This is a genomic window from Ruegeria sp. BHSA191 (genome assembly GCF_059613325.1).
Window position 1 is genome coordinate 56,556 of record NZ_JBXWSH010000007.1, and the last position, 57,022, is coordinate 113,577.

Annotated in this window: 54 protein-coding genes (2 of these 54 only partly in view); 41 read left to right on the forward strand and 13 right to left on the reverse strand. The window is 64.4% G+C overall.

All coding sequences use genetic code 11. The features are described 5' to 3' along the window. From fdhF to AC2FNS_RS09485, 3 genes are all read left to right on the forward strand, one after another. A protein-coding gene (fdhF, locus tag AC2FNS_RS09475; protein WP_496711328.1) for a formate dehydrogenase subunit alpha crosses the window boundary here: on the forward strand, nt 1-1,392 show its 3' portion. It extends 1,392 nt beyond the left edge of the window; only the last 1,392 of its 2,784 coding nucleotides appear in the window; the start codon falls outside the window, past its left edge; its stop codon occupies nt 1,390-1,392. A 117-nt stretch (nt 1,393-1,509) separates the two neighbouring features. After that, on the forward strand, nt 1,510-2,298 hold the full coding sequence (locus AC2FNS_RS09480; RefSeq protein WP_496711329.1) for a cyclase family protein: 789 nt from the start codon (nt 1,510-1,512) through the stop codon (nt 2,296-2,298). Beyond that, nucleotides 2,295-2,816, forward strand: coding sequence for a thioesterase family protein (locus tag AC2FNS_RS09485; RefSeq protein ID WP_496711330.1), 522 nt, complete (start codon nt 2,295-2,297; stop codon nt 2,814-2,816). The genes AC2FNS_RS09480 and AC2FNS_RS09485 overlap by 4 nt, the downstream gene beginning before the upstream one ends. Before the next feature lie 21 nt (nt 2,817-2,837). Here AC2FNS_RS09485 and AC2FNS_RS09490 read toward each other — a convergent pair whose 3' ends face one another. The 3 genes from AC2FNS_RS09490 to AC2FNS_RS09500 all read right to left on the reverse strand — a co-directional run bounded on the left by AC2FNS_RS09490 (nt 2,838) and on the right by AC2FNS_RS09500 (nt 10,095). Beyond that, on the reverse strand, nt 2,838-6,929 hold the full coding sequence (locus AC2FNS_RS09490; RefSeq protein WP_496711331.1) for a translocation/assembly module TamB domain-containing protein: 4,092 nt from the start codon (nt 6,927-6,929) through the stop codon (nt 2,838-2,840). Beyond that, on the reverse strand, nt 6,926-8,731 hold the full coding sequence (locus AC2FNS_RS09495; RefSeq protein ID WP_496797680.1) for an autotransporter assembly complex protein TamA: 1,806 nt from the start codon (nt 8,729-8,731) through the stop codon (nt 6,926-6,928). The genes AC2FNS_RS09490 and AC2FNS_RS09495 overlap by 4 nt, the downstream gene beginning before the upstream one ends. 140 nt (nt 8,732-8,871) lie before the next feature. After that, on the reverse strand, nt 8,872-10,095 hold the full coding sequence (locus AC2FNS_RS09500) for a urate hydroxylase PuuD (protein WP_496686924.1): 1,224 nt from the start codon (nt 10,093-10,095) through the stop codon (nt 8,872-8,874). 95 nt (nt 10,096-10,190) lie between these two features. Here AC2FNS_RS09500 and AC2FNS_RS09505 point away from each other — a divergent pair, with 95 nt between their 5' ends. After that, nucleotides 10,191-11,105 (forward strand): LysR family transcriptional regulator, encoded by a 915-nt coding sequence (locus AC2FNS_RS09505; protein ID WP_496682014.1) that lies wholly within the window; start codon nt 10,191-10,193, stop codon nt 11,103-11,105. A 4-nt stretch (nt 11,106-11,109) separates the two neighbouring features. On the opposite strand, the gene uraH is transcribed toward AC2FNS_RS09505, so the two are convergent. Beyond that, on the reverse strand, nt 11,110-11,466 hold the full coding sequence (gene uraH / locus AC2FNS_RS09510) for a hydroxyisourate hydrolase (RefSeq protein ID WP_496711333.1): 357 nt from the start codon (nt 11,464-11,466) through the stop codon (nt 11,110-11,112). Nucleotides 11,467-11,668: 202 nt separating this feature from the next. On the opposite strand from uraH, the gene puuE reads away from it, so the two are divergent. Both puuE and AC2FNS_RS09520 read left to right on the forward strand, forming a co-directional pair. Next, nucleotides 11,669-13,087, forward strand: a complete 1,419-nt coding sequence (gene puuE, locus AC2FNS_RS09515; RefSeq protein WP_496711334.1) for an allantoinase PuuE — start codon at nt 11,669-11,671, stop codon at nt 13,085-13,087. Next, nucleotides 13,084-13,572 carry an ureidoglycolate lyase gene (locus AC2FNS_RS09520; protein ID WP_496711335.1) on the forward strand — a complete coding sequence of 163 codons (489 nt, stop codon included), beginning with the start codon at nt 13,084-13,086 and terminating at the stop codon, nt 13,570-13,572. The genes puuE and AC2FNS_RS09520 overlap by 4 nt, the downstream gene beginning before the upstream one ends. A gap of 5 nt (nt 13,573-13,577) precedes the next feature. Here AC2FNS_RS09520 and AC2FNS_RS09525 read toward each other — a convergent pair whose 3' ends face one another. The 3 genes from AC2FNS_RS09525 to AC2FNS_RS09535 form a co-directional block, all read right to left on the reverse strand. Next, nucleotides 13,578-14,561: a type I glyceraldehyde-3-phosphate dehydrogenase gene (locus tag AC2FNS_RS09525; RefSeq protein ID WP_496711336.1), complete on the reverse strand. Its 984-nt coding sequence runs from the start codon at nt 14,559-14,561 to the stop codon at nt 13,578-13,580. Nucleotides 14,562-14,614: 53 nt separating this feature from the next. Further along, nucleotides 14,615-14,932, reverse strand: coding sequence for a hypothetical protein (locus AC2FNS_RS09530; protein ID WP_496711337.1), 318 nt, complete (start codon nt 14,930-14,932; stop codon nt 14,615-14,617). A gap of 109 nt (nt 14,933-15,041) precedes the next feature. Beyond that, nucleotides 15,042-15,875: a bifunctional allantoicase/(S)-ureidoglycine aminohydrolase gene (locus AC2FNS_RS09535; RefSeq protein WP_496682026.1), complete on the reverse strand. Its 834-nt coding sequence runs from the start codon at nt 15,873-15,875 to the stop codon at nt 15,042-15,044. A gap of 183 nt (nt 15,876-16,058) precedes the next feature. Here AC2FNS_RS09535 and AC2FNS_RS09540 point away from each other — a divergent pair, with 183 nt between their 5' ends. The 5 genes from AC2FNS_RS09540 (at nt 16,059) to AC2FNS_RS09560 (ending at nt 20,259) form a co-directional block, all read left to right on the forward strand. Continuing rightward, nucleotides 16,059-16,412, forward strand: a complete 354-nt coding sequence (locus AC2FNS_RS09540) for a hypothetical protein (RefSeq protein WP_496686937.1) — start codon at nt 16,059-16,061, stop codon at nt 16,410-16,412. Nucleotides 16,413-16,573: 161 nt separating this feature from the next. Then, nucleotides 16,574-17,809, forward strand: a complete 1,236-nt coding sequence (locus AC2FNS_RS09545; RefSeq protein ID WP_496711338.1) for an acyl-CoA dehydrogenase family protein — start codon at nt 16,574-16,576, stop codon at nt 17,807-17,809. Between the two features lies 1 nt (nt 17,810). Continuing rightward, nucleotides 17,811-18,626, forward strand: coding sequence for a thioesterase family protein (locus AC2FNS_RS09550; protein ID WP_496711339.1), 816 nt, complete (start codon nt 17,811-17,813; stop codon nt 18,624-18,626). 68 nt (nt 18,627-18,694) lie between these two features. Further along, nucleotides 18,695-19,342 carry a DUF1007 family protein gene (locus AC2FNS_RS09555; RefSeq protein ID WP_496711340.1) on the forward strand — a complete coding sequence of 216 codons (648 nt, stop codon included), beginning with the start codon at nt 18,695-18,697 and terminating at the stop codon, nt 19,340-19,342. Beyond that, nucleotides 19,327-20,259, forward strand: coding sequence for a nickel/cobalt transporter (locus tag AC2FNS_RS09560; RefSeq protein WP_496711341.1), 933 nt, complete (start codon nt 19,327-19,329; stop codon nt 20,257-20,259). Before AC2FNS_RS09555 ends, AC2FNS_RS09560 begins: the two co-directional genes overlap by 16 nt. 2 nt (nt 20,260-20,261) lie before the next feature. Here AC2FNS_RS09560 and truA read toward each other — a convergent pair whose 3' ends face one another. Then, nucleotides 20,262-21,029, reverse strand: coding sequence for a tRNA pseudouridine(38-40) synthase TruA (gene truA, locus AC2FNS_RS09565; RefSeq protein ID WP_496711342.1), 768 nt, complete (start codon nt 21,027-21,029; stop codon nt 20,262-20,264). A gap of 112 nt (nt 21,030-21,141) precedes the next feature. Here truA and AC2FNS_RS09570 point away from each other — a divergent pair, with 112 nt between their 5' ends. The 8 genes from AC2FNS_RS09570 to AC2FNS_RS09605 all read left to right on the forward strand — a co-directional run bounded on the left by AC2FNS_RS09570 (nt 21,142) and on the right by AC2FNS_RS09605 (nt 31,762). Beyond that, entirely contained in the window at nt 21,142-22,554 is a 1,413-nt protein-coding gene (locus AC2FNS_RS09570) for a YcjX family GTP-binding protein (protein ID WP_496797870.1), read from the forward strand. Beyond that, nucleotides 22,551-22,994: a GNAT family N-acetyltransferase gene (locus AC2FNS_RS09575; RefSeq protein WP_496711344.1), complete on the forward strand. Its 444-nt coding sequence runs from the start codon at nt 22,551-22,553 to the stop codon at nt 22,992-22,994. Before AC2FNS_RS09570 ends, AC2FNS_RS09575 begins: the two co-directional genes overlap by 4 nt. Before the next feature lie 3 nt (nt 22,995-22,997). Next, complete coding sequence (locus AC2FNS_RS09580) at nt 22,998-23,987, forward strand: YcjF family protein (RefSeq protein ID WP_170441447.1); 990 nt, start codon at nt 22,998-23,000, stop codon at nt 23,985-23,987. Nucleotides 23,988-24,047: 60 nt separating this feature from the next. Beyond that, complete coding sequence (locus tag AC2FNS_RS09585; RefSeq protein ID WP_496711345.1) at nt 24,048-24,758, forward strand: VIT1/CCC1 transporter family protein; 711 nt, start codon at nt 24,048-24,050, stop codon at nt 24,756-24,758. 107 nt (nt 24,759-24,865) lie between these two features. After that, the gene (locus AC2FNS_RS09590; RefSeq protein ID WP_496803824.1) at nt 24,866-27,592 is read left to right on the forward strand and encodes a DUF2339 domain-containing protein; all 2,727 of its coding nucleotides are present in this window, start codon (nt 24,866-24,868) and stop codon (nt 27,590-27,592) included. A gap of 166 nt (nt 27,593-27,758) precedes the next feature. Next, on the forward strand, nt 27,759-30,677 hold the full coding sequence (gene ileS, locus AC2FNS_RS09595; RefSeq protein ID WP_496711347.1) for an isoleucine--tRNA ligase: 2,919 nt from the start codon (nt 27,759-27,761) through the stop codon (nt 30,675-30,677). Nucleotides 30,678-30,762: 85 nt separating this feature from the next. Continuing rightward, a complete protein-coding gene (locus AC2FNS_RS09600) occupies nt 30,763-31,218 on the forward strand; it encodes a methylated-DNA--[protein]-cysteine S-methyltransferase (protein ID WP_496711348.1) in 456 nt (151 codons plus the stop codon). Nucleotides 31,219-31,294: 76 nt separating this feature from the next. Continuing rightward, nucleotides 31,295-31,762: a hypothetical protein gene (locus AC2FNS_RS09605; protein ID WP_496797698.1), complete on the forward strand. Its 468-nt coding sequence runs from the start codon at nt 31,295-31,297 to the stop codon at nt 31,760-31,762. A gap of 27 nt (nt 31,763-31,789) precedes the next feature. Here the strand turns inward: AC2FNS_RS09605 and AC2FNS_RS09610 are convergent, their stop codons facing one another. From AC2FNS_RS09610 to fsa, 4 genes are all read right to left on the reverse strand, one after another. Beyond that, the gene (locus AC2FNS_RS09610; RefSeq protein ID WP_496711350.1) at nt 31,790-32,485 is read right to left on the reverse strand and encodes a CDP-alcohol phosphatidyltransferase family protein; all 696 of its coding nucleotides are present in this window, start codon (nt 32,483-32,485) and stop codon (nt 31,790-31,792) included. Nucleotides 32,486-32,576: 91 nt separating this feature from the next. Continuing rightward, the gene (locus AC2FNS_RS09615; protein WP_496688372.1) at nt 32,577-33,497 is read right to left on the reverse strand and encodes a tyrosine recombinase XerC; all 921 of its coding nucleotides are present in this window, start codon (nt 33,495-33,497) and stop codon (nt 32,577-32,579) included. Further along, on the reverse strand, nt 33,494-34,201 hold the full coding sequence (locus AC2FNS_RS09620; RefSeq protein WP_496681337.1) for a DUF484 family protein: 708 nt from the start codon (nt 34,199-34,201) through the stop codon (nt 33,494-33,496). The genes AC2FNS_RS09615 and AC2FNS_RS09620 overlap by 4 nt, the downstream gene beginning before the upstream one ends. A gap of 205 nt (nt 34,202-34,406) precedes the next feature. Beyond that, nucleotides 34,407-35,060, reverse strand: coding sequence for a fructose-6-phosphate aldolase (fsa, locus tag AC2FNS_RS09625; RefSeq protein WP_496711352.1), 654 nt, complete (start codon nt 35,058-35,060; stop codon nt 34,407-34,409). Nucleotides 35,061-35,151: 91 nt separating this feature from the next. Here fsa and AC2FNS_RS09630 point away from each other — a divergent pair, with 91 nt between their 5' ends. The 4 genes from AC2FNS_RS09630 (at nt 35,152) to AC2FNS_RS09645 (ending at nt 40,056) form a co-directional block, all read left to right on the forward strand. Then, complete coding sequence (locus AC2FNS_RS09630; RefSeq protein WP_496797699.1) at nt 35,152-37,347, forward strand: primosomal protein N'; 2,196 nt, start codon at nt 35,152-35,154, stop codon at nt 37,345-37,347. Nucleotides 37,348-37,424: 77 nt separating this feature from the next. Then, complete coding sequence (locus tag AC2FNS_RS09635; protein WP_496803825.1) at nt 37,425-38,657, forward strand: MFS transporter; 1,233 nt, start codon at nt 37,425-37,427, stop codon at nt 38,655-38,657. A gap of 68 nt (nt 38,658-38,725) precedes the next feature. Continuing rightward, a complete protein-coding gene (locus AC2FNS_RS09640) occupies nt 38,726-39,604 on the forward strand; it encodes a 50S ribosomal protein L11 methyltransferase (protein ID WP_496688378.1) in 879 nt (292 codons plus the stop codon). A 98-nt stretch (nt 39,605-39,702) separates the two neighbouring features. After that, the gene (locus AC2FNS_RS09645; RefSeq protein ID WP_490362348.1) at nt 39,703-40,056 is read left to right on the forward strand and encodes a hypothetical protein; all 354 of its coding nucleotides are present in this window, start codon (nt 39,703-39,705) and stop codon (nt 40,054-40,056) included. Between the two features lie 99 nt (nt 40,057-40,155). Here AC2FNS_RS09645 and AC2FNS_RS09650 read toward each other — a convergent pair whose 3' ends face one another. Further along, nucleotides 40,156-40,368 (reverse strand): DUF1127 domain-containing protein, encoded by a 213-nt coding sequence (locus tag AC2FNS_RS09650; RefSeq protein ID WP_496681344.1) that lies wholly within the window; start codon nt 40,366-40,368, stop codon nt 40,156-40,158. A gap of 326 nt (nt 40,369-40,694) precedes the next feature. Here AC2FNS_RS09650 and ruvC point away from each other — a divergent pair, with 326 nt between their 5' ends. From ruvC to AC2FNS_RS09740, 18 genes are all read left to right on the forward strand, one after another. Then, entirely contained in the window at nt 40,695-41,192 is a 498-nt protein-coding gene (ruvC, locus tag AC2FNS_RS09655) for a crossover junction endodeoxyribonuclease RuvC (RefSeq protein ID WP_496681345.1), read from the forward strand. Next, nucleotides 41,189-41,860, forward strand: a complete 672-nt coding sequence (gene ruvA / locus AC2FNS_RS09660) for a Holliday junction branch migration protein RuvA (protein ID WP_496681347.1) — start codon at nt 41,189-41,191, stop codon at nt 41,858-41,860. The genes ruvC and ruvA overlap by 4 nt, the downstream gene beginning before the upstream one ends. 4 nt (nt 41,861-41,864) lie before the next feature. Further along, a complete protein-coding gene (gene ruvB, locus AC2FNS_RS09665; RefSeq protein ID WP_149775762.1) occupies nt 41,865-42,884 on the forward strand; it encodes a Holliday junction branch migration DNA helicase RuvB in 1,020 nt (339 codons plus the stop codon). A gap of 62 nt (nt 42,885-42,946) precedes the next feature. Beyond that, entirely contained in the window at nt 42,947-43,570 is a 624-nt protein-coding gene (locus tag AC2FNS_RS09670) for a hypothetical protein (protein WP_496711354.1), read from the forward strand. Continuing rightward, nucleotides 43,567-43,950: a tol-pal system-associated acyl-CoA thioesterase gene (ybgC, locus tag AC2FNS_RS09675; protein WP_496681352.1), complete on the forward strand. Its 384-nt coding sequence runs from the start codon at nt 43,567-43,569 to the stop codon at nt 43,948-43,950. The genes AC2FNS_RS09670 and ybgC overlap by 4 nt, the downstream gene beginning before the upstream one ends. A 108-nt stretch (nt 43,951-44,058) precedes the next feature. Beyond that, on the forward strand, nt 44,059-44,754 hold the full coding sequence (tolQ, locus tag AC2FNS_RS09680; RefSeq protein ID WP_496681354.1) for a protein TolQ: 696 nt from the start codon (nt 44,059-44,061) through the stop codon (nt 44,752-44,754). Between the two features lies 1 nt (nt 44,755). Then, nucleotides 44,756-45,232 carry a protein TolR gene (tolR, locus tag AC2FNS_RS09685; RefSeq protein WP_496681355.1) on the forward strand — a complete coding sequence of 159 codons (477 nt, stop codon included), beginning with the start codon at nt 44,756-44,758 and terminating at the stop codon, nt 45,230-45,232. Between the two features lie 9 nt (nt 45,233-45,241). After that, nucleotides 45,242-46,333 carry a cell envelope integrity protein TolA gene (tolA, locus tag AC2FNS_RS09690; RefSeq protein ID WP_496681357.1) on the forward strand — a complete coding sequence of 364 codons (1,092 nt, stop codon included), beginning with the start codon at nt 45,242-45,244 and terminating at the stop codon, nt 46,331-46,333. Further along, complete coding sequence (tolB, locus tag AC2FNS_RS09695; RefSeq protein ID WP_496711355.1) at nt 46,330-47,649, forward strand: Tol-Pal system beta propeller repeat protein TolB; 1,320 nt, start codon at nt 46,330-46,332, stop codon at nt 47,647-47,649. The genes tolA and tolB overlap by 4 nt, the downstream gene beginning before the upstream one ends. An 89-nt stretch (nt 47,650-47,738) precedes the next feature. Next, nucleotides 47,739-48,239, forward strand: coding sequence for a peptidoglycan-associated lipoprotein Pal (pal, locus tag AC2FNS_RS09700; protein WP_490361187.1), 501 nt, complete (start codon nt 47,739-47,741; stop codon nt 48,237-48,239). A 4-nt stretch (nt 48,240-48,243) separates the two neighbouring features. Then, a complete protein-coding gene (ybgF, locus tag AC2FNS_RS09705) occupies nt 48,244-49,068 on the forward strand; it encodes a tol-pal system protein YbgF (RefSeq protein WP_496681363.1) in 825 nt (274 codons plus the stop codon). After that, the gene (tilS, locus tag AC2FNS_RS09710) at nt 49,065-50,318 is read left to right on the forward strand and encodes a tRNA lysidine(34) synthetase TilS (protein ID WP_496711356.1); all 1,254 of its coding nucleotides are present in this window, start codon (nt 49,065-49,067) and stop codon (nt 50,316-50,318) included. Before ybgF ends, tilS begins: the two co-directional genes overlap by 4 nt. A 76-nt stretch (nt 50,319-50,394) precedes the next feature. Further along, on the forward strand, nt 50,395-52,311 hold the full coding sequence (gene ftsH / locus AC2FNS_RS09715) for an ATP-dependent zinc metalloprotease FtsH (protein WP_496681367.1): 1,917 nt from the start codon (nt 50,395-50,397) through the stop codon (nt 52,309-52,311). A 95-nt stretch (nt 52,312-52,406) separates the two neighbouring features. Next, on the forward strand, nt 52,407-52,982 hold the full coding sequence (locus AC2FNS_RS09720) for an MOSC domain-containing protein (RefSeq protein ID WP_496795574.1): 576 nt from the start codon (nt 52,407-52,409) through the stop codon (nt 52,980-52,982). 165 nt (nt 52,983-53,147) lie between these two features. Further along, nucleotides 53,148-54,824, forward strand: coding sequence for a formate--tetrahydrofolate ligase (locus AC2FNS_RS09725; RefSeq protein WP_496681371.1), 1,677 nt, complete (start codon nt 53,148-53,150; stop codon nt 54,822-54,824). A 57-nt stretch (nt 54,825-54,881) separates the two neighbouring features. After that, the gene (locus AC2FNS_RS09730) at nt 54,882-55,187 is read left to right on the forward strand and encodes a chorismate mutase (protein WP_496681374.1); all 306 of its coding nucleotides are present in this window, start codon (nt 54,882-54,884) and stop codon (nt 55,185-55,187) included. Between the two features lie 55 nt (nt 55,188-55,242). Next, nucleotides 55,243-56,133 (forward strand): bifunctional methylenetetrahydrofolate dehydrogenase/methenyltetrahydrofolate cyclohydrolase FolD, encoded by an 891-nt coding sequence (gene folD / locus AC2FNS_RS09735; protein WP_496711358.1) that lies wholly within the window; start codon nt 55,243-55,245, stop codon nt 56,131-56,133. Between the two features lie 224 nt (nt 56,134-56,357). Then, nucleotides 56,358-57,022 carry the 5' portion of a LytTR family DNA-binding domain-containing protein gene (locus tag AC2FNS_RS09740; RefSeq protein WP_496711359.1) on the forward strand. It continues 79 nt past the right edge of the window, so the window shows 665 of its 744 coding nt (coding positions 1-665); it begins with the start codon at nt 56,358-56,360; its stop codon lies beyond the right edge, outside the window.

The window sequence follows — 57,022 nt, forward strand, 5'->3', positions numbered from 1 at the left end:
GCGATCATGAACGTGATCGTCGAGGAAGAGCTGTATGACAGCCAGTACATCCACCGCTGGACCGAGAACTGGGAGGCCGAGAAGGAGCACCTGCGCCAGTTCACGCCCGAGAAGATGGCGCCGATCTGCGGCATCGAACCGGACCAGCTGCGCCGCGTGGCCCGAATTTTCGCCAATGCGAATGCCGGGCTGATCTTCTGGGGCATGGGCGTCAGCCAGCATATACACGGCACCGACAATTCGCGCTGCCTGATCTCACTGGCGCTCATGACGGGCAATGTGGGCAAGCCGGGCGCGGGTCTGCACCCGCTGCGGGGGCAGAACAACGTGCAGGGGGCTTCGGATGCGGGCCTGATCCCGATGTTCCTGCCCGACTACCAGTCGGTCACCGACGACGCCGTTCGAGCCAAGTTCAGTCAGGTCTGGAATTCGGGCGATTTCTCGAACGAGAAGGGCCTGACCGTGACCGAGATCATCGACCACGCCTATGTGGGGAAGATCAAGGGCATGTACATCCTGGGCGAAAACCCGGCCATGTCCGACCCCGACGTGAACCACGCCCGCGAGGCGCTGGCCAAGCTGGACCTGATGATCGTGCAGGACATCTTTTTGACCGAAACGGCAAACTATGCCGACATCATCCTGCCGGCCTCGGCGCTGTATGAAAAGAACGGCACGGTGTCGAACACCAACCGCCAGGTGCAGCGCGTGCGCCCCGCGGTGCCGCCGCCGGGCGATGCGCGCGAGGACTGGGCGATCACCGTCGATCTGGCAAAGCGCATCGGGCTGAACTGGGATTACACGGATGTCTCGCAGGTCTTTGCCGAGATGAAGCTGACCATGGCGTCGCTGGACAACATCACATGGGAGCGGCTCGAGACCGAGAGCATCACCTATCCGTCGCTGTCCGAGACCGATCCGGGCCAGTCCATCGTGTTCGGCGACGGCTTCCCGCGCCCCGATGGCCGTGCGAAATTCACTCCGGCCAGCATCATTCCCCCGGATGAGGCCCCGGACGAGGAATTCCCGATGATCGCCACCACAGGGCGGCAGCTGGAACACTGGCACACCGGGTCCATGACCCGTCGCGCCAAGGTTCTGGACGCGGTCGAACCCGAGGCGAATTGTTCGATGAACCCGCGAACGCTCAAGCTGATGGGGATTGAGCCGGGCGAGATGGTGCGTCTCACCACCCGGCGCGGTTCGATCGAGATCATGGTGCGTGCCGACCGGGCGATCGCCGAGGACATGGTGTTCATCCCCTTCGCCTATGTCGAGGCGGCGGCCAATATCCTGACCAACTCGGCAATCGACCCCTATGGCAAGATCCCCGAGTTCAAGTTCTCGGCCATCCGTGTCGAAAAGATCGAGGACGCCATCGCGGCCGAGTAGAGCCTGCAACCACTCACCAAAACCCTGAAAAGGCGGGCCAGCGTGCCCGCCTTTTTCTTGGCTTGACAGATGGTTGCAGCCAGCCAACCCTTGAGCCGCGCAATCCCGGAGGAGTTCATGCCCCGCCGTTTCGTCGATCTGTCCGTCCCGCTGGAAACCGGCATCGTGTCGGACCCACCGATCATGCTGCCGCAGATCGAATACATGAGCCACGACCAGACGGCCGAGCAGGTAATGGCCTTTTTCCCCGGCCTGAAAAAAGAGGACCTGCCCGGCGGCGAGGGCTGGGCCATCGAACGGCTGCAGATCGCCACCCACAACGGCACCCATCTGGACGCGCCGTACCACCACCACTCGACCATGAACCGGGGCGAGCGGGCGATCACCATCGACGAGGTGCCGCTGGAGTGGTGTATGAACCCGGGCGTGAAGTTGGATTTCCGGCATTTCGAGGATGGCTACGTCGTCACCGCCGCCGATGTCGAGGCCGAGCTGAAGCGGATCGGGCATGACCTGCAACCGCTGGATATCGTCGTGGTCAACACCTCCGCCGGCACCTGCTATGGCCAGCCGGATTACCTGATGAAAGGCTGCGGAATGGGGCGTGAGGCCACGCTATACCTGACCGAGCGCGGCGTACGGGTGACCGGCACCGACGCCTGGAGCTGGGACGCGCCCTTTCCGCTGACCGCGCAGGAATACGCGGAAACCCATGATCCCTCGATCATCTGGGAGGGGCATCGCGCGTCGATGGAGATCGGCTATTGCCACATGGAGAAGATGACCAATCTGGAAAGCCTGCCGCCCACGGGATTCGAGATCTCGTGCTTTCCGTTCAAGATCAAGGGCGCCTCGGCCGGGTTCGTCCGCGCGGTGGCGATCTTCGAGGAGGACAGCGCGCAATGACCCCGCAATCCGAGCCTTTGGGCGGCCATGACGGCCCGTACCCCGCACCGGTCGAAATCACCGGTTTCACGGTCCAGTCCGACTGGATCGATTACAACGGCCACATGAATGTGGGGTATTACGGCGTGGTGTTCGATCTGGCCTTTGAACGGCTGTTGGTCGATCACCTGGGCTTGGGCGAACCGCAGGTCGCGGCGCTGGGGCAGGGGCCGTACATCCTGCAGTCGCATCTGCATTTCCTGCGCGAGGTTCGCGAAGGCGAGGCACTGGTGTTCCGGTTTCGGATGCTGGACGCCGATTACAAGCGTGGTCACTATTTTGCACAGATGGTGTCGGCCGAGGATGGCGTGGTCTGTGCCACCCAAGAGGCCCTGTTCATGAATGTCAGCCACACAACAGGTCGGTCGGAACCCTACCCGGACTGGGCCGTAGCGCGTCTGGCCCGGATGGTGGCCGATCACGCGGGTCTGGAGGCCGCGCCGCAAATCGGGCAGCCGATCGGCATCCGAAGATCCTGACTGGCCCCGCGGTACTGGCCTTCAGTAATCGCGGTCGAAAAAGATGCCGATTCCGGTTTCCCCCTTGCCATCCACCGTGCCGCGCACAGTGATATTGTCGGTGACGTCGAGGTTGAGGTTCACCTCGGTATCGCCCTCGGTGTTCACGGTGAAATCGGTATAGAGGTTGTCGCTCAGATAGGCGCCGGCACCCAGCCGCCCGCCACCGCCTTCGGTCGCGCCGACATCGACGGTATCAACCCCTGTCGCGTCGCGCACGCCTTTGGTGGCATCGCCGCCCGCACCGCTGAGCTGCGCCAGCGAGGCCGCCATCTGCGCGATCACGAAGGGCGAAAGCTCGGAAAACCGGTTGCCGAACAGCAACATGGCCAGCGCCTCTTCGGCCGGGCGTTCGGGGTCGGAAAACACGTCGACGGCGGGGGCGTCCAGCGGCCCGGCGATCTCGATGGTCGCGGTTCCGTCCGAGGTGCTGGCCGAGGACACGAATTCGATATACGGCTTCAGGTCGCCCTGCAGGCTGACGATCCCTTTGGTCAAGGCCAGCCGACGCCCGAGAATGTCCAGATTGCCCCGGATCAGGTCGATCTGGCCCGAAGGCACAACGGAGGCGGTGGTGCCCCTGATGAAAATCGCACCGCCAAGTTCCGCGTTGACGCCACGCCCGCGCACGAAGACGCTTTTGGGCGCAAGCAGGCTGATGTCCAGCGCGATTCGGGACTCGCCTTTCTGGGTGCGCTCGGTTTCGACCAATTGGGCATGCTGGCGCGTGACGAGGCTGGCGGCGCTTTCACCCACATGCTCGATCACCGGGATGGGTGCGGCGCCGACGGCCCCCGAGGCGGCTGCCAGGTTGATGTTGGTTTCCCCGAAGGTGATCTGCCCGGCCAGCGTGCTGTTGCGGGCCAGCGCACCGGTCATAGCGATCTGTCCGTTCAACGTGGTTTCGTACAGCAGGTTGTCGGTCACCACCAGGTTGTTGATCGCGGTGGTGATCTGCGCATTGAAGGGCGGTGTCAGATCGACGGGGCCGCTGACGGTGAACCCGCCGCCTGCCCGCATGCCGCCGTTCAACGCGATCGTCGCGCGGCTTTGGGCAAGGTCGATCCGGCCGGTGATGCCGGTAATGGTTTGACCGGCGGTTGGTATGGCCAACGAAGTCTCCGAGGTCGTGACCGAGCCGCTGAGCGCGTCCAGCGAGGGTTGGCCATTGAGGGCCAGATCGAACTGGGCTGAGCCCTCGATCTTGTTCGGGGTAATGAACGCATTGGCGATGCCAAGATTTACGCCGCCCTGCGCGGTGATGTCGGCCGTGCCTGCTGCCTCGGAATAAGTGCCCTTGACGGTACTGTTGATCTCGGCCGGGCCGGTTGCGGCGGCGTCGATCGTCCAGACACCATCGTCACGCCGGGCATTTCCCTTGGCGGTGACGCTGCCCGGGAAGTCCGGCGCGAAACGCTCGATACGGTCGAACCTGGCGTCAAAGTCCAGATCGGCGGACCCATCCGTATTCACCGCGCCAACAAGCGCCGCGAATGAGCTGTCAGGCCCTTGCAGACGCGCCGACCCTTCCAGCCCCGAAGCCGTGGGCGCCACGTTACCATCCAGTTTCAATGGCCCCGAAATCGTGTTCGAGATGCGTGCCAGATCGTCCAGACCGGCCGAGAAACTCAGCCCGCCGGATGCCCGGTCCAACTGACCCGAGGCATTTGCCGACAGCGCGGTGCCTGCCAGCCGGAATGTGCGGATGTTCAGGCCCTGGTCGTCGTTCGCCGCGTCCACGCTCAGGGTCGTGCGACCCGGTACCAGAGCGTCGGCCAATGCGACCCCGGTCTGGATGTCGTCGGCCTTGACTGTTCCGCGAATGTCGAAGGTCCGGCTGTCTCTGGCGGCCTTGCCCGACAGTTCTGCCGAAACGGCCCCGGCCACGGGGCGGCCCGCCAATGCCGCGAACAACGACAGGTCCGGGATTTCGGCCTTGGCCCGGCCATCAACGACCAATTTCCCGGTCGGGTCGTCGATGGTGGCGGCGATCTCGGCCTGCACGGCGGCGCTGTTCAGGCTTGCCTGCCGGATGTCGATTCGGTCGCGGCCGTACGCCCCGTCGAACGCCGCCTCAACGCGGCCGGTCAACAGCGGGTCGATCTGGTCCAGCCCGGTTCGGACATCGCGGGCGTCCAGACTGGCGGTGCCGTCGAACGCCAGCGTCCGGACCGCGCCCTTGCCATCCACCCGCGCCGACAGCGCGCCGGCCAGCGGGCGCTGGGCCAAGCCTGAAAATATCGACAGATCGGTAGCCCTCACCTCGGCCTGTCCGTCGAGCGTCAGATTGCCGCCGGGGGTCGTCACGTCTCCGCTGGCCTGCGCGGTCAAGGTCTCGCCGTTGATGGTGAGCGCGCGGATCGTTATGCCGCCCGCATCGCGCCGCGCGTCCAGCGCGATGTCGGTCTCTCCGGCGATCACCGGGTCGATGTCGTCGCGACCGGTGGACAGGTCGTGCCCTTCAACGGTCAGCTTGCCGTCGAAACTCCCCTCCAGCGGCGAGCCCGCGCCTTCGACACGCAGGCTGGCCCGTCCGCCCAAGTCCAGTTTCGCCAGGCCCGAGAACCGGGACAGGTCCGTCACATCGGCGGTGGCGGTCCCGTCGACCTTCAACCCGCTTGCCAACCCGCTGATCTGTGCGTCGGCCCGCATGGCATAGTCGGCTCCGACCAGTTCGAACCCCGACAACCCAAGCGTCTGGTCTGCGCCATAGTCGAACCGGCCATCCAGGGTGATCTGGTCGCCAACCGCCGCCTTCAAGGCGGGATCGTTTGGATCGACACCGCCCAAATAGGCCTGAAGATCGCCGCTGAGGTCCAGGCCGGCGGTTTGCGTCAGAGTGCCCTGTGCCGTCAGCCGCGCCCGAGCGACGCGCAACTGCGGCGTATCGATTGCGTTGGCGGTCAGGCTGAGATCCCAGTAGTTGCCGTTCTTCTGGTCGAACAGGGCCGAGAACTGGGCTGCGCCCACCGAGGTATCCCCGCCGCCGAAGGGCAGAACCACCTCATCGCCGGCAGGCGGAGTGATCCGGCCCTGAATGGCTGCCATCTGCAAGGCGTTGCCTGCGGCAAGGTTCACCTGCGCCTCGAAGCGCAGCGCCTGCGAGGTGATTTCGGCCTTGGAGACCTCCATCCCACCGCCCGGCAATGTCCGTCCGTCGATGAACAGGCGTGTGCGCGCGCCGAAGAACGGGTCGATTTCGGGGGCAAGAAACGGCCTGAGGTCGCCGCCCAGATCCGCTGTAAAGACAATGCCGTCCTGTGCGGAGGTTTGCGTTTGTTCGAGTCCCAGCAGACGTATCTGGCCGCTGACATGGTCCATCCCGTCGCTGCCCAGACCGATATCGGCGGTGAAATCCGTGACCGGCCCAGACCCTTTGGCCGTCAACCCGATGGCCGGGCTGTCGGGGATTTTCAGGGCTTGGGAAATCAGGCCGCCGGGCGCCTCGGACACGGTCAGATCAAGGTCGATCTGACGGCTTTCGTTCTGGAACCCGGCGGTCAGGGCGATCCGGTCGCCTTGGCGGTCCAGTCGGTCGATACCCAGCTTGGTGTCAAGGGTGCCGTCGGCCAGCGTCAGGTTGCCGTCTACCGACAACGTGGCCGCGACGCCGATCAGCGGTTGACCCAGCGACAGGCTGTCCACCCGGAGTTCTCCGATTTCGATGGCAACAGGCAGTTCCGGCAGTTGAAAGGGCTGGGCCTCGGCTGTGGCGGTCGGTTCATCCGACGTCGTCTTGCCGGGCGCGCGGGCGATGTCGATTTCCTGCGCCGTAAGGGCGTTCACGGAAAACCGTCCGCGGATCAGGGCCAGGCGGTTCCAGTCCAACTCGGCGTTGCGGATCGTCAGCCAGACGCCGTCGTCATCGGCGACGGTGATCTCCTCGATCGTGGCGCGGGCGCTCAGCGCGCCTTGCAGCCCCACGACGCGCACGTTGCGATTGTCGCCGGACAGGGTGTTCTGAAGGAAATCCGACAGCATGCCGCCGCCATCCGTGTCCTGTGCCGCAACGGGACCCGACAAAGTCAGCGACAGGGCGGCGATCGCAAGCGGATATAAAAGATGACGTGTCAAAATGCCTGCCCGATCCCGATGTAGAATTGCAGCCCGTCGCCGGTGTCTCCCTGGACGGGAACGGCCAGATCCAGCCGCAGGGGCCCAAACCCACCCAGATCATACCGGACCCCCAAGCCGGCGCCCGAATGGGTTTCGGCACCGCTGCCAACGAAGGACGAGATGTCCACGGCACCGTAGTCGTAGAACCCGACCAGCGACAGTTTCTCGGTCACCTTTCCGCGGACTTCGCCGGACAGGCCCAGGAAGGATTTGCCACCGGCGATTCCGGTTCCGACGGGCACGCCCAGGCTTTCATACGGTTGGCCGCGCACGGTGCCCGCGCCGCCCGAGAAGAACAGGAAGTCGGGCGTGACCCCGTCGGCCGGCGGGCCGATCACCGAACCCAGCTGAATGCGCCCGGCAAGCACCAGCCGTCCGCCGGTGCCCAAGCTGGCATAACCACGCCCGTCGACAAACAGCCGAATCCCCGTATCGGTTCCAGACAGCCCGACAAACGGCATAACCTGGGCGTCAAGGAAATAACCGCGCGTGGCGCTGACCTTGCTGTCGCGCAGATCCCATTCGGATCGGGTCGGCAGGATGAAATACCGGAACTTGCGGTCTGTACCATAGGCGTCATCCGCTTCGGAGTAGTAGAAACCCGTGGCGGCTTCGGCATAGAGACGGTCTGAAAATGTCCGACGTGCGCCGAAGACCAGCGACGCTGCCGAGACGGTGTAATTGTCGGTGTCGCGCCGTTCCAGCAACGCGCTCCAGAATGTGCTGTCGTCGGGGCCCAGCCTGTCGGGCTGGTCCAGGCGCAGGCCCAGGCGGTAATCGACGTCTTCGGACCCGCCGATGTTGCGGATCGCGGCTTCGAGCCGCAGACGCTGGGCGCGTCGGAAAACGTTTCGGTGGGTCCAGGTGGCCGCCAGATCCAGCCCATCGCGCGAGGCGAGTTCGAGCCCGAAGGTCAGGCGGCGCTTGGGCAGGTCCTCGAAGGTGGCGTCAAAATCCAGCGTGCCGTCGGGGTTGGGTGTTTCACGCTCGACGATCGAAACGCTGCTGAATGTTCCGGTGCGACGCAACCGGGTGCCGACTCTCTGCAGCTTGTCCGGCGAATAGACCTCGCCCGAAGGGAAGCCAGCGATTTTCTCGATTGACCTGTGTCTGACATCGGTGTCGCCTGCGATATGCATCTTGCCGAACCGCAGGCGTGGGCCCGGGTCCAGCCTGATCCGAGCATCCAGCCGGGCTTGGGCGTGCCGGGCGATGATCTCTTGATCGGACAGGGCGGCCTTGGGGTGGCCCGCGTTTTTCCAGCCCTGCACCCCGGCCGACGCCGCATCATGGATCGCGCCGGTAGTGGCGCGCTTTCCGGTGGCGAAGCCTTCGGGCAGGTCGGTTTCGGGGGCCACGGGGCGGATGACGGCGGTTCCGAAAGAAAACGCGGGCCCGGGATTGATCGAGATCACCGCACGGTTGATCCGCGCCGGAACGTTCACCGAGCTGAGGTCAGCGGCTTCGCGCCCGTCCAGCTTGATGCTGACCGAAGGCCCGAAATACCCCGCGTCATACAGGATCTGCACGATGGTGCGATAATCGGACAGGGCGGCCGAAAAGACCTCCAAAGGTGTGTCCAGGCCCCGGGATTCGGCCGTGATGACCGAGGACGTGTTTTCGATCTTCTTGACAACGTCCGGCGGCAGGCCCGGCGCCGACAGGGAGGTTTCCAGCGCAAGCAGGCTGTGCGGGGCCACGGCCAGCACCGCGCCAATGAACCAGCCCCTCAGACTGCACTTCCGCCTGCCTGCCCGCATCAATTGGCTCCACCCGTTCTGCATTGCGGTTTTTCAGCCGAAATGCGGCCTCCGCAACGTCCTTGATCGGCATGTTAGAACATCGCGTGCGGGAAAGGGACAGAAATATTGGGTGGACAAGCTGGATTTTCAGCCGGCTGTCATGACCCGGCGTTGCGGAACCAACGGACGATGGCCGCGCGGTCCTCGGGCTCCATGTAGGTCACGTTCGCGGGCGGCATCGCGTGGCTGATCCCCGCCTGCAGATAGATCTGCTTGGCGTTGCGCGCGATGTCGGCCTCGGTTTCCAGCAGAACGCCCTTGGGCGCCCACAGGATGCCGTCCCAGACCGGCTCGCGCGCGTGGCACATCGAACAGCGGCCCAGAACGACGTCATGGGCGGCCTCGAAGCCGGGGGCCTCGGCGAACCGCTGTTCATAGGGCGTCAGCGGCTGCGCCTCGGCCTCTTCCAGCGGGTCGTGCATCGAGGCGGTGGACAGCCACATGATGGCGATGAACAGCAGGGCCGTCACAAGCCAGGTCCAGGTCGGGTTGCCGGCCCGGGCGTGGCGCGTGTTGAAATAGTGGCGGATGGTGACGCCCATCAGAAAGACCAGCGCCGCGATGATCCAGTTGTACTTGGTCGCAAAGGCCAGCGGATAGTGGTTCGACAGCATCAGGAAGACCACCGGCAAAGTCAGATAGTTGTTGTGGGTCGAGCGCAGCTTGGCGATCTTGCCGTATTTCGGGTCGGGGGTGCGGCCATTTTTCAGGTCGTCCACCACGATCCGTTGGTTGGGCATGATGATGAAGAATACGTTGGCCGTCATGATCGTGGCGGTGAAGGCGCCCAGATGCAGCATCATCGCGCGGCCGGTGAAGATCTGGTTGTATCCCCAGCCCATTGCCACCAGCAGAACGAACAGCAGCAGCATCAGCAGGGTCGGACGCTCGCCCAGATCAGATTTGCACAGGAAATCATAGATCAGCCAGCCCACGGTCAGCGACGCCGCCGAGATCAGGATGCCCTGCCACAGCGCCAGATCGGCCTTTTGCGCGTCGATCAGGTACAGCTCTCCACCCACCCAATAGACGATCATCAGCAGCGCCGCGCCGCTGAGCCATGTGGAATAGCTTTCCCATTTGAACCAGGTCAGGTGATCGGGCATCCGTTCGGGCGCCACCAAGTATTTCTGGATGTGATAAAACCCGCCGCCATGCACCTGCCATTCCTCGCCATCCGCCGGGCCGGGAATGTCGCGGTTCAGGCCGAGGTCCAGCGCGATGAAATAGAACGACGACCCGATCCACGCGATCGCGGTGACCACATGCAGCCAGCGCACGCCAAAGGCCAACCAGTCCCAGAACACGGCAAACTCAAACATCCATGGCTCTCCGATTGTTTGCCTGCACACTATGCAAGTGGCGGTTTCTTCGGTATTCCCGCATATTGTCAAACTGTATCAAAAAAAACGATAAGATGTCCTATCTCGACAACATTCGCACCTTTGTCCGGGTCTATGATCTGGGCAGCATGTCGGCGGCGGGCCGCGATCTGCGGATTTCACCGGCGGTGACATCGGCGCGGATTTCCCAGCTCGAGGATCATCTGGGCGTGCGTCTGTTCCAGCGCACCACGCGCAACCTGTCGCCGACCGAGCAGGGCCGGGCCTTTTATCCCGGCGCGGTTGCTGTGCTGGACGCGGTCGATCAGGCCGAGGCGCAGGTTATGCACCTGACCGAGGCCCCGCGCGGCACCTTGTTCGTGGCGGCGCCACTTGGGGTGGGGCGGCGGTTGATCGCGCCGCAAGTGCCGGAATTTCTTGACAAATACCCCGAGATCGACGTGCGGCTGCGCCTGACCGACCGCTCGGTGGACCTGACGACCGAGGGGCTGGATCTTGCGTTCTTCATCGGCCTGCCCGAGGACAGCACCCTGCGCATCCGCAAGATCGCCGATTGTCAGCGCATTCTGTGCGCGGCCCCGGATTATGTCGCGCGCCGGGGCATGCCGCGATCGGGGGCTGATCTGATCGCGGACCGGCACGAATGCCTGAACCTGCGCTATCCCGGCGCGACCGAGTTTCAATGGCTGTTGCAGACGCCCGACGGCCCCAAACGCTTTGCCGTGTCCGGCCGGTTTGAGTGCGATGATGGCGACGTGCTGACCGATTGGGCACTGGCGGGGCAGGGGATCGCGATGAAGCCGGTCTTCGAAGTGGCCGAGCATCTGAAGGCCGGCCGCCTTGTACCGGTGGCGCAAGACACGCCGCCCGTGCCGGTGCAGATGGCGTGCCTGTACACGCATCGCCGCCATCAAGACCCAAAGGCGCGCCTGTTCATGGATTTCGTGATCGCCCGGATCGGTGCGGTCGTCCGCCGGGCCGAGGCCTAGGCTCTCAGCTGCCGCGATAGGTGGAATAGCCGTAGGGCGACAGCAGCAGCGGCACATGGTAATGCGCCTGCGGATCGGACATGCCGAACCGGATCGGAACCTGATCCAGGAACAGCGGTTCCGCTCCCGCCTGGCCGGTGGCGCGCAGATAGTCGCCGGCAAAAAAGATCAACTCGTAGGTGCCGGGCTCAAACCGATCCTGCGGCAGGATCGGGCTGTCGGTGCGCCCATCGGCGTTGGTCTGCATCTCGACCAGCTTGCGGTGCGAATTGCCCGACACGCGGTACAGCGCGATTTTCAGCCCCTTGGCCGGACAGCCGCGGGCCGTGTCCAGAACGTGGGTCGTCAGGTATCCTGTCACGGGTCTCTCCTGCCTGTTGCGTGGTGCAGTCTTGCCGGTCGTCAGCGGATTTGGCAAACGGATAGACCGCATTCTGAGGCGAAACCCATGCCCGAGGAAACGGCCAAATAACCGAAACAGCGTTCGGATTGATTTGATAATCCCTTGCGGTTTCATGCAATAAAAAGCCAGTGAATGGTCGCAACAAAAGGCGGAACCCAACATGCAGCCCCCCAGATACCCGCGCGACATGATCGGATATGGCGCCACCACGCCCGATGCGAACTGGCCCGGCGGCGCCAAACTGGCAGTGCAGATCGTGCTGAACTATGAAGAGGGCGGCGAAAACTGCGTGCTGCATGGCGACGCGGCGTCCGAGGCGTTTCTGTCCGAAATCGTGGGCGCCGCGCCCTGGCCCGGCCAGCGGCATTGGAACATGGAATCCATCTATGAATACGGCGCCCGCGCCGGGTTCTGGCGGCTGCATCGCCTGATGGCCGACCTGCCGGTGACCGTCTATGGCGTGGCCACCGCGCTGGCGCGCTCGCCCGATCAGGTGGCGGCGATGAAGTCCGCCGGGTGGGAGATCGCCAGCCACGGGCTGAGATGGATCGAACACAAGGACATGCCCGAAGACGAGGAGCGCGCCCAGATCGCCGAGGCGATCCGCCTGCACACCGAGGTGGTCGGAGACCGCCCGCGCGGCTGGTACACGGGGCGGTGTTCGGACAACACCGTGCGGCTTGTCGCCGAGGAAGGCGGGTTTGCCTATGTGGCCGACAGCTATGCCGACGATCTGCCTTATTGGGTGCACACCGGCGGGCGCGACCAGCTGATCGTGCCCTATACGCTGGACTGCAACGACATGCGCTTTGCCACGCCGCAGGGGTTCAACTCGGGCGATCAGTTCTTTGCGTATCTGCGCGACAGTTTCGATGCGCTCTATGCCGAGGGGCAGGCCGGCGCGCCCAAGATGTTGTCGATCGGTCTGCATTGCCGCCTGATCGGCCGACCGGGCCGGGTGATGGCGCTGAAGCGGTTTCTGGACTACGCGCGCGGCTTTTCCGATGTGTGGTTCGCGACCCGGTTACAGATTGCCGAACACTGGGCCGCGCATCATCCGCCGCAGGACCGCCCGCGCCCCTCGCAGATGGACCGCGACTCCTTCGTGGCGGCCTATGGCGGCATCTTCGAACATTCGGCCTGGATCGCCGAGCGCGCCTGGGCGCTGGAACTGGGGCCGGCGCACGATACGGCGGGCGGGCTGCACAACGCGCTGGCGCGGGTGTTCCGTTCGGCCTCGCCCGAGGAGCGCTTGGGCGTTCTGACCGCGCATCCGGATCTGGCGGGCAAGCTGGCACAGGCCAAACGCCTGACGGCTGAAAGCACCGCCGAACAGGCCTCGGCCGGGTTGGACGCCCTGACCGACGCCGAGCGCGACGCCTTTACCAATCTGAACACGCGTTACACCCGGAAATTCGGCTTTCCCTTCATCATCGCGGTGCGCGACCACGACAAGGCCTCGATCCTGCAGGCGTTTCAGCGACGCATCGAGAATGACCGCGAGACCGAGCTCGCCGAAGCCTGCCGTCAGGTCGAGCGCATCGCCGAGTTCCGTCTGCGCGACCTGCTGCCCTCATGACCCGGGTCATCCATATCGCGCCGCTGACGGCCCAGGCCTTTGCGCCGTTCGGCGACGTGCTCGAGGTTTCCGGCGCGCCGGACAAGATCATCAACCAGGGTCAGTGCGGGCGATACCATGACCGGGCGGTTCTGGATTTTGCGGACGGGCGCGCGGGGATCAGCCTGTTCGACGCCAACCCGCGGGCATTGCCCTATCAACTGGACATGGTCGAACGTCACCCTCAGGGCAGCCAGGCCTTCATTCCGATGACCCACCAGCCGTTCCTGGTGATCGTCGCGCCGGACGAAGATGGCGTTCCGGGCAGGCCGCTGGCCTTCGTGACGCAGCCGGGGCAGGCCGTGAACTATCATCGCGGCACATGGCACGGCGTGCTGACGCCGCTGCGCGCGCCCGGCCTGTTCGCCGTGGTCGACCGCATCGGCGACGGCACCAACCTTCAGGAGCATTGGTTCGACACCCCTTACGAGGTGCGGTTGCCCTGACCGGGTCAGCCCGCCATCAGCCGGGCTACATCCAGCATCCGGGCCGAAAACCCCCATTCATTGTCGTACCAGCCAAAAACTCGCACTTGGCGGTCGCCGACCATGCGGATCTCGGGGCCGGCGATGACCAGAGACTCGGGCCGCGCCCGCAGGTCGGACGACACCAGGGGCATGTCGGTCCAGCCAAGAACGGCCGACTCGGCAACCGCATGGCGCAACCGTTCTGTGAAGGTGTCGATGTCCATCGGAGTTTCCAGCGTCGCCACTAGGTCTACGGCCGAGACGCTGGCCGTCGGCACCCGCACCGCCGCGCCCGAGATGCGCCCGGCTAGATGCGGCAGCACCACGTCGATCAGGTGCGTCGCGCTCGAGGTCGTGGGCACCATCGACAGCGCCCCCGCGCGCGACCGCGCCAGATCGCCCCGCGGTGCGTCTACCATCGGCTGGCTGTTGGTGTAGCAATGGATCGTGGTCATGTGCCCTGATGCGATGCCCCCGATGCCGTCCAGCACCTTGACGAGCGGCGCCAGCGCATTCGTGGTACAGGACGCGTTCGACACGATCCGAGCATCGCCCAAGACGTCTTCGTTGGCGCCCAGAACGATGGTGGTGTCGGCGGCCGGTGACGGCCCCGAGATCAGAACCTTTGACGCCCCGGCCTGCAGCCCCCGTGCGGCCACGTCCGAGCTGCGGGCGATGCCGGTGCAGTCCAGCAGCACATCCACCCCCGACAGATCGACCCGCGCCACATCTTCGCTGTTGGTGACGGGGATTTCTACGCCATCCACCACCAGCGCGGCGTTCCGGGCCGCGACCGTCCCGGCATAGGGGCCGAAGGTACTGTCGTATTGGAACAGATAGGCACAGGTTTCCAGCGGCGCGATGTCGTTGATCAGCACCACCTGAACATCCGACCCGGCGGGCAGCGCCATGACCTGCCGCAGGATCGTGCGGCCGATGCGGCCGAATCCGTTGATCGCAATCTTCATGCGCAAGCTATGGCAGGGCGCCGGGGCGACCTCAATGCCCGTTCGGGGGGATGTCAGCCGCAGCTGACTTGCGAGAAGAACTGACCCGAGATGTTCTGGTACATGCTGGACCGGATCACCTTGCACCCGGTCGCTTGCTGGATGGCCGCGATGGCCTGAAACGTGCGCAGGCGCGGGGGCGGACCGAACGGGTTAAGGTTGTTGTTGTCGCGGGTGGCGCGGTACACGACCGGTTCGTCGGCCACCTGGGTGACGGCCCAGGTGCGGCTCATCACCGATACGGTTCGGGTTTCTTCGTTTGCAAGGGCCGGGGCAGCGACGCTGAGAGGCGCGATCGTGGCCAGAGTCAAAATGGATCTACGCAGTTTCATTGGGCAATCTCCGGGAATTAACACATGAAATCTGCCCCGATCAGAGCAAATTTCGGCCCCCGAGGGAAGTCTCGGCCCCGGAAAGCCGGTTTCGGGAGGGAATTTCTCGCTATCGCCCGGCCACGGACAGGGGCATGTGGCGGTTGACGTCCTTGTACAGCAGGTACCTGAACCGCCCCGGCCCGCCGGCATAGCAGGCCTGCGGGCAGAACGCGCGCAGCCACATGTAGTCGCCGGCCTCGACCTCGACCCAATCCTGGTTCAGCCGATAGACCGCCTTGCCTTCCAGCACATACAGCCCGTGTTCCATCACATGGGTCTCGGCAAAGGGAATGACGGTGCCGGGTTCGAAGGTGACGATGTTGACATGCATGTCATGACGCAGGTCGGCCGGGTCGGCAAAGCGGGTGGTGGCCCAGCGACCCTCGGTGCCGGGCATCGGGGTGGGGGCCACGTCGCGCTCGTTGGTGATGATCGGGTCGGGGGCGGGCAGGCCGGGCACCGCCTGATAGGCCTTGCGCACCCAGTGGAACCGCGCCACCGCGTCGGACCGGTTGTGCAGCGCCCAGTCGGATCCGGGCGGCACATAGGCGTATCCGCCGGGGTCCAGCACGTGCTTCTGCCCGGCGAGGGTCAGGACCACGGTCCCTTCGACCACGAAGAGGACGCCTTGCGCCGCCGGGTCGGTCTCGGGTCGGTCGCTGCCACCGCCGGGCTGAACCTCCATGATGTATTGCGAAAAGGTCTCGGCGAAGCCGCTGAGCGGACGGGACAGGACCCACAGCCGGGTCTTCTCCCAGAACGGCAGAAAGCTGGTGACGATGTCGCGCATCGTACCGCGCGGGATCACGGCATAGGCCTCGGTGAACATGGCGCGATCGGTCAGCAACTGATCCTGACCGGGGTGGCCGCCATAGGGCGCGTAATAGGTGGGATGAGCCATCGTAAAACCTCGGGTAGGTGTCTCGGCCACTATGTGCCGATCGTGCGGGGGCCGATAGCGTCACGGATGCAATAGGTTTGTTCGGGATTATTTGAAGGTGCACCCCGCCCGGGGCTTGGCCGCACCGCACCCGCGGTATAGGCTTGGCCCCGGACCCATTTCGACGAAAGCGAGTTTCAAGGCATGCCCCGGTTTTTCTTCCTCTTCTGCGCAGCGGTTCTGGTCGGGTTGATCGGCACGGCGCAGGCCAAACCTCTGTCGCGGATCATTGCCGAAATGGGCCTGAGCCCGGCTGATTTTCAGATTCTGGACGCGGCCTCGACGGCACTGCTGTCGGGCGGGACGCCTAGCGTCGGGCAGGAACGCAGCTGGGAAAATGAACAGACCGGCTCGAAAGGGACGATCCGGGTACGCGACGTGCGGGGAAACTGTGTACATCTGCAGCATTTCATCCAAGCCGAAGGCGGTGATCAAACCCGCGAAATCCGGACGCGGCGTTGCAGGGACGCTGGCGGAAACTGGATCATGACACCCTGATTGCCTGAGGAAACGCTCGATCCGGGCCAAACGTCCCCAAGTCGTTTGAACAAATGATTGCGCGTGACGTCCCGTCACCCGGCTGGACACGGTCAGTGACCCTGCGCCATCCTCGCGTCAGAAATTCGGCCCTGCGCCGGGCCATTTGGGAGGGACCATCCATGAACATGTCATTCGTCTTGCGCGAGGAGAACCGGGCGCTGCTGGAGCGGGTCCGCGACATGATCCGCAACGAGATCATGCCGTTGGAAGAGGAATACCAGGCCGAGATCAACAAGGGCGACCGCTGGCAGTACACCGACCGCCAGGCCGAGATCCTGGAGGGGTTGAAGGCCAAGTCAAAGGCGGCGGGTCTGTGGAATTTCTGGCTGACCGACAGCGACAAGGGATTTGGCCTCACTACGGTCGAGTACGCCTATTTCGCCGAAGAGATGGGTAAGACCCCGCTGGGCGCCGAGGTGTTTAACTGTTCCGCCCCCGACACCGGCAACATGGAGGTGTTCGAGCGCTATGGCACCGAGAAGATGAAAGAGCAGTGGCTCAAGCCGCTGCTCGCGGGCGAGATCCGCTCGGCCTATCTGATGACCGAACCGGATGTAGCCTCGTCGGATGCCACGAATATCTCGATGTCCTGCGTGCGGGACGGGGATGACTATGTTCTGAATGGCGAGAAATGGTGGTCGTCCGGCGCGGGCGATCCGCGCTGCAAGGTCTACATCGTGATGGTCAAGACCGGCGGCGACGACCTGCCCAAGCACCAGCGCCAGTCCATGATCGTGGTGCCCGCCGACACGCCGGGGATCGAGATCCTGCGCCCGATGGAAGTGTACGGCCATGACGACGCGCCGCACGGGCACATGCATATCCGGTTCACCGATGTCCGAGTGCCGGCCGAGAACATCCTGCTAGGCGAGGGCCGCGGGTTCGAAATCGCACAGGGGCGCCTCGGGCCCGGTCGCATCCATCACTGCATGCGCGCGATCGGCCAGGCCGAGATGGCGCTGGAGCAGATGTGCAAACGCGCCCTGCAGCGCGAAGCCTTCGGCAAGAAGCTGGCGCAGTTGGGTGCCAATTTCGACATCATCGCCGAGTGCCGGATGGAGATCGAGATGGCCCGCCTGCTGTGTCTGAAGGCCGCGTGGTACATGGATCAGGGCGATGCGCGCGCGGCTGCCCCGTGGATCAGCCAGATCAAGGTCGTCGCGCCGCGTGTTGCGCTGAAGGTGATCGACGAGGCGGTGCAGATGTTTGGCGGGCAAGGCGTCAGCCAGGATACGCCGCTGGCCACCGCCTGGACCCATGTGCGCACGCTGCGGCTAGCCGATGGCCCGGATGCGGTGCATCGCCGTCAGGTGGCGCGGGCCGAACTGAGAAAGCATACCCAGGAAAAGATCTGACATGCAGGACGCGGCGATGCAGCCAGTGGTGGGTGAGACCGCATATTTTCGGGTCGCGCCCGACGGGGCCTTTGTCGGCAATGACCCGGCGCGCGGGCCGTGGTCGGCCGATCACTGTCATGCCGGCCCGGTTGCGGGCCTGATCGTGCGCGCGGCCGAGATCGAGGTCGGTCCCGACAAGATGCTGACCCGCCTGACGGTCGATCTGCTGCGCCCGCTGCCTTTGTACGGTCTGCGCGTGGCCGCCGAGACCGTGCGCCACACCAAGACGCTGGCCACCACGCGCGTCACCGTGCATGACCTGGACGATACGCTGTGCGCCACCGCCACCACGATGCATCTGGCGCGCCGGGATCTGGGGCCGGTGCCGAATGTGGCGATCCAAGGCCCCGACCTGTCGCAGATCGAAGACGGCCCGTTTCCCATCGGCGAAATGCGGCATGACCTGCCCGGCTTTGCCCATCATTCCGAGGTGGCTTATCCCAAGGGCGGCAACCAAGGGGCGGGGCCGAAAACCATCTGGATGCGCACCCCGCCTCTGCTGCAGGGCGAAACCCCCTCGCCGATCCAGTCGCTGTGCCCGCTGGCCGATTGCGGCAACGGCATTTCGTGGAATGCGCCGACCTCGGAAATGGGGTTCATGAACACCGACCTGACGGTGCAGATCCACCGCGAGCCGGTGTCTGACTGGCTCGCCTCGGATTCCGTGTCACACTGGCAGCCCAGCGGCATCGGGATGTCGCAGTCGGTTCTGTACGATACTCAAGGCCCGATCGGCACGGCGCTGCAGACGCTGGTCCTGTTTCCGCCGAAATGAGCGGCAAAATCCGTGCTCACCGCCGAACTGTGTTGCCAGCGCCGGTCGGGCACCCTATCTTCGCGTTCATGCGCTGGATACCCGCCGTGATCGCCTGTTGCCTGCCGTTTTCTGCAGTGGCGCACCCGCATGTCTTCATCGACACCGGGTTGGAATTTATCGTGGATGAGTCGGGCAACCTGACCCATGTCCGCGTCACTTGGGCTTATGACGAATTCTACTCGCTGCTGGTGCTCGAGGATATGAGGTTGGATCAGGACGGCGACGGCGTTTTATCCGAGGCGGAAGAACAGCGCCTTGCTGGCTTCGACGCGCAATGGGTCGAAGGATACAACGGCGATCTGGTCATCCTGGCAGCCGATCAGCCGGTTGCCTTGTCTGGTCCGCTAGAGCCGCGCGCGACGACAGAGGATGGCCGAATCGTGACCACCCATCTGCGCAAGGTCGAGGGCGAGCCAGTACCCGCGCAGGCTCTGTCGGCCAAACCCTATGACGAGACATTCTATACCGCCTACGAGGTGACGCGTCCGGTCACCGTTTCCGGGCCTGAAACCTGCCGGATCGACAGGTTCGAGCCGGATATCGACGGCGAACTGGCCCAGATGCAGGCCTTTCTGCTGACCTTGGACGCCGACTATGACCTCGAGGAGAACGACATCCCTCTGGTCGGTGAACGCTTTGCCACCGAGATCCGCGTTTCATGTCCCGCTACCTGATCCTGCCGGTCAGCCTGGCGATTGCGCTGCTGCTGTGGTTCTGGGGCAGCGGAGGTTTTGACAGCCTCGCGTCTTGGGCCGCGGGCGAGCAGCGGGAATTCCAGAACCAGATCGCCCGTGCCCTGCGGGCCGCGCGGGCCGAACAGCCCGAGGCCGTGGCCACGCTGCTGGCCGTGTGTTTTGCCTATGGGTTCTTCCATGCGGTGGGGCCGGGTCATGGCAAGGTGCTGATCGGAGGGTACGGGCTGGGCCGCAATGTCGCCTTTCTGCGCCTGTCGGCGATCAGCGTTCTGTCCTCGCTGGGGCAGGCCGTGACGGCGATCGTTCTGGTTTATGCAGGCGTTCTGGTGTTCCAGATGTCGCGGGAAAGCCTGGTCGGCACCACCGAGCAGATCATGGCCCCGGTCAGCTATGGCGCAATCGCGGCCATCGGGCTGTGGCTTGTTCTGCGGTCGCTGCGCAGTTTCGCCCGGCGCGGCCGTGCGGACAGTGCTCCGCACGACCATCACCATCATCATGATCACGGGCATCACCACCACGACGGCGAGGTCTGTTCCGATTGCGGGCATCGTCACGGCCCGACCGCCGAAGAGGTGGCCCAGGTCGGCAGCCTGCGCGAGGCGCTGATTCTGATCGCAGGCATCGCCGCGCGACCCTGTACCGGAGCTTTGTTCGTGCTGATCCTGACCTGGCAGATGGGCATCGCGATGGTCGGTATCGCCGGGGCCTTTGCCATGGCGCTGGGCACCGCGACCGTTACCACCATGGTTGGTTGGACGTCGTTCGGGTTGCGGGGCGGGTTGCTGGCCTCGGCCTCGGCCACGCGGTTTGCGGCCGTGTTGGCGCCCACGATCGAACTGGTGGCCGGGCTGCTGATCGCGGTGATCGCGGGCGGATTGCTGCTGCGCGCGCTCTGACGTCAGTCGAAAACAGGATCGGGGTAGCCCACCCGCGCCAAGTACAAACCTTGCGGCGGGCAGACCGGCCCGCAGGCCGCGCGGTCGGCGGCCTCGAGCGCATCGCGCACGTCCTGCGGGGTCCAGGCGCCCGCGCCGACCCGTTCAAGCGTGCCGACGAAACTGCGTACCTGGTTGTGCAGGAAGGACCGGGCACGGACATGGAAATGCACTTCGGGGCCGGAAAAGCCCTGAACCTGTTCGACGCGCAGCTCGTCCAGCGTCTTGACCGGGCTGGCCGCCTGGCAGATCGAGGACCGGAAGGTGGTGAAGTCGTGCCGCCCGATCAGCATGTCGGCCCCTTCCTGCATCGCGGCGACATCCAGCGGGTGCCCGATCTGCCAGACCTGGCCCTTGTCATGGGTCGCGGGTGCACGGCGGATCAGGATGCGGAACAGGTATTGCCGCTCGATGGCCGAGAACCGCGCATGCCAGTCATCCGCCACCCGCGCGGCCTTGAGAATCGCCACCGGCAACGGCTTGAGGTGATAGTTCAGCGCCTCGGACAGGCGGAACGGGTCCCAGTCTTTTTCAAGGTCGCAATGGGCCACTTGCCCCAGCGCATGAACGCCCGCATCCGTACGCCCGGCGGCCGCGATCGTGTGCGCACCGGGCTGCAGTTTCGACAAAGCCGCCTCGATGGCGCCCTGGACCGAGGGCAGCTCTTTCTGCCGCTGCCATCCGGCAAACGGCGCACCTCGGTATTCGACTTTCAACGCGTATCTGGGCATGGGCTGCTGGTACCTTGCCGGACGCGCCCGGGCAAGGGCAGGCGGCAAAAGCGCTGGCAACCGGGGCAGCGGCTACCTATCTTGGGACAAACAAGAAATGCGGGGCGGCGGTTTGGTCATCTCATCACTGGCAGACAGTCTTGTGCGCGGCGTCGAATCCGTCGGCGACCGCGTGTCCGAGACGTTTTTCGAACCGGTCGTCCGGCTGGGGGTCACCGGTCTGGCGCGGTCGGGCAAGACGGTGTTCATCACGTCGCTGGTGGCCAACCTTCTGGACAGGGGGCGGATGCCCGGCCTGGTCGCCCAGCAGGAGGGGCGCATCAACGCCGCCTACCTGCAGCCGCAGCCCGACGACACCGTGCCTCGGTTCGACTATGAATCGCACCTGTCGGCTCTGACCGGGCCGCAGCCCCACTGGCCCGACAGCACCCGCGCCGTGTCCGAGCTGCGTCTGTCGTTCAAGGCCCGCCCCGCCGGGCTGCTGGCCGGCCTGCAGGGGCCGCGCACCGTGCATCTGGACATCGTCGACTATCCCGGCGAGTGGCTGCTGGATCTGGCCCTGCTCGAAAAATCCTATGACGACTGGTCGCGCGAAACGTTGGAGCGGATCGCGCAGCGTCCGGCCGCCGCCGATTTCCTGGCCCAGATCAAATCTGTTGACCCGGCCGACCCCCATGATGAACCCACCGCGCAGGCCCTGGCGCGGGGCTTTGCCGACTATCTGACTGCCGCGCGGGATGCGGGTTTCTATGACTGTACGCCGGGCCGGTTTCTGCTGCCGGGTGATCTGGCCGGGTCGCCGGTGCTGACTTTTGCACCGTTGCCGACCGAGGGCGCCTCGCGCCGCCGCAGCTTGCATCGCGAGATGGAGCGCCGGTTCGAGGCCTACAAATCGCAGGTCGTGAAGCCCTTTTTCCGGGATCATTTCGCCCGGATCGACCGGCAGGTGGTGTTGGTGGATGCGCTGGGCGCGATCCACAAGGGGCCGCAGGCGGTCGAGGACATGCGCCGCGCCATGGGTGATATCCTGTCTGCCTTCCGGCCCGGCCGCAATGCGTGGCTCAGCCAGATGCTGCTGGGCAAGCGGGTCGAACGCATCCTGTTCGCTGCCACCAAGGCCGATCACCTGCACCACCTGCAGCACCCGCGCCTGACCGCGATCATGGAGGCTCTGACGCGCGAGGCGCGCGACCGCGCCAGGTTCGCCGGGGCCGAGACCGCTGCCATGTCCATCGCCGCGCTGCGCGTGACGACCGAAGAAATCCGCACCCACAACGGCGTCGAACTGCCCTGCGTGCGCGGTACGTTGGACACCGGCAAGCATGCGGCCTTCTATCCCGGAGAGCTGCCCGAAGACCCCGCCCATCTGCTGGGCCCCGCGCGCAAGGGGGCCGACACTTGGTTGGGCGAGGATTACGGGTTCATGACCTTTGCCCCGGCGCATCTGTCGCTGCGCCCCGGCGACGGCCCGCCGCATATCCGGCTGGACCGCGCTGCGCAGTTCCTGATCGGAGACCGGCTGTGACCGTTACCCTCAGGCCCGCGCGCAGCCTCGATGCCGGGGCGATCGGAGAGATCCTGCACGGCTTTGCACACGAAAACGACTGGATGCCCGAGCTGCATTCCGGGGCCGAAGCCATCGCCTTTTGCGGGCGGATGATCGACAATGGATGGGTCACGGTTGCCGAACAGGGCGGCAAGGTCGCAGGCTTTCTGGCCGTGGACGAGACCGAGGTTCATTGCCTGTACCTAAGCCCCGCCGCGCGAAGTCAGGGGATCGGCGCACAACTGCTGGACAGCGCCAAGGCAGGTCGCCGAGAACTGGCGCTGTATGCCTTTCAGGCCAACACGGGCGCGCGCCGGTTCTACGAACGGCACGGCTTTGTCGAAGTGGCCCGCAGCGACGGGGCCGACAATGATGAACAGCTGCCGGACATTCGGTTCGTCTGGCGACGGAAGGAGTGATGCATGGCCAAGGGTCCGGTTCTGATCGAGCTTGACGAGGATGCCCCGGCCGCCGACGTGACAAAGGCCGCGCCGGTGCCGGACATCGCGCCGCCCCAAGGGCAGGCGATGCAGGCCGCGGCCCGGCTGGCCGCGCGCAAGCCGTCGGTTCTTGGGCGGTGGTTCTGGGGGCTGGCGGTTGCGGTCGTGGGGGCGGCGGTCTCTGTCGCTGCCTGGAATTTTGCTACCTCGTTGATCGCCAGCGTGCCGGTGCTGGGCTGGATCGTGACCGGCCTGATCTGCGCGCTGGTGCTAGTGGCTCTGCTGATCGCCCTGCGCGAACTGGCCGCGCTGGGCCGGCTGTCGCGGGTGGACGGGATGCGCCGCGCCGCCGATGCCGCGCTGGCCGATGCTGATCTGGCGCAGGCCCGGGCCGTGACCCAGCGCCTGATCACGTTCTATCGCGGGCGCGAGGATACGCGCTGGGGCCGCGACCGCCTGGCCGAACGGATCGAGGATCAGTTCGACGCCTCGGGCCTGCTGGGACTGGTCGAGGATGAATTGCTGGCCCCGCTGGACGCCGCCGCCAGCCGCGAAGTCGAGGCCGCCGCGCGCCAGGTCGCGACCGTGACGGCGCTGGTTCCGCTGGCGCTGGCCGATGTTGCGACGGCGCTTCTTGCCTCGCTGCGGATGATCCGCCGGATTGCCGAGATATATGGCGGGCGGGCCGGGTTTCTGGGGGGCTGGCGGTTGACCCGTGCGGTGTTTGTTCACCTGGTGGCCACCGGTGCGGTTGCCGTGGGAGACGATCTGCTTGAACCGGTTCTGGGCGGGTCAGTCCTCAGCAAGCTGTCGCGCCGCTTTGGCGAAGGGCTGGTCAACGGCGCCCTCAGCGCCCGCGTCGGCGTGGCCGCGATGGAGGTCTGCCGTCCGCTGCCCTTCTCGGGCCGGCACAGGCCGTCGACCCGCGGCATGGTCTCGCGCGCGCTGGGCGGGCTGTTTTCCAAGGGTTGATCTGCCGCAAAGCCAACGGGCCGCTACTCAGGGCAAAATCTTCCGGAAGGGAGACCAGCCATGGCGGATCACGGCCACAGCCAACAGGAAATCGCAGAACGGATCGACACCCCACCCGGACGTGGGTTCTTGCGGGACGTTGTCTATGGCGGGATCGACGGATCGGTGACCACGCTGGCCATCGTGGCAGGCGTGGCCGGGGCCGGGCTGTCGCCCTTCGTCATCGTGGCCTTGGGCTTGGCCAACGTGCTGGCCGACGGGTTCTCGATGGCTGCTGGGAATTACTCGGGGACCAAGGCCGAGCTGGACAATATCCGACGGATCCGCGCCATCGAAGAGCGCCACATCCGCCTCTACCCAGACGGCGAGCGCGGCGAGGTGCTGGAAATCCTGTCCCGCAAGGGCCTGTCGGGCCGGGTGCTCGAACAGGCAACCGATGCGATCACTGCCGATCGTGACACGTGGATCAACCTGATGATCGAGGGCGAGTACGGGTTGGGCAGCGTCGATCCGCATCCGCTCAAGGCCGCCGCAGCCACGTTCGCGGCCTTTGTCGTGGCCGGTATGGTTCCGCTCGTGCCGTTCTTGTTGGGTGTCGAGGGCGCGTTTTCAGCCTCGGTCCTGATGACGCTGGGCGTGTTCTTTGCCATCGGCGCGATGAAAAGCCGGTGGTCGCTGGCACCCTGGTGGCGCTCGGGGCTTGAGACGCTGGCGATTGGTGGAGCAGCGGCGGCAATTGCCTATCTCGTCGGGTCTCTGTTCCATCCTTAGATTACTGGCGTCAGACCACAACAGGCTGAAACCATTTGGGATTTCCCGACTGTCTTACCGCGCCTGCACAGGATAGCCTATGATGCAGATTTGCCCGGAGGTGCGGTTTGGAATCTCTGCTTGTTCTTGTTGGCTTGGTCGTTTTGGCGATGCCGGTATCTATTGTCGTCTTGCTGGTCGGCCATGCCCGACTGCGGCGGCGGGTCGAGCAGTTGGAGATCAGGTTGGGTGTCGAGCCGCAGCCCGACATGGCGCGGCCCGCGCAGACGCCGCCCGCGCCAGCAGAAGCGTTGAAGCCAAAACCCCGACCGGCCCCTTGGGGCCCGCCGAAACAGGAAAGCCCACCCACGCCGGATCAACAGCCCGAGCCTGAAAAATCGGCAACTGTTGCCGAGACCGCATCCCCTCCGGCCGCAGTCGTGTTCCGCGCCGAGCGCTTCGACGATCTGGGCGCGTGGCTCCGCGAGAACTGGTTCTATGCCGTATCCGCCCTGTCGCTGGCGCTGGCGGGGATATTTCTGGTGCAATACGGGGTCGAGAACGGGTTGCTGCCGCCCACCGCGCGCGTGTTGGCGGCCTTGGGCTTCGGCTCGCTGCTGATCGTGGCGGGTGAAGTCGTGCGGCGCCGATACGGCGATGACGAGTCGTCGGCCACCGCCTACCTGCCTTCGGTGTTTTCCGGCGCGGGGCTGGTCACGCTGTTCGGCGGTGTGCTGGCGGCGCGCCAGCTCTATGACCTGATCGGCCCCGAGGCGGCTTTGGCGGGCATGATCGCCATCGCCCTTGTCGGGCTGGTTCTGGGCTGGTTCCACGGCCCACTGCTGGCGGCGATCGGGTTGATTGGCGCCTTTGCCGCGCCATTCGTCGTAGGTGGAGAGTCGGCCGACCCTTCCTGGCTGTATGGATATTTCTTTGTGATCACCGGGCTTGGGCTTGGGATCGACACGGTGCAGCGTTGGGCCTGGGTGTCGGTGCTGTCGCTGATAGGAGCCTATTTGGCGGGCCTTTTGCTTGTGGCTGGTTCGCCGATCACAGAACCGGCTTTCCTCATCTACGTGGCCGCCGTTGCCGTGATCGCCATTGCCATTCCCGTGCGCCGGATCTGGCCCGATCATGACGGCGCGATGTTCAGCGAAATCTTTGTCAGAAAAGCCAGTGGTCCGTGGCCCGAATTTCCGACGCGTTTGGCCTTTGGGGCGGTGCTGGCAAGCTCGGCCATTCTGGTGTTGCATTGGGCGGATACGAGCGGTGAGTTCTGGCTGGGTGTGATCCTGCTGGCAGTCCTGACGTTCGCCCTGCTGATCTGGGCCAAAGACGCACCGGCCCTGCAGGACATGACCGCGCTGCCTGCCCTGGGGCTGGGTGGTTTCGCGTTCACGCACGGGTTTGATGGCGGCGCGGTGGCGCGTGGGTTCTGGCAGACCTACTCCGAAACGCCCGAGGCCGATTTTCCGTTGGCCGTGACGTGGCTGGTTGCGCTGGGCGCGGTGATCTCTCTTCTGGCGGCATGGCGGTCGTTCCGGGGTGGGCGGTACCCGCTGGTCTGGGCCGGTGCCGCTGCGCTGTACGCCCCGGCGCTGGCCATCGCGCTTGAGCTTGGCTGGCGCCCGGCCAGCGTTATCGGAGCCTACCCCTGGGCCCTGCATGCGGTCGCGCTTGCGGCGCTGATGGTGGTGCTAGCCGAGCGCTTTGCGCGTGTGGATGTTAAGGCCCGGATGCGTCCGGCTTTGGCCACGCTGTCGGCCCTGTCCTGCCTGGCCTTCGGCTGCGTGATCGTGCTCAGCTCGGCGGCGCTGACCATCGCATTCGTGGTCACGATCATCGCGGCGGCGGCGCTGGACCGGCGGTTTGCCCTGCCGCCGATGAGCTGGTTCATCTGGGCCGGAGTCGTCACCGTCACGTTCCGGCTGATCCTGAACCCGGGCCTGGGCTGGGCGCTGGACGCGCCGGTTGCGGAAATGGCTCTGGTCTATGGAACTGCGGTTGCAGGCTACGTCGCGGCATGGTGGATGCTGCGCCCGTTGGAGCGACCTGTCGCCGAGGTCATGTTGGACAGCGCAGCGTGGGCGACGGGCGGCGTTCTGGTGTCGCTGCTGCTGCTGCGCTGGTTGGAAGGGCTGGGCGAGGGCGGTGCCGACGACAGCCATTGGGGGCTGGGCCTGCTGTCGGCCATTTGGCTGCTGCTGGCATTCGCGCAGGTGCAGCGGTTTGCGCTGGGCGGGCGATTGAACTGGGTGCGGGTCGCATTGGGCGTGTTTTTCGCCGCGCATGGCCTGTTGTGGCTGGTGCTGGCTGCGACAGTGGCCAACCCTGTTTTGCGTTTTGGCGCAGATCCTGTTCTGGGACCTCCGATCGTGAACACGCTTGCCATTGCCTATTTGCTGCCGGCCCTTGTCATCGGTCTGTTCGCGTGGCGAATCCCCACGATGCCGGCCCAGTTGCGGCTGGTCTGCCAGGGGGTGTCCATCGCGCTGGGTGCCTTGTGGCTGGGCCTGACCATCCGGCATTTCTGGCAGGGTGCGGCAGGAATGTATGAAGGCAACGGCGTGTCCCAGCCCGAGCTTTATACCTACACGCTCGCGCTGCTGGTGATCGGCGCGGCGCTGTTCTATCAGTCGTTGGCCCGCGGTTCGAACCTGATGCGCAAGGCCGGGCTGGCGGTGATCGGGCTGGCGGTGGCCAAGGTGTTCCTGATCGACATCTCAGGCTTGGGCGGCCTGATCCGGGTGTTTTCGTTGCTGGCTTTGGGGCTGGCGCTGGCGGGTTTGGCTTGGCTGAACCGCTGGGCCAAGCTGCGCCATTCGCCGCAGGGGCCGGAAGCTCTGGACCAATAGGCACAACCGGCCTATAAGCCCGGCCATGCAAGACGTTTTGGCCATTATCATTCGAATTATTTCCCCGGCGCTCTGAGTTTCCGAGACGCCGGGCAAAGGTGCTTGAGTTCATCGCACCGACCGCTTCGATCCAAACACGCCAAGATCATCCAAGGGACGCCTCTCCATGTGCGCCGACACGACCCAGACACCCGACTATAAAGACACGCTGAACCTGCCCCGAACCGAATTCCCCATGCGCGCCGGCCTGCCCAAGCGCGAGCCCGCATGGCTGGACCGATGGGAGAAGATCGGCGTCTATGACCGACTGCGCGAAAAGCCGGGGCGCAAGCCGTTCATCCTGCATGACGGCCCGCCATATGCCAACGGGCACCTGCATATCGGCCACGCGCTCAACAAGACGATCAAGGACATGATCGTGCGGTCGCATCAGATGATGGGCTTTGACGCGCGCTATGTGCCCGGCTGGGACTGCCACGGCCTGCCGATCGAATGGAAGATCGAGGAACAGTACCGCAAGAAGGGCAAGAACAAGGACGAGGTTCCGGTCATCGACTTCCGCCAGGAATGCCGCAAGTTCGCCGAAGGCTGGATCGATATACAGCGCGAAGAGTTCAAGCGCCTGGGCATCACCGGCAACTGGGCCGATCCCTACGTCACCATGGACTATCACGCCGAGGCGGTGATCGCGGACGAGTTCATGAAGTTCCTGATGAACGGTACGCTGTATCAAGGCTCGAAACCGGTGATGTGGTCGCCGATCGAGAAGACCGCTCTGGCCGAGGCCGAGGTCGAGTATCACGACAAGGAAAGCTTCACCATCTGGGTGAAGTTCAAGGTGGTGAACACCGGCGACACCACGCTGGACAACGCCTATGTTGTGATCTGGACCACGACGCCCTGGACCATGCCGTCGAACAAGGCCGTGGTCTATGGCAAGGACATCTCGTACGGGCTGTACGAAGTGACCGGCCGCCCCGAGGAATGCTGGGCTCGGATCGGTGACCGGTACCTGCTGGCCGACAACTTGGCCGCCGACGTGTTCGCGCGCGCGCGACTGGACGACACCATGTACCGCCGCCTGTGTGACGTCACGCAGGACGATCTGGCCAAGATCCAGCTGCAGCACCCGCTGGCAGGGGCCGAAGGGTCTAACGGCGAATGGGACGACATCCGCGATTTCCGCGCGGCCGATTTCGTGACCGATACGGAAGGCACCGGCTTCGTCCATTGCGCGCCCTCGCACGGGATGGAGGAATTCGAGCTGTACCGCGATCTGGGCATGCTCGAGCAGGTCATCACCTACAACGTGATGGACGATGGCAGCTTCCGCGCTGACATGCCGTTCTTTGGCGGCAAGTACATCCTGTCGCGCAAGGGCGGCGAGGGCGACGCGAACAAGGCCGTGATCGACAAGCTGGCCGAGGTCGGCGGGCTGCTGGCGCGTGGCAAGATCAAGCACAGCTATCCGCATTCGTGGCGGTCCAAGGCGCCGATCATCTATCGCAACACACCGCAATGGTTCGTGTCCGTCGACCGCAAGCTGGACGACGGCATGAACCAGATGGGCGACACCATCCGCGAACGCGCCCTGCGCTCGATCGACGAACTGGTGAAATGGACGCCGCCGTCGGGCCGCAACCGCCTGTATTCGATGATCGAGGCACGCCCCGACTGGGTTCTGTCGCGCCAGCGTGCCTGGGGCGTGCCGCTCACGTGTTTCACCAAGAAAGGCGCTCTGCCCACCGACCCGGATTATCTGCTGCGCAACGCGGAAGTGAATGCCCGCATCAAGGCCGCGTTCGAAGAACACGGTGCCGATGTCTGGTACACCGACGGGTTCAAACAGCAGGTGCTGGACGGCATCGTCAACCCTGACGATTATGACCAAGTGTTCGACGTTCTGGACGTGTGGTTCGACTCGGGCTCGACCCACGCATTCGTTCTGCGCGATCGCGAGGATGGTGCGCCCGAGGGCATCGCCGATGTCTACATGGAGGGCACCGACCAGCACCGCGGATGGTTCCACTCTTCGATGTTGCAGGCCTGTGGCACGATCGGCCGCGCGCCCTACCGCAACGTGGTCACGCACGGGTTCACGCTGGACGAGAAGGGCAACAAGATGTCCAAATCGCTCGGCAATACCATCGTGCCGGAGGAGGTCATCAAGCAATATGGTGCCGACATCCTGCGCCTGTGGGTGGCCCAGACCGACTATACCGCCGATCAGCGGATTGGGCCGGAAATCTTGAAAGGGGTCGCCGACAGCTATCGCCGTCTGCGCAACACGATGCGTTTTATGCTGGGTTCGCTGGCCGATTTCACCGAGGCCGACCGGATCGACCCGGCCGAGATGCCGCGTCTGGAACGTTGGGTGCTCAGCCGCCTCGCCGAATTGGACGAGCAGGTCCGCAAGGGCTATGCCGCGTTCGACTTCCAGGGCGTGTTCAGCGCGGTGTTCAACTTTGCCACGGTCGACCTGTCGGCCTTCTATTTCGACGTGCGCAAGGATGCGCTGTATTGCGATGGGGACACCCCGCGCCGCAGGGCCGCGCGCACGGTGCTGGATATCCTGTTCCACCGTCTGACCACCTGGCTGGCACCGATCCTGCCGTTTACGATGGAAGAGGTCTGGCTGGAGCGGTTCCCGGGCGAGGACAGCTCGGTGCATCTGGTCGACTTCCCCGACACGCCTGCCGATTGGCGCGACCCCGCGCTTGAGGAGAACATGGCCAAGATCCGCCGTGTACGTCGTGCGGTGACCGCCGCGCTGGAAGTGCAGCGCCGCGACAAGGTCATCGGCTCCAGCCTCGAAGCCGCGCCGGTCGTGCATGTCGAGGATGCCGAAACCCGTGACCTGCTGGCCACTTTCGACGTGGATGACCTGTGCATCACCTCGGGCCTGACTGTCACCGCCGACCCGGCCCCGGCCGAGGCCTTCCGCCTGCCCGAGGTCGAAGGCGTCGGCGTCGTGTTCGAAAAGGCCGAAGGGGCCAAGTGCCAGCGTTGCTGGAAGATCCTGCCGGATGTGGGGCGCCACGCGCATCCCGGTGTCTGCGGTCGCTGCGACACCGCCCTGAGCTGAACGTAAACCCCGAAAGCCCCCCGCCATAGCGCGGGGGCTTTTTTTGCGACTTGCGGGCGGCGTGCTGATCTGAAACCCTGCAGCCATGCCGATGATTGCGGTTCAAACCCAGTTCGGATGCCTCGGGATCGAGGAAGAAGGCGGCGCCATCACTCGGCTGGTCTGGGGCGGCCAAACGGAGGGCGATACGACTCCGCTGCTTGCCGAAGCCGCCTCGCAGGTGATGGCCTACGCCGAAGGCAGCCTGCGCCGCTTCGACCTGCCGCTGCGGGTCAACGGGTCAAAGTTTCAGCGTGCGGTCTGTGCGGAGATGTCGGCAATTCCCTTCGGTGACACCCGCACCTATGGCGACATTGCGCGCGAACTGGGGCACCCCGCACAGGCCGTGGGACAAGCCTGCGGAGCCAATCCGATTCCGGTGATCATTCCCTGCCACCGGGTGTTGGCTGCGAACGGGCTGGGCGGGTTTTCCGGCCAGGGCGGAATCGAGAGCAAGGTGGCCTTGTTGCGCCACGAAGGCGCCGCGAGCCTGCTGATCTGATCACCGGAATCCAGTTGCAATCCCCCGCAAAGCGTCCCAACCTGAGATGGAATTCGACAGCGAAGGACCGCATTGCATGACCGCTCAGACAGACCCGGCTGCCCGCAAGAAAGCCATCATCGACCGCCTGATGGCCCTGGAAGCCCAGGAGCTTGAAGTCGCGCAGGCCCATCACGAGGCCTTTTTGAAAGAGTCTCAGCTGGACGATCGCGAGGTGCATGACAAGGACGACATCGCCGCCTCGCGCGAGAGCGCCGATCTGGCGGCGGCTTTCGACGGGCCGGTGCATGCACATCATGCCAAGATCGACGTGATCGAAAACACCGATTTCGGTCCGAAACAGACGGTCGAGCCGGGCGCGGTGGTCAAGCTGAATGACCGGCATTTCGTCGTCTGCGTCTCGACCACGCGATTCGACGTTGACGGGGACACCTATATGGGGATTTCATCCCAAAGCCCGATTTACCTGGCGATGGCCGGTTTGCAGAAGGGCGACGTGTTCTCCCACAACGGAACCGAATTCGAGATCCAGGAAATCCTGTGAGCTTCGGCCTCGCCCTGCGCGGCGGGGTCATCCGGTCCTTTGCGGGATCAGTTGCTGGGCAATACCAGCAAACACCAGATACAGGCTGGTTACGACAAGGCCCCAATGCGCCCAGCTTTGCGGGTGGAAATCGACCCAGGCGGCCCATCCGGCGAAAAACGTCCAGGCGAAGGCCATGGGCAGGGAAAGGTTGCGCCAGCGTTCCGTACGCACGGGGTGGATGAATTTCAGCGGCAGGAACATAGCCACGGCCAGCAGCGCCACAAGGATCAGGCTGAACCAGAAATCGGGTTTCAGCGCGAAGATCACCACCACGACCATGTTCCAGCAACCCGGGAAGCCGGAAAAGGAATTGTCCTTGGTTTTCATCCGCGTGTCGGCGAAATACATCGCGCTAGCGAAGGTGATGACGATAATTGCGAACCAGCCGGTCCAACCGTCCATCAGGCCGGATTTGAACAACGCATAGGCCGGAATGAACACGTAGGTCAGATAATCGATGATCAGGTCCAGCAGCACCCCGTCGAACTCGGGCGCGTTTTTCTTGACGTGGTAGTGCCGCGCCAGAGGACCGTCGATTCCGTCGACAATGAAAGACACCACCAGCCAAAGGAACATCAGGCTCCATTTTTCCTCGACCGCTGCCAGCATGGCCAGCATGGCAATAACGGCACCAGTCGCGGTGAACAGATGAACGGCTAAGGCTTTGAATCTGAGTGTCATGGCCCGTGTCATGTACGATGCGCGCCCGAGATGCAAAGCAAAATCCCGCCCCTAAGGGTCTATGCAGGCGGTCGCGGCGATTCCGTTGCGTTCAGGCCTTGGGGTGGGTGCGGTTGTAGACCTCCATCAGCCGCGCGGTATCGACGGCGGTATAAGCCTGCGTGGTGGACAGAGACGCGTGTCCCAGCAGTTCCTGAATGGCTCGGAGGTCGCCACCGGCCGACAGAAGGTGCGTGGCAAAGCTGTGGCGCATGGCATGGGGCGTGGCCGTTGCCGGCAGGCCCAACTGCATGCGTGCCTTTGCCATGACGCCTTGGATCGCCCGTGGGTTCAGCGCCTTGCCACGCACACCGCGGAACAGTGGGGCGGTTGCACTTTGCGGGTGCGGGCACAACTCCAGGTACCGGTCCACCGCCTGCCGTGCGGCGGGAATGACCGGAACGATTCGCTCCTTGTCGCCCTTGCCGACGATTCTGAGCGTCTCGGGCAGGGGCGCGTCGGCGCCGGTCAGCGAGAGCGCCTCGGAAATGCGTAGTCCGCAGCCATAGAGCAGGGTCACCACGGCCACGTCGCGGGCGGCGACCCAATCCGAACTGGATTGCAACTCGACCGCCTCGATCACGGCGCGGGCGGCGTCTTCGGCTAGGGGGCGCGGCAGCTTTTTGGTGAATTTCGGCGCGCGGGTGGACAGGACGGCGGTGGGCTCAAACCCCTCGCGCTCGGCCAGCCAGCGGTAGAAGCTTTTGACGGCCGACAGCTTGCGCGCAAGGGACCGGGCGCCGACGCCGGTGTCGCGCTGTTGCGCCATCCAGGCCCGCATGTCCGAAACGCTGATCCGTTCCAGCGCGGCCAACCCCTGACGTTCGCTGTGATGCAGGGTCATGAAGGCCAGGAAATCGGTGACATCCCGACGATAGGCGTTGGTGGTGTTTTCCGACCGGCCCGCAAGCGCCGAGAGACTCTCCAGCCACACTTGTAGCGCATCGCGGCAGGCCGGAGAGATCAGGCTCATGACAGCCAGTGGCGCATCGACCGTTCGAACACGCCGGCGAAAAACGCCAGCAGATCGGTGCCCAACTGCGGAGAGAAATGCCGCGGGTCGCGCGCGCCCATCACGATCATGCCCGGCAGGCGGCCCGTACCCAGGTCCAGCAGCATGCAGGCTTCGGATTGAAGTTCGCCGGCCTGATCACCGTGCACCAATCGGTTGGGTTGGTGAATCTCGCGCAGCACGACGTCGCGGGCCGGGCCGCCGCGGTCGTGGCTCAGGTAGCGGTCGATGAAGCCGGGTTCGGCCACCGTTAGAATGCCGTCCAGCCTGGCGATTCCCGGATCGTGTTGCGCGGCCGTAGTTTCCAGAACAAGAGTGATCCGGTCGACCCGCAGGATGTCGGCGACGTCGGTGCCCAGTGTGCGCAGGAAATCCTCGAACTCCGCCGGTTCGAGAAGACGCAGGATGGCGCGGTGCACCTGGTTGGTGCCGGCCAGGTTCTCGTAGGCGGCGGCGATGACCGAGCGGTGCGTGTCCTCCAGACGATCCAGCCGCGCCTCGAGCCGCTGCATGGCGATTCCGCGCAGGTCGATGATGTTGTCTCCGCGGGCGCGTTCGTTCGCGGCGACCAGCGCCTGCATCAGGTCCTTGTCGTCCAGCACCGCATCCGGTTTTGCCAGAATCGCTGCGCGGAGGTTGTCCTCGAGTTTGGGGTTGCTGCTCATATCCTGTCCGGTCTTTTTTTGTTGGGTGCGTTATAGCACGGGTGCCCGGAAATACCTTGGGAAAAATGCACGTTTAGGTGGATTAGGTGCCGAGTGTGGGGACTTGGCTCCCGCCTGCACGGGCCTGATCGCTGATCAGGCCCGTGCAGGTGGGCCAGGCGCGGCCCCTGGCGGGGGCCGCGCGGTGGTGCTTGGGATTAGCGGGTTACAGGATTTTCTGGCCGGTCTTGGCCCAATCCGACAGGAAGGCCTCGAGCCCCTTGTCGGTCAGCGGGTGGTCAGCCAGCTTCTTGATCACGGCGGGCGGGGCGGTGATCACGTCGGCGCCGATGCGGGCGCTGTCGGCCACATGGTTCACGCTGCGGATCGAGGCGGCTAGGATTTCGGTTTCGAACCCGTAATTGTCATAGACCTGACGGATGTCGGCGATCAGGTCCATGCCGTCGAGGTTGATGTCGTCCAGACGTCCGATGAAGGGCGAAATGAAGGTCGCGCCCGCCTTGGCCGCCAGAATCGCTTGGTTGACCGAGAAGCACAGGGTGACGTTAACCATCTGGCCCTCGTCGCTGAGCGTCTTGCAGGTTTTCAAACCGGCCCAGGTCAGCGGCACCTTGACGGCGATGTTTGGTGCGATCTGCGCCAGCTTGCGGCCTTCGGCGATCATGTCATCGGCCTCGGTGGCGACGACTTCGGCGGAAACCGGGCCATCGACCAGGTCGCAGATTTCCTTGGTCACTTCCAGAATGTCGCGACCCGATTTCAGGATCAGCGAGGGGTTGGTGGTGACACCGTCCACCATGCCCAGGTCGTTCAACTCGGCGATGGCGTCGATTTCGGCTGTGTCTACGAAGAATTTCATCGGGGCAGTCCTTTGATGGGTTGGCCTTGCTCGCGGATGCCTTTACCTCAAAGAGACCCGTGCTGAAACCCCTGCTGAAGAAAGGCGCGCATTGAGCGACCCGGTGCAATTCGACCAAGGTGAGCTGGTGGCGGTTCTGACGACCCAGCCTCTGGACCGGACGTTGGATTACAAGGCGCCCGAGGGGGGGTGTTTCCTGGGCGCCTTCGTCGAGGTGCCGCTGGGTCCGCGCAAGGTGTTGGGCGTGGTCTGGGGGGCCGGGCGCGGTGATTTCGATCGCAGCAAGATCCGCTCGGTCATCCGGGTGCTGGACGTGGCGCCCATGCGCCAAGAGATGCGCCTGTTCCTGCAGCGTGCGGCAGACTACACGCTGACGCCGATGCCGGCCATGCTGCGGCTGGCCACCCGCGCGCCCGGGCTGGGCGACCCGCTGTCGATGCGCAAGGTCTATCGGCTGGGCAGCGGCACACCCGACCGCATGACCGACGCCCGCGCCCGGGTGTTGGAGGTGCTGCGTGATTATGGCGGGCTGGCCTTTACTCTGAAAGAACTGGCCGAGATGGCCGGGGTCACTTCGTCGGTCGTCAAAGGGTTGGTCAAGCAGGGCGCCGTGCGTGAGGAGGACAGCCCCCGCGACCTGCCTTATCCGACGCTGGATCCGGACCGGCCCGGCAAGGCTCTGACCCCCGATCAGACCGCTGCCGCCGACACGTTGCGGGCGGCACTGCGCAGCGGAACTTATGGCACCACGCTGCTGAAGGGCGTGACCGGGTCGGGCAAGACCGAGGTCTACCTTGAAGCGGTGGCCGAAGCGCTGCGCATGGGCCGGCAGGCGCTGGTGCTGCTGCCAGAAATCGCGCTGACCGCCGAGTTTCTGACGCGGGTCGAGGAGCGGTTCGGTGCGCGCCCGGCCGAATGGCATTCCGGTGCCACGATGACTGAACGCCGCCGTGTCTGGCGCATGGTCGGGCAGGGCGATGCGCAGATGGTGGTGGGCGCGCGGTCGGCGCTGTTTCTGCCGTTCCGCGATCTGGGCCTGATCGTGGTGGATGAGGAACACGACACCTCTTACAAGCAGGAAGACGGGGTGCATTACAATGCGCGCGACATGGCGGTTCTGCGGGCGGCGATCTGCGGGTCGCGCGTGATCTTGGCCAGCGCGACACCGTCGCTGGAAAGCTGGGCCAATGCCGAGGCCGGCAAGTATGACCGACTGGACCTGACCTCGCGCTTTGGGGCGGCGGTGCTGCCGGACATGAAGACCATCGACATGCGCGCCGAGAAGATGCAGCCGGGCACCTGGATTTCCCCCAGCCTGCGCCAGGCGGTGCAGGCGCGCATCGAGAAGGGCGAACAGTCGCTGCTGTTCATAAACCGCCGGGGATATGCGCCGGTGACGCTGTGCCGGGCCTGCGGCGAACAGATCGCCTGCGACCACTGCGATGCGCGCATGGTCGAACACCGTTTCCTCAAACGTCTGATGTGCCACCAGTGCGGTGAGACCAAGCCCATGCCCGAGGCCTGCCCCGCCTGCGGGGTCGAGGGCAAGCTGGCCCCGGTCGGCCCCGGCATCGAACGTCTGGCCGAAGAGGCCGAGGCGACCTTTCCCGACGCCCGCATCGCCATGCTCAGTTCCGACCTGTTCGGCTCGGCCCGGGCGCTGAAGTCCAAGATCGAAGAGATCGCCGAGGGTGACGCAGATATCGTCATCGGCACGCAACTGGTGGCCAAGGGGCACAATTTCCCGAACCTGACGCTGGTCGGGGTGATCGACTCGGATCTGGGCCTGCACGGGTCCGACCTGCGCGCGGCCGAGCGGACCTTTCAACTGATGCGGCAGGTGGCGGGCCGGGCCGGGCGGGCCGACAAGCCGGGGACGGCGCTGCTGCAGACTTTTCAGCCCGAACACCCGGTGATCCGCGCGATTCTGTCGGGGGACGAGGAAGGGTTCTGGCGGGCCGAGGCCGCCGGGCGTCAGGCGGCCGGGGTGCCGCCCTATGGCCGGATGGCGGGAATCGTGCTGTCCGGCCCCGAGGTTGGGCCCGTCTTTGACATCGGCAACGCATTGGCGCGCAATGACGCGCCGCTGCGGCAGATCGGGGCACAGGTATTTGGGCCGGCCCCGGCGCCGATTGCCCGCATCCGTGGGCGGCACCGGGTAAGGCTGCTGGTCAAGGCGCCAAAGGGGGCGCCGATCCAGGACGCCATCGCCCGCTGGATCGCACCGCTGCGCCTGAAGGGCGACATCCGCCTGACCGTCGATATCGACCCGCAGAGCTTCTACTGACCCTGCATGAGCGCAGACCCGATGTGCACGGGGGATTTCCTCTCGCCAGCCGGGCGGATTGGGCGTAGAGAACTCTCATGCTGAAACCGATGCCCCTGTCCCAGGCCCAGAGCCTGCCGTTCTGGCGCCGCCCCGTCACGTTGCTGTTCGTGATGGCGCTGACCATGCCGATCGCCTTCAACGCATGGAGCGCACTGCTGAACAACTTCGTGATCGAAGTCGCGGATTTCGACGGGGCAGACATCGGCCTGCTGCACACGGTGCGCGAAATTCCGGGCTTTCTGGCCGTTGGCGTGATCGCGGTGATCCTTTTCGTGCGCGAACAGGTGCTGGCCATGATTTCGCTGATGCTGCTGGGCGTGGCCACGGCGGTGACGGCCTGGTTTCCCAGCCTCGGCGGGCTGCTGTTTGTGACCCTGTTCAGCTCGATCGGGTTTCACTACTACGAAACGGTGAACCAGTCGCTTCAGCTGCAATGGCTGCCCAAGGACCGCGCCCCGCAGGTGCTGGGGTGGCTGGTGGCGATGGGATCGGCCGCGACGCTTGTGGTCTATGGGCTGATCGTGCTGACCTGGGATCGGTTCGATCTGTCCTACAACACGGTCTTTATGGCGGCTGGTGGTTTGACCGCGGTGCTGGCGCTGTTCTGCCTGATCGCCTATCCGCAATTCGATGCGCCGACACCGCAGACCAAGAAAATCGTGCTGCGCCGCCGCTACTGGCTGTATTATGCGCTGCAGTTCATGGCGGGCGCGCGGCGGCAGATCTTCGTCGTGTTCGCGGGGTTCATGATGGTCGAACGCTTTGGCTTCGAAGTGCATCACCTGACCAGCCTATACCTCATCAACCTGATCATCAACATGGCCGCCGCCCCTCTGCTGGGCAAGGCCGTTGCGGTGTTTGGCGAGCGGCGCACGCTGATCTTCGAATATCTGGGCCTTGCCATCGTGTTTGCGGCCTATGGCGGCATCTACTGGTTTGGATGGGGCGTGCTGCTGGCGGCCATTCTCTACGTCATCGACCACGTGCTGTTCGCGCTGGCTTTGGCGCTCAAGACCTATTTCCAAAAAATCGCCGATCCGGCCGATATTGCACCCACCGCGGCGGTGGCCTTTACCATCAACCACATCGCGGCGGTGTTTCTGCCGGCGCTGCTGGGGCTGTTGTGGATCGTGTCGCCGGGGGCGGTGTTCGGCCTGGCGGCGGGCATGGCGCTGATCTCTCTGGCGCTGTCGCTGCTGATCCCGCGCCATCCCGAGCCGGGGAACGAGACCGTCTTTTCGAAATACGCCCCCGCACCGGCCGAATGACACCCGGGACGCTTGACCTCGACGGCTGACGGCCCTAGGCGCAAAGGCGGTTTCTGCAGGAGGTTCCCATGCCTACATTCACCGCCTTGACTACCCTGAAAGGCAAAGCCGCGGCCGAAAGCCTCGGCGAAGCGATGGAGCGTCTGGATCCCGAACCCACCGGCGTGGGCGTTTTTGAGGTCGAGGACGGCTCGGGCCTCTGGGAGGTCGGCGGCTATTTCACCGAAACCCCGGACGAGGCTGCACTGGCCCTGCTGGCGGCGGCCTTCGAAGCCAAGCCGTTCGTGGTGTCGGAACTGCCGGAAACCGACTGGGTCGCCCATGTCCGGCGCGAGCTGGCCCCGGTCGAGGCCGGGCGGTTTTTCGTCTATGGCAGCCACGATGCCGACAAGCTGCCCGAGGGACGCATCCCGCTGCTGATCGAGGCGGCGATGGCCTTCGGCACCGGGCACCACGGAACGACGCTGGGATGTCTGAAGGCGCTGGACAAGCTGATTGAGAATGGGTTCGAGGCCAGCAAGGTCGCCGATATCGGCTGCGGTACGGCGGTTTTGGCGATGGCGGCGGCGCGGGTCTGGTCGGGCGAGATTCTGGCCAGCGACATCGACGAGGTTGCCGTAGAAGTGGCCGAGGCCAACTTGAAGGCCAACGGCATGGCCGGGGCCGTCCGTTGTGTCGAGGCCGCCGGATTTGACCATCCCGACCTCCAAGCGGCGGCGCCTTACGATCTGATTTTTGCCAACATTCTGAAGGGTCCGCTGGTAGCCCTTGCGCCGGAAATCGCGCAGAATCTGCGCGGAGGCGGACATGCGATCCTGTCGGGAATCCTCAACGAGCAGGCCGACGAAGTGGAATCGGTTTATACACGAAACGGGTTCAATACGATGGATCGATCAATGATTGGTGAATGGACGACGCTAGTCTTAACCAAACAGGGCGCAAATTAGACCATTTGCAGGAGTTTTGTGGATTTTTGCCACGGTTTTGACGCATTCTCCTTCTACCGTCATCCAATGAATTTGGGGGGCGGTTTTTGGAGGCTGCCATGACAGGAAAACAACTTGAATTCGATCAGCGCGTTCATCGGCTGACAAAGAAACACAACAAGATGAGCCGCGGCTATCGCGCGACCATGCGCAAAGATGGTTTGGTCGTCATGAAACCCCAACGGGTGCGCTCGGCTGTTCCGCTGAAGGTTCTTGTTATGTGTCTGGTCGGGGTGTTTGCATTCAAGGCTTTCCTGTTGTCCAGCCTGGGACCGTCCGGGTACCAAACCCGGCTCGACGTGCTGAACGGCGGGACAGCGATCGAACAGGCCGGTGCATGGGTCATGCAGATCGATCCGGTGACACAATTCATGTCCGATCAATTCAAGGCGATCATCTACAAGCTGTCTTGAACGCAAACACCGCGCACCTTCCGGTCCGCGGTGTCCGTTTTTTGCCCCCGCCTCCGAACCGATGGCTGGAGTGAGCAAGTGAGTGGTGGTGGCTGTCGTTCAGCGGCGGCCTTCGGCGACTGCGTCGATGTCGCCCCGGCACAGGCCGATGTCTTCCAATTCACGATCGCTCAGGCCGTTCAGCGCCTTGCGGGTGATGCGGGCATCATTCCATTCGATGACGGCGTTCACGATCGAGGCCAGAAAAGCGCCGATACGGCCTGCAAAGCCGATCGAGCCAATTGCGGCGCGGGTGGGTTCCAGTGCAGCCATATCCTGCTTCCTTCTGGTTGGTGCTTCATTCCAAATGCTGCGCGGCAGCTAATGACGAAGGTGCGCCCGAGCAAGGCACAAAATTGCATGTGTCCCATGCAGATTTTGCAAGGGTCCCGATACCTGAAAAAGCCATGAAAAAAGGTGAAAAATGACCCCCGAGCCATGTCGATTTCAGACCTTTCGGCGTCGGATTCAGGCCGCCGTGTCGCAGGTGGAGCATAGGTGTCGTTTTTGGGTGTGGTGTCAATTCGCTTGGAAAATGTTCACGCTTCGTGCTAATCGATGAAAAAGATCACGAAAACCCGAGCAGGCCGAGGCACAACATGCGAATTCTGGGCATCGATCCGGGGCTGCGCACCCTGGGATGGGGCGTCATCGAATCACATGGCAGCCGGCTGAGCCACGTTGCCAACGGCCTGTGCAAATCCGACGGGGATGATCTGGGCGAGCGGCTTTTGTCGCTGCACAACCAGATCGTCGAGGTGATCGCCGAGCATCAACCCGACCAGGCAGCGATCGAACAGACCTTCGTCAACAAGGACGGCGCCGGGACGCTGAAGCTGGGTCAGGCGCGCGGAGTGGCGTTGCTGACCTTGGCGCAGGCCGGGTTGCCGGTGGGCGAATATGCGCCCAACCGGGTCAAGAAAACCGTGGTGGGTGTAGGGCACGCCGAGAAGGAGCAGATTCTGCACATGGTCAAACTTCAGCTGCCGGGATGCCAGCCCAAGGGGGCCGATGCGGCGGACGCGCTGGCGATCGCGATCTGCCATGCGTTCTACGGGGCGACGCCGCAGGCCCGCATCAAACAGGTGGTCTCATGATCGGCAAGCTGACAGGACGCATCGACTACCGCGCGGCGGATCACCTTCTGATCGACGTGCGCGGGGTCGGCTACATCGTCTATTGCTCGGACCGCACCATGGCGGCCCTGCCCGGGGTGGGCGAGGCGGTCTCGCTGTACACCGATCTGGTGGTGCGCGAGGACCTGATGCAGCTTTACGGCTTTCTGTCACTGGTCGAGAAAGAATGGCACCGGCTGCTCTGCTCGGTTCAGGGAGTGGGGGCCAAGGTGTCGCTGGCCATTCTGGGGGCGCTGGGGCCGGACGGGGTCAGCCGGGCCATCGCGCTAGGCGATTGGGGCGCGGTAAAGGCGGCCAAGGGTGTCGGGCCTAAGACCGCGCAGCGCATCGTGCTGGACCTGAAAGACAAGGCGCCCGGCGTCATGGCGATGGGCGGCACGGTGACCGAGGCAATGGACGGCCCCGTGGCCGAGGTGGTTGAACCCGCAGACCCGGCGCCGGCCCCCGTGCGGTCCCCGAAACCCGGCGCGGGCGCGGCGTCGGCGGGTGCTTTGTCGGCGCTGTCGAACCTGGGGTATGGCCCGTCCGAGGCCGCCTCTGCCGTGGCTGAGGCCGCCGCCAACCTGCCCGATGCCGGCGAGGCCGAATTGATCCGCGCGGCGTTGAAACTGCTGGCTCCGAAAGGCTGAATGAATGGTTGATGCCGACCCGACCCTGCGCCCGCAGCCTCTGCCCGAGGACAACGACCGCGCCTTGCGCCCGCAGGGGCTGGACGAATTCATCGGCCAGGCCGAGGCGCGGGCCAATCTGCGCATCTTCATCCAGTCGGCCCGCCAGCGGAACGAGGCGATGGACCACACGCTGTTCCACGGCCCTCCGGGCTTGGGCAAGACGACGCTGGCGCAGATCATGGCGCGCGAGCTTGGGGTGAACTTCCGCATGACCTCGGGGCCGGTTCTGGCCAAGGCCGGGGATCTTGCGGCGATCCTGACCAATCTCGAAGAGCGCGACGTGCTGTTCATCGACGAGATTCACCGCCTGAATCCGGCGGTGGAAGAGGTGTTGTACCCGGCGATGGAGGATTTCGAGCTGGATCTGGTGATCGGCGAGGGCCCCGCGGCCCGCACCGTGCGGATCGAGCTGCAGCCCTTTACCCTGGTCGGGGCGACCACGCGGATGGGCCTGCTGACCACCCCGCTGCGCGACCGGTTCGGTATTCCCACCCGGCTGCAATTCTACACCGTGGACGAGCTGCACGAGATCGTCACCCGCAACGCCCGCAAGCTGGGCGCGCCGGCCGATGACGACGGTGCGCGCGAGATCGCGCGCCGGTCGCGGGGCACCCCCCGTATCGCCGGACGGCTGCTGCGGCGGGTCGTGGATTTCGCCATTGTCGAAGGCGACGGTCGCATCACGCGCGAGCTGGCCGATGGCGCGCTGACGCGGCTGGGCGTCGACAATCTGGGTCTGGACGGGGCCGACCGCCGCTATCTGAAACTGATCGCCGAGAATTATGGCGGTGGCCCGGTGGGGATCGAGACCTTGTCGGCCGCCCTTTCGGAAAGCCGCGACTCGCTGGAAGAAGTGATCGAGCCCTATCTTTTGCAACAGGGCTTGATCCAGCGCACGCCGCGCGGCCGGATGCTGGCACAGAAGGCCTGGACGCATCTGGGCATGGCCGCGCCTAAGGGGCAGAGCGACCTGTTTGGTTGAAGCCGCCGGCCTCAGACTTTAAGGCTGGGGCGAGAGAATTTTCAAAAGACGAAGGGCAGGGCGTGACACCCGAAGAGATCCAGGCGCTGTTTACCCGATCCGATGGCGCGTTCCTGTTTGCGCGCTGGGGCCGTCCGATCGTGCCTGTCGTGTTCGGGGTCGAGGATGAAACCCTGGCCACGGTCAAAGGCGCGTTCGAGGCGGTGGTTGCGCTGGCCGATCACAAGATGGCCGAGACCGACCCCGAACTGGGTGCCAACTGCATGGTGTTCTTCTTTCGCGAGTGGAGCGAGTTGCCCGAGGTTCCAGACCTGGATCGTCTGATACCCGATCTTGTCTCGCTGGTTGCGCGGCTGGAGGGCGCCGGGGCGAACCAGTACCGGATTTTCCGCTTCGACGAAGACGGTGCGATCCGAGCGGCTTTCGTCTTTCTTCGGATGGATCGCGAGTTGTCGAAGGTGCCGGCTGAAACCCTGGCCCTTTCGCAGGTCGTTCAGACCATTTTGCTGTGGTCCGACACGGCGTTCCGCGACCGCTCGCCCCTGGCCGTGGCGGGCGAGACGACGATCCTTCGGCCCGACATTGCCGGGCTGATCCGCGCCGCCTATGATCCGGTTCTGCCGGCGGTGGCGCAGGACCCTTCGCACGCGCTGCGCCTGTTTGCCCGGATGGAGCGTCCGCAATGAAACACGTCTTTCCCATTCGCGTCTATTACGAGGACACCGACATGGGAGGCGTCGTCTATCACGCCAACTACCTGCGCTATATCGAGCGCGCCCGGTCGGATTGGGTCCGGAATCTGGGCAATGACCAGAACGCAATGCGTGAGGCGGGTGTCGTCTGGGTCGTGCGGCGCGTCGAGGCCGACTATCTTGCCTCGGCCAGGTTCGACGACGAGTTGATCGTCGAGACCGAGGTCGTCGCGATCTCGGGCGTGCGTCTGACCATGGCACAGCTGATCCGTCGGGGTGACACCGAGATCTTCCGCGCCACCGTCACCGCCGTCTGCATCAACAAGGACGGCAAGCCGATCCGGTTGCCGGCAGAGATTCGCGCATTGATGTAACAATTTGCTCAGGCCCGGCGGTTCTGATGGCATTTTGCACGCAACTGCGCTAGCGTTCGGTAAAACAAGGCCAAACAACGGCCGTCAGGCAAAACAAAGAGCAGGTTCATGGAAGCTGAAACGCTGGCGCTTGCGCAGGAGATCGATTTCTCCATGTGGGGGCTGTTTGCCCGCGCGACATTCATCGTCAAGGTCGTGATGCTGATGCTGGTCGTCGCATCCTTCTGGTCGTGGTCGATCATCATTCAACGGCTGATCAACTATCGCGCGGCCCGGCGCGAGGCGGAGGCATTCGATCAGGCCTTCTGGTCGGGCAATCCGCTGGACGAACTGTTCGAGCAGATCGGACCGCAGCCCGATGGCGCATCGGAAAAGATCTTCGCGGCCGGGATGATCGAATGGCGCAGGTCGCATCGCAACGACGGCGGGCTGATCGCGGGGGCCACGGCCCGTATCGACCGGTCGATGGACGTGGCCATAGCGAAAGAGGCCGAAAAGCTGAACAAGGGCCTGCCGATCCTGGCCACGGTGGGGTCCACCGCGCCCTTCATCGGGCTGTTCGGCACGGTCTGGGGCATCATGAACGCCTTCATCGAAATCGCCGAGCAGCAGAACACCAATCTGGCCGTCGTGGCGCCGGGCATCGCCGAGGCGCTGTTGGCCACCGGTTTGGGCCTGCTGGCGGCGATTCCGGCAGTGATCTTCTACAACAAGCTGAGCGCGGACAGCGACCACATCGTCGGCGGATACGAGGCATTCGCCGACGAATTCGCGACCATCCTGTCACGCCAGTTGGACAGCTGACATGGGCGCGGCGATGCAGCAATCGTCGGGCGGCAACGGGCGTCGCCGCGGACGCCGCCGCGGCCGTGCCCAGCCGATGGCCGAGATCAACGTCACCCCCTTCGTGGACGTGATGCTGGTGCTGCTGATCATCTTCATGGTTGCCGCCCCACTGATGACGGTGGGTGTTCCGGTCGACCTGCCCAAGACGGCGGCCAGCGCCTTGCCCGGCGACAACGAGGAACCGCTGACCGTGACAATGACGGCGGATGGGCGGGTGCAGATTCAGACCACGGACGTCGCGCGTGACGAATTGGTCGGCAAACTGCGCGCCATCGCGGCCGAGCGAAGCAGCGACCGCGTGTTTCTACGGGCCGACGGCTCGATCCCATATGCGCAGGTCATGCAGGTCATGGGCGCGTTGAACGCGGGAGGCTTTTCCAATGTGGGCCTGGTCACCGACACCGGCGGACCGTCGCTGGACGAAGGCCAAGAGTGAGGCCGCGCGGTGGATACCGGCACCAAGATTTCGGCGATTGCCCACGTCACCCTGATCGGCTGGGCCTTGTTCGGCGGCACCTTCCGCTCCGAGCCTCTGCCGATGGCCGTACAGGAGGTGTCGGTGATCTCGGCCGAGCAATTCGCGGCGCTGACTGCACAGCGGGAGGCTCCGGCGGTGGCGGTGGCGCCTGGTGGGCTTGAAACTCCGGACGCAGAACCCCCGGCGCCTCAGCTCCCTGAGCCGGTTGATGAGGAACCACCGCGACCCGAAACCGTGACTCCGCCGGAACCAGACCCCGAGCCTCAGCCCGTCCCCGTCGAGGCACCGCCCGAGCCGGAAATCATCGAACAGCCCCCGGTTCTGGCGGAGCCCGAACCCGAGGTGGCCGTTTTGCCCGCCTTGCCCGAGTCTCAGCCGCGCCCCGCCGACAAGATCGCGCCGGAACCCATCGCGCCGCCACCGCCGGATGCCAAGCCCGATGACATCGAAACACCGGCCGTTTCATTGGATGAGGGCGCCGAGACCCAGCAAGAACAACAGGATCAGACCGCCCCTGAAGAGGCGACCGACCAGATCGTGACCGAAGCGGAACAAGGCAAGGACCTGTCGCCCCAACGTTCGCCGCGCCCGCGGGTCCGGCCCAGCCGGCCGCAACCAACCGCTCAGCCCGAGGTGGCCGAGACCAATACACCATCCGAGCCGGCCCCGCAGGATCAGGCCGCCATCAACGATGCCCTCGCCGAGGCGCTGGGTGCCGCCGAGGAACCGGCCGGCCCGCCCCTGACAAGCGGCGAGAAAGACGCGATGCGTCTGGCCGTTTCGCGGTGCTGGAACGTGGGGTCCCTGTCGACCGACGCCCTGCAAACCGTCGTCGTGGTCGGCTTTTCGCTGAACCGCGACGGCACGATCGTTGCGGGCAGCCTGCGGATGCTGGACAGCTCGGGCGGGTCGGCGGGCGCCGCGAAACAGGCATACGAGGCCGCCCGACGCGCGATTTTGCGCTGTGGTGCCAAAGGATACGACCTTCCTGCTGACAAATACGCGCATTGGAAGGATATTGAGATCACCTTCAATCCCGAGAGGATGCGGATCAAATGATGAAACTACTGACCAGCCTCCTTGTCGGCCTGACCTTGCTGTCGGCCCCGGCGTCTGCCCAGACAGGGCCGCTGAGGCTGGAGCTGGATCAAGGCATCATCGAACCGATGCCCTTCGCTGTGCCGAACTTCGTGCCCGATACCCCGGCCGCCACGCAATATGCCACCGACATCAGCCGCGTGGTCGCCACCGATCTGACCGGCACCGGCCTGTTCCGCGAAATCGCGCCCGAGGCCTTCATCAGCCAGGTCAGCAGTTTCGAGGCTCCGATCCAGTTCGCTGACTGGAAGGCGATCAACGCCGACGCGCTGGTGACCGGCGCGGTGAACCTCTCGGGCAATACCCTGACGGTGCGGTTCCGGGTGTGGGACGTGTTTTCGGGGCAGGAACTGGGCAACGGGTTGCAGTTTTCGGGCCCGATCGATGGATGGCGGCGGATGGCGCACAAGGTGGCCGATCAGGTCTATAGCCGCATCACGGGCGAGGGTGGCTATTTCGACAGCCGCGTCGCCTATGTGTCGGAAAGCGGCCCCAAGGATCAGCGGCGCAAACGGTTGGCCATCATGGACTACGACGGCGCCAATGTGCAGTACCTGACCGACAGTGCCGCCATCGTTCTGGCGCCGCGCTTTTCACCGGCGGGCGACCGGCTGCTGTACACCAGCTATGAAAGCGGCCGCCCGCGCATCTATCTGATGGATGTGGGCCGGGTGAAACCGAAGGAGCTGAAAACGCAGGACGGCACCATGAGCTTTTCGCCGCGGTTCTCGCCCGACGGTCGCTCGATCGTCTATTCGCTGACCCAGGGTGGCAATACCGACCTGTGGAAGATGGATCTGGCCTCGGGGCAGAGCGTACGCCTGACCAATACGCCTGCCATCGAAACCGCGCCAAGCTATTCGCCGGACGGTTCGCGGATCGTCTTTGAAAGTGATCGGTCGGGCCAGCCTCAGTTGTATGTGATGCCCGCCAATGGCGGCGAGGCGACCCGCATCAGCTTTGGCCAGGGCCGCTATGGCACACCGGTCTGGTCGCCGCGGGGCGATCTGATTGCCTTCACCAAGCAGAACAAGGGCCGCTTCCACATCGGCGTGATGCGCGTGGACGGCAGCGAAGAGCGTCTGCTGACCGCCTCGTTCCTGGATGAAGGTCCGACCTGGTCGCCCAATGGCAGGGTCATCATGTTCACCCGCGAAACACAGGGGGCCAGCGGGCGGTCTACGCTGTATTCGGTCGACATCTCGGGGCGCAACCTACGCCCGGTCCGCACACCGGACGGGGGCAGCGATCCGTCATGGGGGCCGTTGTTGAAATGAACTGATTGTCAATGATGCCGACGTTCACAAGGTACCTTGGCTGTGATAGACAGGCGTCAAACAACAAAATGGAACCAGAGGCGATTGAAATGAACGTATTGAGCAAGATCGCGGCACTGGGCGCGCTGGCGCTGGTGACCGCCTGTACCAACAATGATCCTTCGGCCCTGGGCGGGGCAGGCGGGGCCGGGGCGCTGGTGCCGGGTTCGGCCAGTGATCCTCGCTCGCCGGCCTATTTCCAGCAGGCGGTCGGTGACCGGGTTCTGTTCGCGGTCGATCAGTCCACGCTGTCGCCTGAGGCACAGACCATTCTGCAGGGCCAGGCCGATTGGCTGCTGGCCAATACCGACTATACCGCCACCATCGAAGGCCATGCCGACGAACAGGGCACGCGGGAATACAACCTGGCGCTGGGCGCCCGCCGGGCCAATGCCGCGCGCGAGTTTCTGATTTCGCGCGGGGTGGCCGGGAACCGCCTGCAGACCATCAGTTATGGCAAAGAGCGCCCGATCGAGATTTGCAGCACCGAGGAATGCTACTCCAAGAACCGCCGCGCGGTGACGGTGCTGACCGGTTCGACCGCGGGGTGACGGTATGAAGGTTGCAGGTTTGGTGCTGGCGGCGGCCCTGACCGTCGCCACCGGGGCGCAGGCGCAGGATCAGCAGACCCTGGCGGATATCCGGCAGGAGCTGACCGTGCTGCATGTCGAAATCCAGCGGCTCAAGCGCGAGTTTTCGACCACCGGCGCGCCCGCGCCGAACCTGTCCGGCAGCTCGATCCTGGAACGGGTTGATGCGATTGAGGCCGAATTGCAGCGGCTGACCCGCCAGACCGAGCAGTTGAACCAGCGTATCCAGAACATCGTGAGCGACGGCACCAACCGGATCGGTGATCTCGAGTTTCGGCTTTGCGAGCTGGAGCCGGGCTGTGAGTTCAGCGGCGAGCCGACCGCGCCCCTTGGCGGCGAGGACGCCGCGACGATCGTCACCCCACCGGCGCCGGACATCGCAGAGGGTGCCGGCCAGGTCGAGCTTGCCGTGGGCGAGCAGGCCGATTTCGACGAGGCGGCGCAGGCCCTGGCCGATGGTGATTTCCAGACGGCCGCCGACCTGCTGGCGCAATTCGACGCCAAGTACCCTGGCAGCCCGCTGGCCGCCGAGGCCAATCTGCGCCGCGGTCAGGCGTTGGAAGGGCTGGGGGACACGCGTGAAGCCGCGCGGGCGTTTCTGGCAAGTTTTACCGTCGAATCCGAGGGTCCCGTAGCCCCCGAGGCCCTGTACGAACTGGGCGCTGCGCTGGGCCGTCTGGGACAGGTCGAACAGGCCTGCATAACCTTGGGCGAGGTTTCGGTGCGCTTTCCCGATTCGGGTTTCGTTTCCGCGGCGTCGCAGGAAATGGCGTCGCTGGACTGCTCTTGACCCGCGACACCGAGAGCCTTCTTTCCGGGCTTCGGACGCGGCTGCCCAGCCCCTTGCCGCCTCGGCTGGGAGTCGCGGTTTCGGGCGGCAGCGATTCAACCGCCCTGTTACATTTGCTGGCGCGCGTCGCAGGGGGTGAGGGCATCCGCCTGTTCGCGGCCACGGTGGACCACGGCTTGCGTCCCGAGGCCGGGGATGAAGCGGCCCGGGTGGCTGCGCTGTGCGAACAGATGAATATCCCGCACACGATCCTGGAATGGAGGGATTGGGACGGGTCAGGCAACCTGCAGGATCAGGCCCGGCGGGCGCGGTATCAATTGCTGCGCGGTTGGGCGGCGGAACGGGGCATAGCGGCCATCGCCCTGGGGCACACGGCGGATGATCAGGCTGAAACCGTTCTGATGCGCCTTGCCCGCGCGGCTGGCGTTACCGGCCTGTCGGCCATGCCCATGATGCGGGACATGGGAGGCGTCACCCTGTATCGGCCCTTGCTGTTTGCCACCCGTGCCGATCTGCGCGCCTATCTGGACACGGAAGGGGTCGGCTGGGCAGAGGACCCTTCGAATCAGGACCGTCGGTTCGACCGGATCAAGGCCCGGCAGGCGCTGGCGGGCTTGTCCGAACTGGGGATCACTGCCGAAACTCTGGCGCGCGTCGCTGAAAACATGGGACGGGCAGATCAAGCCTTGCAACGATATGCGCGGGAAATGGCCCAGAGCATCGCGACCCAGCACGCGGGTAGTATCCAGTTGGACCGGGCGGGCTTCGCCGCCGCTCCGCCAGAAGTTCAGCGACGGCTGGTCGTGGGGTTCGTGCGTTGGATCGCGGGGGAAGACTACCCTCCGCGTCAGGCCACGGTCGCTCGCGCGATGGCCGCGATTGCGGCAGGGCAAGCCGCTGTGATCGGAGGATGCCAAATCGTTCCGTCCGGGAAATTTGCGTGGATTTGCCGAGAGCTGAACGCCGTGTTCGGGAAGGTTGCCAGGCCGGGCGACCTCTGGGATGGGCGCTGGATTCTGCGCGGGCCGGACACCGACGGCGCCGAGACGCGCGCGTTGGGAGAGGTTGGACTGAGACAGTTACCGGACTGGCGCGCCGAGGGATTGCCGCGGGTCGTGCTGAGTTCGACGCCCGCGGTCTGGCGGGGCGATCACCTGCTGTCGGCGCCGCTGGCTGGTCTGGCCAATGGCTGGATGGCTGAAATCGTCCCCGCGCGGGCCCAGGTTCAGGCCGCGTTTTTATCGCATTGAACCTGCGCCAATCATCTCTATTTTAAGGGTCAACACGGCAGGTTGTGATCTGCCGAAGTCTTTTGGGAGATATTTCTTGGGCAACGCGCGCAACATCGCCTTCTGGGTCGTTCTGTTCCTGCTGATCCTTGCATTGTTCAACCTGTTCAGCGGTCCAGGTGGAACGCTTCAGAGCAACGAACGCACCTATTCCGATTTCGTCAGCGCCGTCGAAGCGGGCGACGTCAAGAACGTGACGCTGGACGGGGAACAGATCCGCTATACCACGGGGTCCGGCGGCAACTATGTCACGATCAAACCTGGTGATGCCGAGGTCACCAAGCTGCTGATCGAGAAAGACATCCCGGTTCGGGCAGAGAAGCAACAGCAATCGGGTTTCCAGTCGTTCCTGATCACGCTGCTTCCCTTCCTGCTGTTGATCGGTGTCTGGGTCTATTTCATGAACCGGATGCAGGGTGGCGGCAAAGGCGGTGCGATGGGCTTTGGCAAATCCAAGGCCAAGATGCTGACCGAAAAGCATGGCCGCGTGACCTTTGACGACGTGGCGGGCATCGACGAGGCCAAGGAAGAACTGGAAGAGATCGTCGAGTTCCTGCGCAACCCGCAGAAATTCTCGCGCCTTGGCGGCAAGATCCCCAAAGGCGCGCTGCTGGTCGGCCCTCCGGGTACCGGTAAGACGCTGCTGGCCCGGGCGATTGCGGGTGAGGCCGGCGTGCCGTTCTTCACCATCTCGGGTTCGGACTTCGTCGAGATGTTCGTGGGTGTCGGTGCATCCCGTGTGCGCGACATGTTCGAACAGGCCAAGAAGAATGCGCCTTGCATCGTCTTCATCGACGAGATCGACGCCGTGGGTCGCCACCGTGGCGCCGGTTACGGCGGTGGCAACGACGAACGCGAACAGACGCTGAACCAGCTGCTGGTCGAGATGGACGGGTTCGAGGCCAACGAAGGCGTCATCATCCTGGCAGCAACCAACCGCAAGGACGTGCTGGACCCGGCGCTACTGCGCCCCGGTCGGTTCGACCGTCAGGTGACCGTCGGTAATCCCGATATCAAAGGACGCGAGAAGATCCTTGCGGTGCATGCCCGCAAGACGCCGCTTGGCCCGGATGTCGATCTGCGCATCATCGCGCGCGGCACACCCGGGTTCTCGGGCGCCGATCTTGCCAACCTGGTGAACGAGGCGGCTTTGATGGCCGCGCGGGTCGGTCGGCGTTTCGTGACCATGGAGGATTTCGAGAACGCCAAGGACAAGGTGATGATGGGGGCCGAGCGCCGCTCGATGGTGTTGACTCAGGACCAGAAGGAAAAGACCGCCTATCACGAGGCAGGCCATGCCGTTGTCGGCATGACCCTGCCGCTGTGCGATCCGGTCTACAAGGCCACGATCATTCCGCGCGGCGGTGCGCTGGGCATGGTGGTCAGCCTGCCCGAGATGGACCAGCTGAACTATCACAAAGACGAGTGCGAGCAGAAGCTGGCCATGACCATGGCGGGCAAGGCCGCCGAAGTCATCAAATACGGCGAGGATCACGTCTCGAACGGCCCGGCCGGCGACATCATGCAGGCCAGCCAGCTGGCGCGGGCCATGGTGATGCGCTGGGGCATGTCCGACAAGGTCGGCAATATCGACTATGCCGAGGCGCATGAGGGCTATCAGGGCAATACCGCCGGGTTCTCGGTTTCGGCCCACACCAAAGAGTTGATCGAGGAAGAGGTCAAGCGCCTGATCCAGCAGGGATATGAGCGCGCGCACCAGATCCTGACCGACCATCACGAGGAATGGGAGCGTCTGGCGCAGGGCCTTCTGGAATACGAAACCCTGACCGGAGACGAGATCAAGCGGGTGATGAAGGGCGAGCCACCGCACGCAGGCGATGACGAAAGCGGTACACCCGATCAGGGTGGCGCGGCCAGCGTGACGGCAATTCCGAAGACCAAGCCCAAGAAATCTCCGCCCGAGGGCGGGATGGAGCCCGAACCCACTGCATGACGCAAAAAACCCGGCCCACGCGCCGGGTTTTTTCTTGCCTTTCCTGCAATGGGACGCAGGCTGCGACGGATAAACCGACAGACAAGGAAACTCCCATGCCCGTTTTGCGCGAAACCGATTTCAAGGCTACGGTCGTCTGGCTGGGGCATGTCCCGGCCGGGGAGTCTCTGCGTGCCCGATCGGTAGACAGTCTGGACCTTGATTTCGCGGGCGACAGCGGTGCGCGCCACGAAGGGCTCAATCGCCCTTCCTGCGTGCGGGTCGGCAATCTGTATCCACGGGGCACGGAGATCCGCAACGTGCGCCAGCTGACGATCCTGTCGGCCGAGGAACTGGCCGATATCGCCGACGAAATGGGTATCGACAGCTTGGACCCGGGTCTGCTGGGGGCCAGCGTCGTTGTGCAGGGGATTCCGGATTTTACCCATGTCCCGCCATCCTCTCGCCTGCAGGCCAGCGGCGGGATGACACTGACCATCGACATGGAAAACCGCCCCTGCGTGCTGCCTGGCCGCGAGATCGAGGCTGACGCGCCCGGCCATGGCGCTGGGTTCAAGCCAGCCGCACAAGGGCGGCGCGGGGTGACGGCCTGGGTCGAACGACCGGGGGCCGTGACGCTGGGCGACACCCTGACTCTGTTTGTTCCCGATCAGCGCCCCTGGTCGCCCTGACGCGCAAGCGTTTCCCATTCGAAACCGCTGAACGGTGACAACGCCGTTTCGCGGCTCGAAAATGTCGGAATCCACATCCATTCCCGCAGAGCACGACGGTATGGGTTGGACAGCACCGGCGCTTGGCGTCGGTTTTGCACGGAATTCAATCAGGGACCTTGCCCAATGAGCTACAAATCCGACATTGAAATCGCGAGAGAGGCGAAAAAGCTGCCGATCCAGGAGATAGGGGCCAAGCTGGGCATCTCCAGCGACGATCTGCTGCCCTATGGCCACGACAAGGCAAAGGTCAGCCAAAGCTTTATCAACTCGGTTCAGGACCGCGAGGACGGCAAGCTGATCTTGGTGACCGCGATCAACCCGACCCCGGCGGGCGAGGGCAAGACCACCACCACCGTCGGCCTGGGCGACGGCCTGAACCGCATCGGCAAGAATGCGATGATCTGCATCCGCGAGGCCTCGCTGGGCCCGAACTTCGGCATGAAGGGCGGCGCTGCGGGCGGCGGCTATGCGCAGGTCGTTCCGATGGAAGAGATGAACCTGCATTTCACGGGCGACTTCCACGCGATCACCTCGGCGCACTCGCTGCTGTCGGCGATGATCGACAACCACATCTATTGGGGCAACGAGCAGGAAATCGACGTGCGCCGCGTTGCCTGGCGCCGCGTGGTCGACATGAACGACCGCGCCCTGCGCCAGATCACCTGCTCGTTGGGTGGTGTGGCCAATGGCTTCCCGCGCGAAGGTGGGTTCGACATCACCGTGGCCTCCGAGGTTATGGCGATTCTGTGCTTGGCCAACGACCTGAAGGATCTGGAAAAGCGTCTGGGCGACATCATTGTGGCCTATCGCCGCGACAAGTCGCCGGTCTATTGCCGCGACATCAAGGCCGAGGGCGCGATGACCGTTCTGCTGAAGGACGCGATGCAGCCCAACCTGGTGCAGACGCTGGAAAACAATCCGGCCTTCGTGCATGGCGGCCCGTTCGCCAACATCGCGCATGGCTGCAACTCGGTCATTGCAACCAAGACCGCGCTGAAGGTGGCCGACTATGTCGTGACCGAGGCCGGTTTCGGGGCCGATCTGGGCGCCGAGAAGTTCATGAACATCAAGTGCCGCAAGGCGGGCATCGCGCCGTCGGCGGTGGTGATCGTGGCCACGGTGCGTGCGATGAAGATGAATGGCGGCGTGGCCAAGGCCGATCTGGGCGCCGAAAACGTCGCGGCTGTACAGTCGGGCTGTGCCAATCTGGGCCGCCACATCGAGAACGTGAAATCCTTCGGTGTGCCGGTCGTCGTCGCGATCAACCACTTCGTCACCGATACCGATGCCGAGGTTCAGGCGGTCAAGGATTATTGCGCCGAGCATGGGGTCGAGGCGGTTCTGTCGCGCCATTGGGAGCTGGGCTCGGAAGGGTCCGAGGATCTGGCCCGCAAGGTCGTGGAACTGGCTGATGCCGGCACCGCGAATTTTGCGCCGATCTATCCCGACGAGATGCCGCTGTTCGAAAAGATCGAGACCATCGCCAAGCGTATCTACCGCGCCGACGAGGTGCTGGCCGATGCCAAGATCCGCAACCAGCTGAAGGAATGGGAAGCCGCCGGATACGGCAACCTTCCGGTCTGCATGGCCAAGACCCAGTATTCATTCTCGACCGATCCGGCGTTGCGCGGGGCACCCACCGGTCATTCGGTTCCGGTGCGCGAAGTACGCCTGAGCGCCGGTGCTGGCTTTATCGTGGTGGTGTGCGGCGAGATCATGACCATGCCCGGCCTGCCCCGCAAACCGGCGGCCGAGACGATCCGACTCAATGACGCAGGCCAGATCGAGGGCTTGTTCTAAGCCGCCGAATAAGACATCTCGTGGTCCGGGGAATCCCCGGGCCATGAGGAGATTGCGATGTCCACTCTGACACCGCCGCAGGACTGTAGAACCATGCAGGAACTGCGGAATCAGATCGACAAGCTGGACCGTCAGCTGATCGAGTTGCTGGTGACGCGCGCAACCTATATCGACCGCGCGTCCGAGCTGAAGCCGGGCGAGGGCCTTCCGGCCCGAATCCCTGAGCGTGTCGAAGACGTGGTGCAAAAGGTGCGTTCGAACTCGGTCGATTTGGGCCTAGACCCCGATCTTGCCGAAAGGCTGTGGCGCATCCTGATAGATTGGTCGATCGCGCGCGAAGAGCGTGTGCTCGGCCCGAGTTGAACGAACCGGGCGCCGCATGCGCCCGGCCCGGTGTTTGAACAGAAGGGATCGAGGGATGGTAGCCCAGGTTATCGACGGCAAGGCGTTTGCAACAAAGGTGCGCGCGCAGGTGGCCGACAAGGTCGCGAAGCTGAAAGAGGAACACGGCATCACGCCCGGTCTGGCCGTGGTGCTGGTGGGCGAGGACCCCGCCAGCCAGGTCTATGTCCGCTCGAAGGGCAAGCAGACCGTCGAGGTCGGCATGAACTCGTACGAGCACAAGCTGGACGCCGATACCTCCGAACAGGACCTGCTGGCGTTGATCGACAAGCTGAACAACGATCCGGCGGTGCATGGCATCCTGGTGCAGTTGCCGTTGCCCAAGCATCTGAATGAAGACCTGGTTATCAATGCGATCAACCCCGCCAAGGATGTGGATGGGTTCCACATCTCGAACGTGGGCCTGCTGGCCACCGGGCAGAAGGCCATGGTGCCCTGCACCCCGCTGGGCTGCCTCATGATGCTGCGGGATCATCATGGCTCGCTGTCCGGCTTGGATGCGGTGGTGATCGGCCGGTCGAACATCGTGGGCAAGCCGATGGCGCAACTGCTGCTGGGCGACAGCTGCACCGTGACCATCGCGCACAGCCGTACCAAGAACCTGCCCGACGTGGTGCGCAGTGCCGATATCGTCGTGGCCGCCGTGGGCCGCCCCGAGATGGTGCCCGGAGACTGGATCAAGGAGGGCGCCACTGTGATCGACGTGGGCATCAACAGGATCGAGCGCGATGGCAAGACCAGGCTGGTCGGGGATGTAGACTATGCAAGTGCGGCCGAACGGGCAGGTGCGATTACCCCCGTTCCGGGCGGTGTCGGACCGATGACGATCGCCTGCCTGCTGGCGAATACCCTGACGGCCTGCTGTCGGGAAAATGGTCTGCCCGAGCCCGAAGGTCTGACCGCATGACCACAGGTTGCGGCCAGAGCATGGCCGCAACCTAGCGACCGGCTGGACGCAATGGCCGGCCAGCCTGACTGCTCGGATTGCACACGAATAGTTTACTGGCGACCGATCGTATTGGATGCCGGTCGTTTTCATGATAATTCCATCTTATCAGAGTGTTGAAAGGTGAAGGCGCCCGGCAGCCCTGGCCTGAACGGTGTGGGATCGGGGTGGGGTGGTGAGTTGGAATGACGTCGATGTTGCGCGGTATCGGGGCCGAGTGCACGCCGCAACGGCTTGTGGCTGGTTTTGTCTTTGTTCCGTTGTTGGCCTACACGGTTAATCCGTTCAACGAACTGGAATTGTCCTACCCTCTGCGGTTGGCGTTTTGGACCGGACTCATGGCTCTGGCGATTCTGGCGGTCAGAAGTGGGCGAAAATTCGCCTTGCGGCGTTTTGGGCATTTGGGAATGACGACGCGCGACTATGCCGTCGCGCTGATGATCATGTTGTTTTTTACGCCGGTGTTCTGGGCCTTCACCGTGCTCCTTCTTACAGCTTGCGGCTACCAGTCTCCGGGTTTCGGCGCGGTCGGTGCCTATGGGGTGTTGTTGGGAACAGGCCTTGTTCTGGTGTCTAAAAGCATCCGGAATGACTCTGCCGAGCAGCGGCCCATGGAATGCCCGCGTCTGGTTCGGCGCCTGCCCGAGGATTTCTCGGGCGACATTGTTCGGCTGAGCGCTCGGGGTCACCACGTCGACGTCGTGACGACGCAGGGGGTCTACACCGTGCGTCTTCGCCTGAGCGATGCCATGGACGAAATGGACCCGGTCATCGGCCATTGTGCGCACAGGTCTCATTGGGTGACCGAGGCGGCGGTCGAGGGTGTCGAGAAAGCCGGTGGCAAGCTGTT

Coding starts and splice junctions, on each gene's coding strand:
- tolR (WP_496681355.1), top strand. CDS start 44,756: ATGGGCGCGGCGATGCAGCAATCGTCGGGCGGCAACGGGCGTCGCCGC.
- AC2FNS_RS09555 (WP_496711340.1), top strand. CDS start 18,695: ATGCGCTGGATACCCGCCGTGATCGCCTGTTGCCTGCCGTTTTCTGCA.
- AC2FNS_RS09650 (WP_496681344.1), bottom strand. CDS start 40,368: ATGGCTGCACTGGAACCCACCCGCGCCGCAATTGGCTCGATCGGCTTT.
- AC2FNS_RS09520 (WP_496711335.1), top strand. CDS start 13,084: ATGACCCGGGTCATCCATATCGCGCCGCTGACGGCCCAGGCCTTTGCG.
- AC2FNS_RS09485 (WP_496711330.1), top strand. CDS start 2,295: ATGACCCCGCAATCCGAGCCTTTGGGCGGCCATGACGGCCCGTACCCC.
- ruvB (WP_149775762.1), top strand. CDS start 41,865: ATGGTTGATGCCGACCCGACCCTGCGCCCGCAGCCTCTGCCCGAGGAC.
- AC2FNS_RS09725 (WP_496681371.1), top strand. CDS start 53,148: ATGAGCTACAAATCCGACATTGAAATCGCGAGAGAGGCGAAAAAGCTG.
- ileS (WP_496711347.1), top strand. CDS start 27,759: ATGTGCGCCGACACGACCCAGACACCCGACTATAAAGACACGCTGAAC.
- AC2FNS_RS09720 (WP_496795574.1), top strand. CDS start 52,407: ATGCCCGTTTTGCGCGAAACCGATTTCAAGGCTACGGTCGTCTGGCTG.
- AC2FNS_RS09500 (WP_496686924.1), bottom strand. CDS start 10,095: ATGTTTGAGTTTGCCGTGTTCTGGGACTGGTTGGCCTTTGGCGTGCGC.
- AC2FNS_RS09620 (WP_496681337.1), bottom strand. CDS start 34,201: ATGAGCAGCAACCCCAAACTCGAGGACAACCTCCGCGCAGCGATTCTG.
- tolB (WP_496711355.1), top strand. CDS start 46,330: ATGATGAAACTACTGACCAGCCTCCTTGTCGGCCTGACCTTGCTGTCG.
- AC2FNS_RS09635 (WP_496803825.1), top strand. CDS start 37,425: ATGCTGAAACCGATGCCCCTGTCCCAGGCCCAGAGCCTGCCGTTCTGG.
- pal (WP_490361187.1), top strand. CDS start 47,739: ATGAACGTATTGAGCAAGATCGCGGCACTGGGCGCGCTGGCGCTGGTG.
- AC2FNS_RS09480 (WP_496711329.1), top strand. CDS start 1,510: ATGCCCCGCCGTTTCGTCGATCTGTCCGTCCCGCTGGAAACCGGCATC.
- AC2FNS_RS09605 (WP_496797698.1), top strand. CDS start 31,295: ATGACCGCTCAGACAGACCCGGCTGCCCGCAAGAAAGCCATCATCGAC.
- folD (WP_496711358.1), top strand. CDS start 55,243: ATGGTAGCCCAGGTTATCGACGGCAAGGCGTTTGCAACAAAGGTGCGC.
- AC2FNS_RS09610 (WP_496711350.1), bottom strand. CDS start 32,485: ATGACACTCAGATTCAAAGCCTTAGCCGTTCATCTGTTCACCGCGACT.
- AC2FNS_RS09505 (WP_496682014.1), top strand. CDS start 10,191: ATGTCCTATCTCGACAACATTCGCACCTTTGTCCGGGTCTATGATCTG.
- AC2FNS_RS09525 (WP_496711336.1), bottom strand. CDS start 14,561: ATGAAGATTGCGATCAACGGATTCGGCCGCATCGGCCGCACGATCCTG.
- AC2FNS_RS09600 (WP_496711348.1), top strand. CDS start 30,763: ATGCCGATGATTGCGGTTCAAACCCAGTTCGGATGCCTCGGGATCGAG.
- AC2FNS_RS09730 (WP_496681374.1), top strand. CDS start 54,882: ATGTCCACTCTGACACCGCCGCAGGACTGTAGAACCATGCAGGAACTG.
- AC2FNS_RS09535 (WP_496682026.1), bottom strand. CDS start 15,875: ATGGCTCATCCCACCTATTACGCGCCCTATGGCGGCCACCCCGGTCAG.
- truA (WP_496711342.1), bottom strand. CDS start 21,029: ATGCCCAGATACGCGTTGAAAGTCGAATACCGAGGTGCGCCGTTTGCC.
- ybgC (WP_496681352.1), top strand. CDS start 43,567: ATGAAACACGTCTTTCCCATTCGCGTCTATTACGAGGACACCGACATG.
- fsa (WP_496711352.1), bottom strand. CDS start 35,060: ATGAAATTCTTCGTAGACACAGCCGAAATCGACGCCATCGCCGAGTTG.
- ybgF (WP_496681363.1), top strand. CDS start 48,244: ATGAAGGTTGCAGGTTTGGTGCTGGCGGCGGCCCTGACCGTCGCCACC.
- AC2FNS_RS09545 (WP_496711338.1), top strand. CDS start 16,574: ATGAACATGTCATTCGTCTTGCGCGAGGAGAACCGGGCGCTGCTGGAG.
- ruvC (WP_496681345.1), top strand. CDS start 40,695: ATGCGAATTCTGGGCATCGATCCGGGGCTGCGCACCCTGGGATGGGGC.
- AC2FNS_RS09495 (WP_496797680.1), bottom strand. CDS start 8,731: ATGCGGGCAGGCAGGCGGAAGTGCAGTCTGAGGGGCTGGTTCATTGGC.
- AC2FNS_RS09585 (WP_496711345.1), top strand. CDS start 24,048: ATGGCGGATCACGGCCACAGCCAACAGGAAATCGCAGAACGGATCGAC.
- AC2FNS_RS09560 (WP_496711341.1), top strand. CDS start 19,327: ATGTCCCGCTACCTGATCCTGCCGGTCAGCCTGGCGATTGCGCTGCTG.
- puuE (WP_496711334.1), top strand. CDS start 11,669: ATGCAGCCCCCCAGATACCCGCGCGACATGATCGGATATGGCGCCACC.
- AC2FNS_RS09550 (WP_496711339.1), top strand. CDS start 17,811: ATGCAGGACGCGGCGATGCAGCCAGTGGTGGGTGAGACCGCATATTTT.
- AC2FNS_RS09580 (WP_170441447.1), top strand. CDS start 22,998: ATGGCCAAGGGTCCGGTTCTGATCGAGCTTGACGAGGATGCCCCGGCC.
- AC2FNS_RS09640 (WP_496688378.1), top strand. CDS start 38,726: ATGCCTACATTCACCGCCTTGACTACCCTGAAAGGCAAAGCCGCGGCC.
- AC2FNS_RS09615 (WP_496688372.1), bottom strand. CDS start 33,497: ATGAGCCTGATCTCTCCGGCCTGCCGCGATGCGCTACAAGTGTGGCTG.
- tolQ (WP_496681354.1), top strand. CDS start 44,059: ATGGAAGCTGAAACGCTGGCGCTTGCGCAGGAGATCGATTTCTCCATG.
- ruvA (WP_496681347.1), top strand. CDS start 41,189: ATGATCGGCAAGCTGACAGGACGCATCGACTACCGCGCGGCGGATCAC.
- AC2FNS_RS09540 (WP_496686937.1), top strand. CDS start 16,059: ATGCCCCGGTTTTTCTTCCTCTTCTGCGCAGCGGTTCTGGTCGGGTTG.
- AC2FNS_RS09530 (WP_496711337.1), bottom strand. CDS start 14,932: ATGAAACTGCGTAGATCCATTTTGACTCTGGCCACGATCGCGCCTCTC.
- AC2FNS_RS09645 (WP_490362348.1), top strand. CDS start 39,703: ATGACAGGAAAACAACTTGAATTCGATCAGCGCGTTCATCGGCTGACA.